Below are 56,986 nucleotides of genomic sequence, written 5' to 3' on the forward strand. Positions count from 1 at the left end.
CCGGTTCCGACCTTCGACAAGCCAGAACCTAGGCAGGACAACGGCGTGCGCCAAAAACGACGCGCCCAACCACCCACAGACACGTCACAAGACCCATATTTATACCTCTGAGGTATACCGCTCACCAGCACATCGCGATGGCGGGCAGCCACAGCGGATGGCGAGCGGCCCTCCGCTACGGCCTCGGCGTGCGGGCCGGCCGCCTGGGTTGTCGGACGCCGAGTTACTGACCGTCGCGGTGGCACAGGCTTCACCGGGGGTTCGTTGCGAGGCCCGATGGCTGCGGTTTCTTCCCGTGCATCGCACAGCGCCCACTCGCCATGACCTCCGCGATCTGGCACAACCGCGCCACCGGACTCAGGACTTACTCGTCTAGGGGGAGTCCCGGGGTCCGAATTCGGTGGCCGTCCCGGATTCGGCTCGGGTCCTTCCGGCGACAGGCTGAGACATGCCTGGAACCCGGAACACCGGTCTGCTGGCCCTCGGCGGGATCGCCCTGGCGGCGCTGCTCACCGTGATCGGTCACCTGGAAGTCAACGACGACCTCAGCCCGTGGGCGCTGACCATCAGCGACTTCGCCGTCTCCGACCGGGGCGGCGTCATCGACGTCGCCATGGTGGTGCTGGCGCTCGCCACTGTGGCGCTGCTGTACGGGCTGCACCGCACCGACTCACCCCGACCCGACCCCGGGCGGACGGCCGAGCTGCTGCTCGGCGCGTGGGTGGGCGGGCTGCTGCTGGCCGCGGTCGTACCGACCAACGAGCCGGGCACCGCCATGACCACCGCCGCGTACCTGCACCGGTACGCCTCGGTCATCGCGTTCCTGGCGCTGCCGGTCGGCGGCTGGCTGCTCGCCCGCCGGGACCACCTCACGCCGGCCGCCCGCTGGCTGCGCGGCTTGGCGCTGACCAGTCTCGTCCTGGCCGCGGCCATGGTCTGGTCGGCCTATCCGGGAGACCGCGTGCTGATCGGGTTGGCCGAGCGTCTGCTCATCCTCACCGAGGTCGGTGTGCTCACCACCGTGGCACTCGCCCTCACCCGCTCCAGCTCATCGACCAGAGTCATCGCCGGTCCGGCTGCCACCGTCACTCCAGCTCGTGGAGCATCAGCTGGCGGGCCGCTTCGGTGATCGAGCCGGAGAGGCTCGGGTAGATGGTGATGGTCTGCGCCAACTCGTTGACGGTGAGGTTGTTCTCCACCGCCATGGTGATGGGCAGGATCAGCTCGCTGGCCTTCGGCGCGACCACCACCCCGCCGATCACCTGACCGCTGGCCGGCCGGCAGAACAACTTCACGAAGCCGTCGGAGAGATCGTCCATCTTCGCCCGGGCGTTGCCGGAGAGCGGCAGCATCACCTGCCGGGCCGGCACCTTGCCCGCGTCCACCTCGTCCTGCGAGACACCCACGGTGGCCAGTTCCGGGTCGGTGAAGACGTTCGCCGCCACGGTGCGCAGCCGCAGCGGGCGCACCGCCTCGCCGAGCGCGTGCCACATGGCGATCCGACCCTGCATGGCGGCGACGCTGGCCAGCAGCAGCACCCCGGTGCAGTCACCGGCGGCGTAGATGCCGGGCACGTTGGTCCGGGAGGCCCGGTCGACCGTCACGTAGCCGCCCCGGCCCAGCGCGACGCCGTACTCGGTCAGGCCCAGGTTGGCCGTGTTCGGAATCGATCCGACAGTGATCAGCGCGTGCGAGCCGGTGACCCGGCGGCCGTCGGAGAGTGCCACCTCGACGCCGTCGGCGGTACGCCGGACCGCGTCGGCCCGGGAGTTGTTGAGGATCTCCATGCCCCGGTTGCGGAACACCCGCTCGATGGCGGACGCGGCGTCGGCGTCCTCGTGCGGCATCACCCGGTCGCGGCTGGACACCAGGGTGACCTGGACGCCCATGGCCAGGTAGGCGCTGGCGAACTCCGCGCCGGTGACACCGGAGCCGACAACGATCAGGTGCTCGGGCAGCTCCGGCAGGTCGTACACCTGACGCCAGGTCAGGATGCGCTCACCGTCCGGTACGGCGGTGGGTAGCTGGCGGGGTGTCGAGCCGGTGGCCACCAGCACGGTGGTCGCGTCGATGGAGTATTCCTCGCCGCCGTCCGCGGGGGTCACGACGACCCGGTGGGTGTGCCCGAGGGCGTCCTCGCCGAGCCGGGCGGTGCCGGCCACGAAGGCAACCCCGGCCTTGAGCAGCTTGGCGTGGATGTCGGCGGACTGCGCCAACGCCAGTCGCTTGACCCGCTCGTGCACGGCCCGCGCGTCGACGGTGACCGCCTCCAGGCCGTCCGAGTGCACCCCGAACTCCTCGGTGTCCCGGTAACCGGTGACCACCCCGGAGCTGGCGATGAAGGTCTTCGACGGTACGCAGTCGGAGAGCACGCAGGCCCCGCCGGCACCATCGGCCTCCACCACTGTGACATCGGCGTCCAGCTGGGCGGCGACCAGGGCCGCCTCGTACCCGGCCGGCCCCCCACCGATGATCACGATCCGGCTCACAGCGTTCGCCCTTCGTCAATGCTCACAGTGACTTTGTTCTCTCGAGCGCATTCGACACGCACTGTCGTATTCTCCCCCACCCGTTGGTCGGGCTATCGTCATCGCCGTGCGTCATCACGCCGCCTACGGCTCAAATCTCGACCCTGCCCGGATGCGCGCCTACTGTCCGCATTCGCCGATGGTGGGCACCGGCTGGCTGGAAGGCTGGCGGCTGACCTTCGCCGGGGCGGACGTGATCGGCTGGGAGGGCGCGGTGAGCACCCTTGTCGAGTCTCCCGGTGACCGGGTCTTCGTGGCGCTCTACGACATCCACCCGTACGACGCGGCCCAGCTCGACGAGATCGAGGGGGTGACCGCCGGCACGTACCGCAAGCTGCACGTCCGGGTCTCCACCCTCGACGGCGACGTGACCGCGTGGATCTACGTGTTCAACGGGTACGAGGGCGGCCTGCCGACCTCGTGGTATCTCTCCGAGATCGCGAACGCCGCCGAGAAGGCGGGCGCCCCGGACGACTACGTCACCGAGTTGCGGTCCCGCCCCACCGGCACCGCGTCGGCGTAGCAGCGCGTATCGCACCTCCCCAGTCTGCTACCGCCGCCGACCGGACCACGGATCGGGTGCGAGCGGGGTCGTCAATCACACACCGGCGGCGAGGTCGGCCCGGGTGCGGTGCAGCAACTCGACAAGCTCGGCGCCGGCAGCCGGGCCGAGGGCCGTGAACGCCGGCGCGACGAGACGGTTGGTCACCGCCTCCGCCCAGAGTCGTCGACGCACCAACGGCCCGATCGGCGGGTAGGGCGGCGGCCAGCCGCAGGCCACCGCCCCGGCCTCCCCCTCCGGCCCGGCCAGCACGGCCTCCAGCGGGGTCATCCCGGCGGCGCGTACCGCCAGCAGGTAGGCACCGGTGAAGTGCTCCCGGAGCAGTCGCAGCCCGGCGGCGGTGCGGGCCCCCGGCGAGAGATCCGGCAGCGGCATGGCCCGCCAGGCGGCGAAGAGCGGCATGGCGCTGGCGTCCGCCGCCACCACCGCCCGCTCGACGAGCACTGTCAGGCGCTCGGTGGCGGGCAGGGCGTCGAGCTGCTGCGCGCCCCATCGGCAGCACTCGGCGAGGCTCGCTGCCGCCACCTCGACCGGCGGGACGACCCGGGCGGCGGCGTCCCACCCGTCGGCGACCGCGTCCGGGGCGATGAACCCGAGCGCCGCGGCGGCCGTCTCGGCCCGCACATCGCCGAGCGCGCCAGCCCGGCCACTGATGTAGAACGCCCAGCCGGAGATGCCGAGCAGCCGGGCCCGGCGCAACGTGGCCGGGTCCCGGGTGAACGCGTCGCCGAGGTCGAGCACGACCGGCTTGCTGGCGGCAGCGACCTGCTCCGGTGTCATCCGAGCGGCCCTCTCGGGCAACCCGATCCGTCGACCACGACGAGGCCCCGATCCGGGATCACCCGCCCTGGACGGCCCGCACACTCGTCGTCGTCCATCGATTGTCAGTCTGCCGCGCCACCGCCCGCGTCCGCATCCCCCTCTTCGGCCGCCAACGCCTCGACCGCCGCCTCGACCTCGCCCGCGCGCCGCCGCGCCACGGTGGCCGCACGCTCGGCGGCACGCCGAGCGAGTTTGGCCCGGCTGAGATCCTGCTCGGCGACCGCCCGCCGCCGCTCCAGCTCGGCCAGCTCGGCCTCGATTCCATCGAGTACGGCGGCAACGTCCCGCTCCTGCCCGGCCGCCTCGGTCAGCTCGGCCTCCGCGCGCTGCTGGTCGGTCCGGGCCCTGGCCAGCTCCCGGTCCAGGGCGCGGCGCTGCCGGGCCCGCTCGGCACGGGCGGCCCGCTGCGCGGCCTGCTCGGCGCGCTCCGCGGCCCGGTCCGTGCGGGAGGTTGTCTGGTCCGTGCGGGAGGTTGCCCGGTCCGTGCGGGCGGCTGCCTCGGGACGCCCCCGCTGGGCGGCCGGTCGGCGGGCCGGGCGTTCCTCCTCCGGCTCCTCGTCGTCGCCGGTGACCAGCCTCAGCTGCGGCCGGGGCACCTCGCCGAAGCCGGCGTAGCTGGCCGCCCGGAGCAGGCGGCCCGCCCGGACCTGCTCGGCGACGTCGACGTCGGAGAACGCCGCGTTCAGTGTCGACTCCACCTCGGCCAGGGGCAGCCGACCGGCCGGTGGCGCGTCCGGCTCCGCCGCCGCGAGCTTGCGGACCTCGGCGACCAGGGCGGCGACCACCGCCCGGCGTTGCGCTGACAATTCCCGCAGCCGGGGCCCGCGCAGCTCCCGCTGGGCCGTACGCAGCGCATCGGCGAGCTGGACCAGGTCGGCGACCAGCTCCGGGCGTTGGATGGCCAGCAGGTTCACCAGCCAGGCCGCCACCGTCGGGCGACGTAGCCGGGCCAGCTGTCGGGCGGTGCCCGGATCGCCGGCACGGCGGGCGTCGGCCACGGCGGCGTCCCGGGCGGCCACGAACCGGTCCGGTGGGATGCGGTAGAGCTGCTGCACCAGCTCCGTTGAGGGGCCGGGCATCGGGTCAGACGTCCACCCGGCTGCCGGGCTCCAGCCGCTGGTACTCGGTGCCGGACAGCGCGGCGTACTGCCCGTTCAGCACGCCCAGACCGTTGTCGTTGAGCAGGCCGTCGTGCAGGGCGTACGCCCGCCGGGGCGCGACCGCGCGGATGAAGTCGAGCACCTCGGAGAACTTCGACCAGGGGGCGTGGATCGGGGCGAAGAGCGTGTCGACGGGTGTCTCGTCGGGCACCACCAGGGAGTCACCCGGGTGGTAGACCACGTCGTTGATCAGGTAACCGAGGTTGTCCACCACCGGGATGTCGGGGTGGATCACCGCGTGTCGCCCCCCGTACGCCCGGATGGCGACCCCGGCGGCGGTGAACGACTCACCGGGGGTGACCGGGTGCAACACCTCGGCCGCGTCGCCCAGGGTCTCGGCGAGCGAGGCGGGCCCGTGGATCGCGAACGGCTGCCGGTCGAGTTGCCGGCGCACCGCGGCCAGGTCGAGGTGATCGGGGTGCTTGTGGGTGATGAGCACCGCGTCCGCGCCGTCCAACGCCGTCGCGGAGTCGCCGAACACACCGGGGTCGACGACGAGCACTCCCCCGTCGTGTTCCACCCGGAGGCAGGAGTGGGCGTACTTGGTGAGCCGCATCGTGACTCCTCGATTATCGAATCGTGACGTCCTCAGCGCAGTCTGCCGGAACCAGCCGACGTGTGCGCCGCGTCCGAGCTATCGCCACACCGGACGACAACGAGGGGAGCGGGGATGGACGGACAGGTGGTACGACGCCGCGGCAGACTGCTGGCGGTAACGGCACTGGCGGCGGCGCTCGCGTTGAGCGGCTGCGGGGCCGGCGACAGCGGGTCGACGGACACCGCGGCCGACGCCCCGGCGGCGAACGGCGACGCTGCGCGGGACAATGCGGCAGCAGCACCCGAGGCGGCCAAGGCCGGGGAACCGCAGCAGGGCGGGGCCGGGGCACCCCAGGAGGCCGGCACCGGCGCACCGGACCTGCGCGTCGACCAGCGGGCCATCATCTACACCGGTTCGATGCGGGTGCAGGTGGACGATGTGGACGCCGCCGCCCGCGAGGTGAGCGCCCTGGCCACCCGATCCGGTGGCTTCATCGGCGGTGACCAGCGGCGCAGTGCCGGTGCCGACGCGGTGGCCGAGTTGCAGTTGCGGGTGCCGGCGGCGAAGTTCACCGACGTGGTGGACGAGATCGCGAAGCGCGGCAGCCAGCAGAGCCGGGAGATCAGCACCGAGGACGCCACCGAGGCGATCGTCGACCTCGACGCGCGTATCACCAGTCAGCGGGCCAGGGTGGAGAGCGCCCGCCGGTTGCTGGCCCGCGCCACCTCGATCACCGACCTGGTGTCGTTGGAGAACGAGCTGGGTCGCCGCGAGGCCGACCTGGCGTCGTTGGAAGCCAAGAAGCGGCGGCTGGCCGACCTGACCGCCCTCTCCACGATCACCGTGACACTGGTCGGGCCGGCGGCGAAGACCACCCAGGAGAAGGCCGAGACCGGCTTCCTGGTCGGGCTCAAGGGTGGCTGGAAGGCGTTCGTCGCCTCGTTGACCGTCCTGCTCACCGTGCTGGGGGCGCTGCTGCCGTGGCTTGTGGCTTTCGGCGTACCGGTGGCGGTCCTGCTGCTGGTGCTGCGCCGGCGGAAGAGGATCTCGATCCCTACCGCTCCGGTCAGCGCGCCGCCGCCAGTGCCCGCAGCGCGGTCTGCACCATGACGCGTACGCCGGCGGGGATGGCCCGCTCGTCCACGTCGAAGCTTGCCCGGTGCAGGTCGACGTTGGGACCCGAGCGGCCCACACCGAGCCGGGCGAGGGCGCCGGGGACGTACTCCAGGTACCAGGAGAAGTCCTCGCCGCCCATGCTCTGCGGTGTCTCGGCGATCCCTTCCGGACCGAGCGCGGCGGCGGTGGCCGCCGTCAACACCTGGATCGCCCGGGAGTCGTTGCACACCGGCGGCCGGCCGCGCAGGTATTCCAGGTCGACGGTGGCGCCGGTCGGCGCGATCACGTCCCGGACCACCTGAGCGACGATCTTGGGTGCCTGCTCCCACGTGTCGCGGTCCATCACCCGCAGGGTGCCGGAGGCGCTCGCCTCGGAGGGGATGACGTTGTAACGGGTGCCGGCCGACGCGTGGCCGAAGACCAGCAGCAGGCCACTGTTGGCCGGCACCCGGCGGCTGACCAGGGCGGGCACCTCGGTGACCAACCGGCCGAGCGCGTCGACCAGGTCGACCGTCAGGTGCGGTCGGGCGGTGTGCCCTCCCGGGCCGGACAGCCGGACGGTCACGTTGTCGGCGGCCGCGGTGATCGGGCCGACCCGCAGGCCGACCTGCCCCACCGGCAGGTTCGGGTCGCAGTGCAGCGCGAAGATCTGCACCACGTCGTCCAGGCCACCGGCCTCGATGACCTCCAGCGAGCCACAGGGCAGAATCTCCTCGGCCGGCTGGAAGATGAGCCGGACCCGCCCGTCCAGCTCACCCAGGTCGGCGAGTTGGGCCAGCAGCATGCCGACGCCGAGCAGGATCGAGGTGTGCACGTCGTGCCCGCAGGCGTGGCAGACGCCCTCCACCGTCGACCGGTAGGGCACGTCCTTGGGGTCGTCGAGGGGCAGGGCGTCGATGTCGGCCCGCAGCGCGACCACGGGGCCGTCCGGCCGGCCGTTGACGTCGCAGATCACACCGTTGCCGTTGGGCAGCAGGCGGGGGGTGAGCCCGGCCAGCGAGAGCTCCCGGGCGATCAGGGCGGCCGTCTCGAACTCGTTGCCGGACAGCTCAGGGTGCGAGTGGAGGTGACGGCGCGTAGCGATCAGCCCCGGAACCCGGAGGGCGAGGAGGTGGTCCAGTTCGCGGGGCAGCGGCTGGGAGCCTGGCGGCGTCTCCAGCCAGGACGACGCCAGCTGGCCACCCGTGGGCAGCGTCATCGCACTCGTCACGTCGAATTCTCGATCACTAGAAATGGATGGATCATCGGGGACAGCAGACAGCCTAGACCTCCGACGGTGACGCTGCGCAACCTCGTTACGGTAATGATCAGAACGCGCAGCGTCAGGTATGCCCTGTTCGGAGCGCTCGGAGATGTGTGGGACAGCAGGTAGATCGCTATCGAACGCCGACATCCGCCCCTCACCTCCTACAACGCGTAACCGATCGCGGCGGCTCCGAACCTGGCGGAAGACGCGCGGATCCTGGTGCAAATTGTCGCATTAGTCGGGGTGATGAACTGACACTCCGACAATTAGCCGACCACACTCCGCAACGAGCCGGATAGGGACGCTCACATGGCGTCGTCCGCCACGGGCGCACACCGTGTGCGTCCGCGCTCCTCCGACCCGGTACCCGCCCAGCGCGATGGACACACCGCGTCGCGTCCGCGACCGGGACGCTCAGAAGCGATCGGTGGGCCGGTACAGCCCCCACACCTCGCGCAGCGTCCCGCAGACCTCACCCACTGTGGCCCGGGCCCGCAGCGCCTCCTTCATCGGGTAGAGCACGTTGTCCGAGCCCTCCGCGGCGGCCCGCAGATCGGCGAGGGCCCGCGTCACGGCTTCGCCGTCCCGCTCGGAGCGCAACCGCGCCAGCCGCTCGGCCTGGGCCGCCTCGATCGTCGGGTCGACGCGCAGCGGCTCGTACGGCTCCTCCTCGTCCACGGTGAACCGGTTGAGCCCGACCACCACCCGCTCACCCGAGTCGATCTCCTGCGCGATCCGGTACGCGGACTGCTCGATCTCCCGCTTCTGGAACCCGGCCTCGATCGCGTCCACCGCCGAGCCGTGATCGGCCACCCGCTCCATCAACTCGAGCGCGGCGGCCTCGATCTCGGCGGTCATCGCCTCCACCACGTACGACCCGGCGAACGGGTCGACGGTGGCGGTCAGGTCGGTCTCGTACGCCAGCACCTGCTGGGTACGCAGCGCGAGCCGGGCCGCCTTCTCGGTGGGCAGCGCGATCGCCTCGTCGAAGCTGTTGGTGTGCAGCGACTGCGTGCCGCCGAGCACCGCGCCCAGCCCCTGCACCGCCACCCGGACCAGGTTCACCTCCGGCTGCTGCGCGGTGAGCTGCACGCCCGCGGTCTGGGTGTGGAAACGCAGCATCAGCGACTTCGGATCCTTCGCGCCGAAGTCGTCGTGCATCAGTCGGGCCCAGATCCGGCGGGCGGCGCGGAACTTCGCGACCTCCTCCAGCAGTGTGGTGCGGGCCACGAAGAAGAACGACAGCCGGGGCGCGAAGTCGTCCACCGCGAGCCCGGCGGCCAGCGCCGCCCGCACGTACTCGACGCCGTTGGCCAGGGTGAACGCGATCTCCTGCGCGGGCGTCGCGCCGGCCTCGGCCATGTGGTAGCCGGAGATGGAGATGGTGTTCCACTTCGGCACCTCCTTGCGGCAGTACGCGAACGTGTCCGCGACCAGGCGCAGCGACGGCTTCGGCGGGAAGATGTACGTGCCCCGGGCGATGTACTCCTTGAGGATGTCGTTCTGGATCGTGCCGTTGAGCGCCGGGCCGGCCACCCCGTTCTCCTCGGCGACGAGCTGGTAGAGCAGCAGCAGCACCGAGCCGGGCGCGTTGATGGTCATCGAGGTGGAGACCTTGTCCAGCGGGATGTCGGCGAAGAGCAGCCGCATGTCCTCGATGGAGTCGATGGCGACGCCCACCTTGCCGACCTCGCCGTGCGCGATCGGCTCGTCGGAGTCGTAGCCCATCTGGGTCGGCAGGTCGAACGCGACCGAGAGGCCCATCGTGCCGGCCCGCAACAGCTGGTGGTACCGCGCGTTGGACTCGGTGGCGGTGCCGAAGCCGGCGTACTGGCGCATGGTCCACGGACGGGAGGTGTACATGGTGGGGTAGACCCCCCGGGTGTACGGAAACTCGCCGGGGGCGCCCAGCCGGGAGTCCAGGTCCTCCGGAAGGTCCGCGCCCGTGTAGACGCCCTTGATCGGAAAACCGGACTCGCTTGACCGCCGTTCGTTCATCCCCGGATGGTAGGACGCCCAGGCCCGTGGTCGGGTGAGGGATACCGCACAGCCTGTCCCGAGCCGTCGACAGGAGGTGAACGACGGGGCACTTTCTGTCGACTTCGATAAACGTCCGTCGCGTCGGCTTTCGCATCGGGCGTCGGAACCAGCAAGATAGGGGGGTTGTGTCCCAGCCCCCCTCGATTTCCCCCGGTGGCTTTTCTGTGACTCAGATCCCGACGTGGAGCGGCGGACCAGTCAGTTCCGCCAACGGCCGCGCAGCACCCGGCACCACCATCGGTGACCGGTACTCGCTGCGGTCCTCGGTGGGCAACGGCGGCATGGGCACGGTGTGGCGTGCCACAGACACCCTGCTGCGCCGCGACGTGGCGGTGAAGGAGGTCGTCCTGCCTCCGGGGCTGGCCCCCAGCGACCGTGACGCCATGTACGAACGCACCCTGCGCGAGGCGCGGGCCGCCGCCGCCATCCAGCACCCGGCGGTGGTGCAGGTGTACGACGTGGTCACCGAGGCCGGTCGGCCGTGGATCGTGATGGAGCTGCTGGACGCCCGCAGCCTCGCCGACATGGTGATCGAGGACGGGCCGGTCGCGCCCCGCGCCGTCGCCAAGATCGGCATAGCGCTGCTCGGCGCGTTGGAGGTGGCGCACGCGATCGGCGTGCTGCACCGCGACGTCAAACCAGCCAACGTGCTGATCTGCACCGACGGGCGGTGCGTGCTCACCGACTTCGGGGTCGCTCGGATGCCCACCGACGTGCAGCTCACCACCCCCGGCATGGTGCTCGGCTCGCCGCACTTCATCTCGCCCGAGCGGGCCATGGGCCAGGAGTTCGGTCCGCCGAGCGACCTCTTCTCGCTGGGTGTGACGCTCTACACGGCGGTGGAGGGGCGACCCCCGTTCGACAAGGGTGACCCGATCGAGACCATGCACGCCGTGGTCGAGGACCCACCGGCCCCGCCGCAGCGCAGCGGCCCGCTGACCCGCGTGCTGATGGGCCTGCTGGAAAAGGACCCGGCGCGCCGGCTGGACGTGCACACCTCCCGGGCCATGTTGCGCGAGCTGCTCGCCGGCCCGCTCGGCAGCACCGCGACCGCTGTGCACTCGGTCACCGACCCGTACGCGGTGGTGCCGGTGCAGCAACGCCCGGTGCCCGTCCTCCCGCCGCCCCCGCCGGAGCCGAAGCCGGACAACCAGATCGGTGGCCCGGCGATGCTGGCCACGGGTGAGTCCCTGACCGACCGGCTGGCCGCGCTGCGCCGGGAGGGGCGCCCTCAGCCGGCCGCCCCGACCAGTGCCACCGGGTTCGACGAGACCAGCGCCGACGCGTTGTCCGGCCCGCTGCACACGCCCACCGGCGCGATGCCCGGCCCCGGCCAGCCGTCCTCCGGGCGTACCTACGGTGGCAGCGCCGACACCACTCAGCGGGTGGACGCCGGCGCACACCCGGACGCCACCCAGCGGGTCAGCTACGGCAGCCCGGCCGATGCCACCCAGCAGGTCGGATACGGCGGCGCACCGGAGGCCACCCAACGCATCGGCGGCGGCACCTACGGTGGCGGCAACCAGTGGTCGGTGCCGGGCACCGGCCAGCCCTGGGCCACCTCGCCCGCCGCTTCGGGCGGCGGCGGCGCTCTCGGCAAGGTCCGCGCCACCGGTGGTCAGCTCGTCGGCACGGTCAAGGGCTGGCCCCGCAAGGTGCAGCTCGCCGCGGCCGGCGGGTTGGTCGTCGTGCTGCTGCTCACCGTGGTGGCCCTCTCCGGCGGCGACGACCCGCCGTCGAACACCCCGGCGGCGCAGTCCACCGCGTCCGCCCCGGCGGCTCCCACTGTCGAGATGCAGGAGCACGCGGCCCGCGGCATCCAGGTCATGGTGCCCAAGGGCTGGAAGAAGGCCACCGGCCCTTCCTACACCGACTACATCGACCCGGAGGACAGCGGCCGCAAGGTGCGCATCATCACGGAGAAGTGGTCAAGCGACGCCAACCGCTGGGCGGAGACGGCGGAAAACGGTCTCAAGACCAGGAGCACCTCCTGCGTCAAGCCGTACCAGCAGCTCAACGCCATCGAGACCCAACTGGCGAGCAAGCCGGCCGCCGAATTCGAATACACCTGCGGCCAGGGCGACGTCATGCGGCACGGCGTCTGGCGTGGCGTGGCGGAGGGCGGCAAGGCGTACTCGTTCTACCTGACGGCGACGGACGCCAAGTTCGCGGAGAGCAAGCCGATCTTCGACGAGATGGCCAGGACGTTCCAGCTCACCGGCGAAGGCTGAGCCGAGGGAACCGACAGCGGTGATCCGCCGCCGTGCTATCAAGAGGCATGGCGGCGGACACCACTGACATCGACGACATTCGCGAGCAAGCCCGACGCTGGCTGGCCGACGACCCCGACCCGGCCAGCCGGGACGAGCTGACGGCGGTGCTCGACCGACTGCCGGCGAGCGCCCCGGAGCTGGCCGACCGGTTCGCCGGTCCACTCACGTTCGGCACCGCGGGCCTGCGCGGCCCGCTGCGCGCCGGCCCGAACGGCATGAACCTCGCAGTGGTCACCCAGGCCGCTGCCGGCCTGGTCACCTGGCTCGCGGCCCAGGGCGGCACCGGCCCGCTGGTGATCGGGTACGACGCTCGGCACGGCTCCCGGCAGTTCGCCGAGCGCACCGCCCAGGTGGCCACCGGCGCGGGCCGTCCGGCGCTGCTGCTGCCCCGCCCGCTGCCCACCCCGGTGCTGGCGTACGCGGTGCGCCACCTCGGCGGGGTCGCCGGAGTGATGGTCACGGCCAGCCACAACCCGCCCCAGGACAACGGCTACAAGGTCTACCTAGGCGCGGAACTGGGCGGTGAGCTGGGTGCCGGCGCGCAGATCGTCCCGCCCGCCGACGCCGGTATCGAGGCGGCCATCCGGGCGGTCGGCCCGCTGACCCAGGTGCCGCTGGGCCCACCCGGGCAGGTGCTCGGTGACGACCTGGCCGCCTCGTACGTGGAACGGGCCACCGCGGTGATCGACCCGGACGGGCCGCGGGACCTGACCGTGGCGTACACCCCGCTGCACGGGGTGGGCGCGGCGGTGCTCACCGCCGCCTTCGCCCGCGCCGGTTTCCCGGTTCCCGGTGTGGTGCCCGACCAGGCCGAGCCGGACCCGGCGTTTCCGACGGTGTCGTTTCCCAACCCGGAGGAGCCGGGGGCGGTGGACCGGTTGATCGCGCTGGCCGACTCCACCGGCGCGGACCTCGCCATCGCCAACGACCCGGACGCCGACCGGTGCGCGGTGGTCGTCCGTGACAGCGCGGGCGACGGCGGGCAGACCTGGCGGATGCTGCGCGGCGACGAGGTGGGTGTCCTGCTCGCCGACCACCTGATGCGCCGTGGGGTGACCGGGCTCTACGCCACCACAATCGTCTCGTCGTCGCTGCTGCGGGCGATGTGCGCGGCCCGGGGTCTGCCCTACGACGAGACGCTTACCGGCTTCAAGTGGATCGTGCGGGCCGGCGGTGGCAGCGCGCCGCTGGTCTTCGGCTACGAGGAGGCGCTCGGCTACTGCGTCGCCCCGGAGCACGTCCGGGACAAGGACGGCATCACCGCCGCGCTGACAGTGGCCGAGCTGGCCGCCGGCCTGAAGACGCAGGGTCGTACGTTGATCGACCGGCTGGACGAGTTGGCCGCCGAGTTCGGCGTGCACCACACCGACCAGCTATCCGCCCGGGTGGAGGACCTGCGGGTGATCACCGACGCCATGGCCCGGATCCGGGCGGCCACCCCGGCCACCCTGCTCGGGCACCCGGTCGACAGCGTCCGGGACCTGCTGCCCGAGGCGGACGTGGTGATCCTGCGGACCGCTGTGGCCCGGGTGGTGATCCGCCCATCCGGGACCGAGCCGAAGCTCAAGGCGTACCTCGAGGTGGTGGAGCCGGTCGTGGACGGTGACGTCCCGACGGCCCGCGGCCGGGCGGCGTCGGCCGTCGCCGCGCTGCGCGCCGAGGTCAGCGCTGCCCTGGGCATCTGAACCCCGCCAGCACCCACCCACAACACGTTCGCCCTTTGCTCTGCACCCGCGGAAGCGCCAATCACTGTCGGTCACTGGCGCTTGGGCGGGTGCAGAGCAAAGGGCACGCCGAGTGGGGTCGACCCGACGCTCAGCGGCGCGGGCCTAGGGCCTGGTCGACGGCCCGGCCCAGGGCGGCCACGACCAGGCCGACCGACGGACGGACCACCGAGTCGTCGGTGTTCACCTCGCCGGAGAAGCCGGCGCCGGTGGCGATCTCCGCCAGCCGGCGGCGCGCGTCGGCGGCGGTCTCGCCGCTCACCCCGAGCGCGGACTCCATCCGCAGCACCACGACCAGGGTGGCCAGCGCGGCGGTCCGCTCGTCCGGGGCCGCCGCGCCGGTCAGCGCCTCGGCCAGCCGCTGCCGGGTCTCCGCCTCCACGGAGGCGTCCACGACCGGGTAGCGGTGCACGTGAATGAAGCCCAACTCGGTCTCGTCGACGTCGCGGACCACACCCTGGCTGCACAGGTCGCCGAGAATCCGGTCCCGCAGGCCGTGCCGCAGGCGCTGCACCCAGGAAGCCGGGCTGTGCGGGGTGTCGGCCGCGACCCGGCCCAACACCTCGTCGGCGACCGGCTCGCCGGTGGGCGTCGGGTCGATCACCGCCAACGACCCGTCGGCGTACGCGATCCGGCCGGCCAGGGCAAGCTCGACCAGCACCGCGGCGGCCATGCCCAGGTCCAGGCTGATTCGCGGCATTGTCGCCTTGCCGGTCGTGTCGTCGTAGGCGAGGAGCAGCAGCTCCTCGGCGAGCGCAACACCAGTCATGGCCGGAGACGGTAGCGGGTCCGCGCACCACCGCGCACGGACCCGCCGGACCCGGCACCGACCGGGGTACCGCCCTCAGAACCGGGGCATGCCGCCGAACTGGCGGTCGCCGGCGTCCCCGAGCCCGGGGACGATGAACATGCGGTCGTTGAGCGCCTCGTCGATCGACGCCGTGACCAGGCGCAACGGCAGACCGGAGCGTTCCAGCCGCTCGATGCCGACCGGCGCGGCGAGCACGCAGAGCACTGTGATGTCGGTGCAGCCGCGGTCGGCCAGCAGTCGACAGGAGTGCTCCAGCGAGCCACCGGTGGCCAACATCGGGTCCAGCACCAGCACCGGCAGCCCGGCCAGATCGCGGGGCAACGACTCCATGTACGCGCGTGGCTCGTAGGTCTCCTCGTCGCGGGCCAGGCCGACGAAGCCCATCGAGGACTCCGGCAGCAGGCCGAGCGCGGCGTTCGCCATGCCCAGGCCGGCCCGCAGCACGGGGACCAGCAGCGGCGGGTTGGCCAGCCGGGTGCCCTCGGTGCCGGTGACCGGCGTCTGCACCGGGTACCGCTCGACGGGGAAGGTGCGCGCCGCCTCGTACACCAGCATGGTGGTCAGTTCGTGCAGCGCGGCCCGGAACGTCGAGGAATCGGTGCGCGCGTCCCGCATGGCGGTCAATCTCGACTGGGCCAGCGGGTGGTCAATGACGTGTACGTCCACGATCGCTCAACCTACCGGTCCCCACGGCAGGCCGGTGCGGGTGCGGTCGGACCAGCGACGCCGCTCACGTCTGCCCACCGACTGTGAGCAAGATCACCAGGCGTTCCGGTGCGTAGACTTCGGGGCATGACGGCGACAACGACGTCGGCCCGGTCGGAGCTCTCCGAGCTGGGACGATCCGAGACCGCTCTGCGGACCTTCCTGCACGGCCTACCGGGCGTGGACCAGGTCGGCGCGGAGCAGCGGGCGGCGCAGCTCGGCACCCGATCCATCAAGACCACCGCCAAGGCCCAGGCGATCGACCTGGCGATCCGGATGGTCGACCTGACCACCCTGGAGGGGGCGGACACCCCGGGCAAGGTGCGCGCGCTCGCCGCGAAGGCGCTGCGCCCCGACCCGGCCGACCCGTCCTGCCCACACGTCGGCGCGGTCTGCGTCTACCCGGCGATGGTCCCGTACGTGGCCGAGGTGCTGGCCGGCAGCGGCGTGCACCTGGCCAGCGTGGCGACCGCGTTCCCGTCGGGCCAGGCGCCGTTGGAGATCAAACTCGCCGACACCCGGGCCGCCGTGGCGGCCGGCGCCGACGAGATCGACATGGTGATCAACCGGGGCGCGTTCCTGGCGGGGCGGTACAAGGAGGTCTACGACGAGATCGTGGCCACCAGGGAAGCCTGCGGGGACGCCCACCTCAAGGTGATCCTGGAGACCGGTGAGCTGGCCACCTACGACAACGTGCGGCGGGCCTCCTGGCTGGCCATGCTGGCCGGTGGCGACTTCATCAAGACCTCCACCGGCAAGGTCCCCGTCGCGGCGACGCTGCCGGTGACGCTGGTGATGCTGGAGGCAGTTCGCGACTTCCGCGCGGCGACCGGGCGGCAGGTCGGCGTGAAGCCGGCCGGTGGCATCAAGACCACCAAGGACGCCACCAAGTACCTGGTGATGGTCAACGAGACAGTCGGCGCGGACTGGCTCGACCCGGACTGGTTCCGCTTCGGCGCGTCCAGCCTGCTCAACGACCTGCTCATGCAGCGCACCAAGCTGACGACCGGCGTCTACTCCGGTCCCGACTACTTCACCCTGGACTGATAGCCGATGTTCGAATACGCCCCCGCCCCCGAGTCCCGCTCGGTGGTGGACCTCAAGCCCTCGTACGGGCTGTTCATCGACGGTGAGTTCGTCGACCCGACCGACGGCGGCAGCTTCAAGTCGATCAACCCCGCCTCCGAGGAGGTGCTGGCCGAGATCGCCGAGGCCGGCGCGGCCGACGTGGAGCGCGCGGTACGCGCCGCCCGCACGGCGTACGACAAGGTCTGGGGTCCGATGCCGGGCCGCGACCGGGCCAAGTACCTGTACCGGATCGCCCGGCTCATCCAGGAACGCTCCCGCGAGCTGGCCGTCCTCGAATCACTTGACAACGGCAAGCCGATCCGCGAGTCCCGCGACGTCGACCTGCCGCTGGTCGCCGCGCACTTCTTCTACTACGCCGGCTGGGCCGACAAGCTCCCGCACGCCGGTTTCGGCGCCAACCCGCAGCCGATCGGCGTCGCCGCGCAGGTCATCCCCTGGAACTTCCCGCTGCTCATGCTGTCCTGGAAGATCGCCCCGGCGCTCGCCGCGGGCAACACGGTGGTGCTGAAGCCGGCCGAGACCACCCCGCTGACCGCGCTGCTCTTCGCCGAGATCTGCCAGCAGGCCGACCTGCCGGCCGGCGTGGTCAACATCGTCACCGGGGCCGGCGACACCGGCCGCGCCCTGGTCGAGCACCCCGGCGTCGACAAGGTCGCCTTCACCGGCTCCACCGAGGTCGGCCGGGCCATCGCCCGGTCCGTCGCCGGCACCCCCAAGAAGCTCACCCTGGAGCTGGGTGGCAAGGCCGCCAACATCGTCTTCGACGACGCCCCGATCGACCAGGCCGTCGAGGGCATCGTCAACGGCATCTTCTTCAACCAGGGGCACGTCTGCTGCGCCGGCTCCCGGCTGCTGGTCCAGGAGAACGTGGCCGACCGCGTGCTGGAGTCGCTGAAGCGGCGGATGGCCCAGCTCCGGGTCGGCGACCCACTGGACAAGAACACCGACGTCGGCGCGATCAACTCCGCCGCCCAGTTGGAGCGGATCCGCGAGCTGTCCGACGCCGGCTCCGCCGAAGGCGCCGAACGCTGGTCACCGCCGTGCGAACTGCCCGACCGGGGCTTCTGGTTCGCGCCGACGATCTTCACCGGCGTTACCCAGGCACACCGCATCGCCCGCGAGGAGATCTTCGGCCCGGTGCTGTCGGTGCTCACCTTCCGCACCCCGGCCGAGGCCGTGGAAAAGGCCAACAACACGCCGTACGGGCTGTCGGCGGGGATCTGGACCGACAAGGGCTCCCGGATCCTGTGGACGGCCGATCGGCTGCGCGCCGGCGTGGTGTGGGCCAACACGTTCAACAAGTTCGACCCCACCTCGCCGTTCGGTGGCTACAAGGAGTCGGGTTACGGTCGCGAGGGCGGCCGGCACGGGCTGGAGGGGTACCTCAATGTCTGAGCGGGTCGCGGTACGCAAGACGTACAAGCTCTTCATCGGCGGGAAGTTCCCGCGCAGCGAGTCGGGACGGTCGTATCTCGTGCAGTCCTCGAACGTGTCACTGGCCTCCCGCAAGGACGCCCGGGACGCGGTGGTCGCCGCCCGCGCCGCCGTGAAGGGCTGGGCCGGCGCGACCGCGTACAACCGGGGTCAGATCCTCTACCGGGCCGCCGAGATGCTGGAGGGCCGCCGCGAACAGTTCGTCGCACTGGGCATCCCCGGCGACGAGGTGGACGCCGCGGTCGACCGCTGGGTCTGGTACGCCGGCTGGGCCGACAAGCTCGCCCAGGTGTACGGCGGCGCCAACCCGGTCGCCGGCCCGTACTTCAACCTCTCCGCCCCGGAGCCGACCGGCGTGGTCGCGGTGGTCGCCCCCGAGCGTCCGGCGCTGCTCGGCCTGGTCAGCGTCATCGCACCGGCGATCGTCACCGGCAACACGGTGGTGGTGGCAGCGTCGCCCTCGGAGCCACTGGCGGCGGTGACGCTGGCCGAGGTGCTGGCCACCTCCGACCTGCCCGGCGGGGTGGTCAACATCCTCACCGGCGCGATCACCGAAACCGCGCCGGCGCTGGCGGCCCACATGGACGTCAACGCCATCGACCTGACCGGCGTGACCGACACCGCACTCGCCACCGACCTCGAGGTCAAGGCCGCGGAGAACCTCAAGCGGGTGCTCCGCCCCGCCCCGGCCGACAACGACTGGTCGGCCGACCCGGGCCTGGCTCGGATGACCGCGCTGCTGGAGACGAAGACGGTGTGGCACCCCAAGGGGGTGTGATCGCGTTTCTCGGCCTCTTGGTTTTCCGGGGGAGCCCGCCCACTCCGGGCGGTCAGGCTTGATCCCTGCGTGGGCGGGCTCCCCCGGAAAACCTGACGTGGGCCGGAACCGTCGGGTGGGTCAGCGTGCGGGTCCTGCCCGACGTCGAGTCGCCGGCCAACGCGGCCGGCGGCGCGGCCTAGATCTGCGCAACTTCCGGGATGTTGCTGCCTCCAGAGCGCTGGAGGCAGCAACATCCCTGTTCTTGTGCGGATCTTGCGCCAGCCCGCCCACTCCCGGCCGTCTTGATCATGGGGTTGGGGTTGGCGGGGAATCGGTCCCCCGGGCCGGTCGACGCCATGATCGACCTGGTCGGGTGGGGTGGGGTCTACTACCGGGGGTAGGATTGGGCGGTGACTCGGTTGGGCGATCTTGAGCGTGCGGTGATGGACGTGTTGTGGGACGTGGTCCCTGGCACGTCGGATGGTGTGACCGTGCGAGAGGTGGCCGACGCGCTCGATGGCCGCGAGCTGGCGTACACGACGGTGATGACCGTGCTGGACCGACTCGCCGGCAAGGGCATGGTGCAGCGCGAGCGCGAAGGTCGGGCCTGGCGGTACCGGCCAGCGGCCAGCCGCGAGGCGCACATCGCCCAGCTCATGCTCGACGCCCTCGACCTGGGCGGCAGCCGGGACGCCGCGCTGGTGCGCTTCGCCCGCTCGGTCACCGGCACCGAGGCCGAGGTGCTGCGCGCGGCGCTCGGCAGCGAGGCCGGCCTGACCGGGTCGGACACCACCGCCGGTGGCACCGGTGCCGTCGGACCAGCCGGGCCGAGCCTGGCCGGGTCCGGTGCCGAACTGACCGACCAGGTGGACGGGCCGGCAGGCCGGCGACCTGCCGGCGAGGCAGCGGAGCGGTAGGGCGCGCCATGGCCTACGCCGTGCACTTCGCCGCCACCATGCTGGCCTGCTATCTGACGGCTCAGGTGCTGGCCCGCTCCACCTGGACGTGGCGCAGCCCCCGAGTGGCGATCATCTGCTGGCAGGCCGTCGGGTTGGCGCTGGGCCTCTCCGCGATGGGCCTGCCGATGGCGCTCGGGTTGAGCACGTACGACCTGCCGACCGGAAGTGCGCTGCTCGCCCTCGCCAACGACCTCGGCCACGGCACCCTGCCGGCCGGGATGAGCACCTTCCACCTCGCCGGCGTCGGGGTGGGCTTCGGCATCGGCGCGGTGCTGGTCACCACGACCGTGCGCAGCATCCACGGCACCGTACGCGCCCAGCGCCGGCACCGGGACCTGCTCTCCCTGGTCGCCCGGGACGATCCGGCCGCGCCCGGCGCGCTGGTGCTGGATCATCCAAGCGCCGCCGCGTACTGCCTGCCGGGGGTGAAGCCGCAGGTGGTGGTGAGCGCCGGCACGCTGAGCCTGCTGGATCGGGCCGAGCTGGCCGCCGTGCTCAGCCACGAGCGCGCGCATGCCCACGAGCGGCACGACCTGGTGCTGCTGCCGTTCACCGCGCTGTGCCGCGCATTGCCGTGGTTCGCCTGGGTCCGCGACGCACACGAGCGGGTCGCCCTGCTTGTCGAGATGCGGGCCGACGACAAGGCCCGTGAGCTGCACGCCGAGGCACCGTTGGCGGGAGCGCTACGCCGGTTCGCCGCCGCTGGTCACCGGATCACCCCGGCGGGCGCGCTGGGCATGGGCGACCGCGATCTTGACGTACGGGTCCAGCGTCTCCTGGTCAGCGACCGGCCACCCCGCGTGCTCGGCGCCACCGCCCTCGCCGTCGCCACCACGCTGGTCGCCCTCCCGGTCACCCTCTTCCTGAGCTGACCCCAGCGCCCAGCGCGACCCTCCGCGACCCTCCGCGACCCTCCGCGACCCTGCGACCCTGCGACCCTTCGCGAGCAGCGCGGCCTTACCCGCACTCACAACTACTACGCGATGTCGTAGACTTCTCTACGACATCGCGTAGTAGTCAGACGTGTAGAGAAGCTACGTGTAGGGTGGCTACGACAAGCGAGCCAACACTACGGAGAGCCGGCCATGGACACCCTGCTCCTCGCCCGCCTGCAATTCGCCACCACCACCTCGATCCACTTCCTGTTCGTGGTCGTCACGCTCGGGCTGGTCACCCTGCTGGTCGGGATGCAGACCGCCTGGGTGCTCACCGGCAACCCGAAGTGGGAGCGGCTGACCCGTTACTGGGGCCAGCTCTACGTGATCAATTACGTGCTCGGGATCGCCACCGGCATCGTGATGGAGTTCCAGTTCGGGCTGAACTGGAGTGGCCTGTCGCGCTACGTCGGCAACGTCTTCGGCGCGCCGCTGGCGATCGAGACGCTCGTGGCGTTCTTCCTGGAGTCCACGTTCCTCGGAATGTGGATCTTCGGCTGGCACCGGCTCGGCAGGGGTGTCCACCTGGCGCTGCTCTGGGGTGTGGCGATCACCGCGTACGCCTCGGCCTTCTGGATCATGGTGGCGAACTCCTGGTTGCAGAACCCGGTCGGGTACGAGGTCCGCGACGGGATCGCCCACCTCACCGACTTCGGCGCGCTCCTCACCAACCCCACCCTCGGGATGGCGTTCGGACACGTGGTGTCGGCCGCGTTGCTGATCGGCGGGATGCTGATGGCGGCGGTCAGCGCGTGGCACCTGATCCGGCGTACCCCTGACTTCGCGCTTTTCCGCACGTCGCTGCGGATCGGCCTGGTCACCTCGGCGTTGGCGATCAGCCTGGTGCAGGGCTTCGGGTTCGCCCAGTTCGGCCCGGTCGGTAGCGTGCAGCCGACCAAGTTCGGCGGCCAGGGCCCGGAGGCGCAGGCGCTGATCACCGAGTGGACGGCGCGGTTCGGCCCCGGCGACTACACCCCGCCGGTGCTGGCCAGCGTCGGGCTCGGCTTCATGATCCTGACCGGTTTCACCCTCGGCTGCGTCTGGTTGCTGCTGCCCCTGCTCTTCCGCGACTGGATCATTCGGTTGCGCTTCCCGCTCTGGCTGGTCCTGCTGGCCCTGCCGCTGCCGTTCGGCGCGGTGATCCTCGGCTGGATCTCCCGGGAGGTCGGTCGGCAACCCTGGGTGGCGTACGGGCTGCTCCCCACCGAGCAGGCGGTCTCCCCGGTCGGCGCCCCGCTGATGCTGGCCTCGCTTGTCGGGTTCAGCCTGCTGCTGGGTGCCCTCGCCGTCACCAACTGGGTGCTGCTCGCCCGGCACGCGAAACGTGGCGCCGTCGACCCGGCGCTCGGCCGCCCGCCGACGCCACCCGGCGAACCGGCCCGTCCCGAACCCGCGCTCGTCTGAGGATCTGAGGAGAAGACCGTGGACCTCGCCTGGTACGCCCTGCTCGGCCTCTTCTTCGCTGGCTACCTGGTGCTCGCCGGCTACGACTACGGCGTCGGACTGCTGCTCGCGCGGGGCGGAAGCCCGGCCGGGCGGCGGGCCTCGCTCACCGCACTCGGCCCGTTCTTCCTCGGCAACGAGGTCTGGCTGGTGGCAGCCGTGGGTATCCTGTTCGGCGCGTTTCCGATGCTGGAGGGTGAGCTGCTCGCCGGCTGCTATCCGGCCGTCGCCGGCGCCCTGGTCGGCGTCATCCTGGTCACCGCCGGGGTGCAACTGCGCAGCCGGCACGCCGACGAGCGGATCCGCGCCCGCTGGGACCGCGTCGTGACGATCGGCAGCGCCCTCGCCGCACTGGGCTGGGGCGTGGTGCTCGCCGCGCTGCTGCAGGGCGTACCCCGTCAGGCCGACGGGCACGTCGCCGGGGTGTCACACCTCGCGACCCCGTTCGCGGCCGCCGTCGGGCTGGCCATTGTCGCTCTGGTCGCGGTGCACGGGGCGACGTTCCTCACCCTGCGACTGCCGACCGCCGAGGCCGCCGTGGTCGGCCACACGGCCCGCCGGCTGGTGCCGGTGGCACTCACCGCGGTCGCGCTGGCCACCGTCGTGGGACTGCTCTCCGCCCGGGTACGCGACGCGGTCCAGCGGCCGACGGTGGCCGTACTCCTGCCGGTGCTCCTGGTGGTGGCGCTGCTGGCGGCCCGCGCGGCGCTGGCGCGGCGGCGGCCGGGGTGGGCCCTGGTCGCCACCGGCGCGGCCCTGGCGCTGCCGGTGGTGCTGGTCGGCGCCGCCCTCTGGCCCTACGTGCTGGTGTCCACTACCGACCCGGGCGCCTCGCTGACGGTGGCCGACGCCGCCGCCAGCGCGCCGACCCTGCGGCTGCTCGGCTGGGTGGCGCTGCCGCTACTTCCGGCCCTACTAGGCTTCCAGGCGATGTGCTGGTGGGTTTTCCGAGGACGGACCGACGGCAGGGCACCGGTGTACTGGTGAACCGCCGTCCGTTCGACCCACGTCTGCTGCGCCGGGTCCCCGCGGCCCGGCGCGACCTTGCCGTGCTCGCGCTGCTGGGTGTGCTCGCCGCGGGGTTGATCGTGGCGCAGGCCACCGCGCTCGCGGCGGTGCTGGCCACCGCCGTCGACGGTCGGCTCGATCGACAGGCGTTGGCCGGCTTCGTGATCGCGGTCGCCGCCCGCTCCGCGCTGGTCTGGGCGCAGGGCACGGTCTCCGCGCGGGTGGCCGCCACGGTCAAGGCCACGCTGCGCGCCGACCTGCTCGGCGCGGTGGGCCGACACGGGCCCGGCTGGGTGGCCGGGCAGCGGGCCGGTGAGATCGCCACCCTGGCCGGGCGCGGGTTGGACGCACTGGACGCCTACTTCACCGGGTACCTGCCGCAGCTCGTGCTCAGCGTGACGGTGCCGCTGGCAGTGCTGGCCCGGGTCGTCTTCGCCGACTGGAGCTCGGCAGTGATCATCGCGCTGACCCTGCCGCTGATCCCGGTCTTCGGCGCACTGCTCGGGTGGCAGGCGCAGGCCGCCACCGAACGGCAGTGGCGGCGGCTGTCGCTGCTCGGCGGTCACTTCCTGGACATGGTCGCCGGGCTGCCCACGCTGCGCGCCTTCGGGCGGGCCCGCGCACAGACCGACGTGGTGCGCCGGATGGCCGACGGACACCGCGTCGCCACAATGAAGACGCTGCGCATCGCGTTCCTCTCCGCGCTCGTGCTGGAGCTGGTCGCCACCCTCTCGGTGGCCCTGGTCGCGGTGCCGGTCGGCATCCGGCTGCTCGGCGGCGGGCTGGCCCTGCAGACCGCGCTGCTGGTGCTGCTGCTCACCCCCGAGGCGTACCTGCCGCTGCGGTCCGCCGGCAGCCGCTTCCACGCCAGCATGGAGGGGCTCGCCGCGCTGGACGAGGCGCTGACCATCTCGGCCGCGCCCGTCGCACCCCGCGCCGCCGAGGGCGCCACCACCCCGGATGCGCGACGCGAGATCCGGTTCGAGGGGGTGACAGTGGCGTACGAGCGGACCACCGCGCTGCGGGACGTGACAGTGACCATCCGGCCTGGTGAACGGATCGCCATCATCGGGCCCAGCGGCGCCGGCAAGAGCACCCTGCTCGGCCTGCTGCTCGGCTTCGTGACCCCGACCAGTGGCCGGGTCACGGTGGACGGGGTCGACCTCGCCACCGCCGACCCGGACGCCTGGCGGCGGCAGCTCGCCTGGGTGCCGCAGCGGGCCCACCTCTTCGCCGCCTCGCTGGCCGACAACATCCGGCTCGGCGCACCGGACACCCCGCCCGACGTACTGGCCGCGGCGGTGCACGACGCCGCCCTGGACGACGTGGTGGCCGGCCTGCCGGACGGTCTGGACACCCTGCTCGGCGAACGTGGGCACGGACTGTCCAGCGGGCAGCGGCAGCGGGTCGCGCTGGCGCGGGCCTTCCTGCGGGCCGCACCGGTGGTGCTGCTCGACGAACCCACCGCCCGCCTGGACACGGCCGCCGAGGCGGTGGTGCTCGACGCCACCCGCCGCCTGGTCGCCGGCCGGACCGCGCTGCTTGTCGCACACCGACCGGCGCTGCTCGCCGACGCCGACCGGATCCTGCGGGTCGAGGACGGTCGGGTCACCGAACTGACACCCGAACCGAGCGGAAGGGCGCCCCGATGAGCGCGGCACCCGGGCCGGGCCCGGCAGGCGCGACGCCGGTCGCCGACCCGGCACCTCGCGGGCGGGCCACCGCCGACCCCGCACCGCGTGGACGGGCCAGCGCCGAACGGGCCGTGTTGCGACTGGCCCGGCCGTACCTGGGCCGCCTGGTCGGTGCCGGGCTGCTCGCGGCCGCCACCGAGTTCGCCGGGCTGGCCCTGATGGCCACTGCCACCTGGCTGTTGATGAGCGCCGCCGGTCAACCTCCGCTGGACCGGCTCACCGTGGCGATCGTCGCGGTCCGGGCGCTGGCGATCAGTCGGGGCGTGCTGCGCTACAGCGAACGGCTCGCCGGGCACGACGCGGTGCTCCGCATGATCACCGACGTACGGGCCCAGGTCTTCGCCACCCTCGCGGCCCGGCGCAGCGCCGTACACCGCTCGGGAGACGTGCTGAGCCGGCTGGTCTCCGACGTCGAGGCGGTCCAGGACCTGCTGCTGCGGGTGCTGGTTCCGGGCTCGGCGGCGGCCCTGGTCGGTGTGCTGGCGGTCGCCGGCGCCGCGCTGATCTCCCCGCCGGCCGCCGGAGCGCTCGCCGTCGGGCTGCTGGTTGCCGGCGTGGCGCTGCCCGCGCTGGCCACCGCGGTCACCCGCCGCAGCGCGGCCGAGGTGGCCCCGCTACGCGGCGCACTGGCCACCGACGCGATCGACCTCACCCACGGCGCTGCCGACCTGGCCGCGTTCGGGGCGACCGACGGCGCGCTGCACGACGCCGAAGAGCGCGCCCGCCGGCTGGCCCGGCTGGAACGCCGGCTGGCCGCCACCGGGTTCGCCGTGGACGCCGCCGGGGTGCTGACCGCCGGGCTGACCGCCGCGGCGGTGGTGCTGGCCGCGCTGGCCGCCGACGTCCCCGGGGTGCTGGTGGGCGTCCTGGCCGTCGGCGCGCTGGCCGCCGTCGAGGTGACAGTGGCGCTGGTCGCGGCGGCCCGACAGTGGACCCAACTGCGACCCGGCCTGGCCCGGGTGGCCGCCCTGCTCGACGCCAACCCGTCGACTCGCCCGGCCACGGACGGCAGCACGGACCTGACCGGCCCGCCCGAGCTGCGCTTCGACGACGTGACGGTGCGGTACCGGGACGGCGCCGCACCCGCCCTGGACGGCATCAACCTGGACCTGCCGGCCGGGCGGAGGATCGCGGTGGTCGGCCCGAGCGGCGCCGGCAAGAGCACAGTGGCCGCCGTGCTGACCGGCACCGTCCGGCCGGTGTCCGGCCGGGTCACCCTGAACGGTCGAGACCTGTCGGCGTACGCCGAGGAGGCGCTGCCCCGCGCGGTCGGCGGGCTGCTCGCCGAGGCGTACGTCTTCCATGCCACGGTGCGGGAGAACCTGCTGCTCGGGCGGGCCGGGGCCGGCGAGGAGGAGCTGACCGCGGCCACCGCGGCGGCCGGCCTGTTGGAGTGGGCACGCGCCCAGCCGGCAGGCTGGGACACGCTTGTCGGCGAGGAGGGCGGACAGCTCTCCGGCGGCCAGCGGCAGCGGCTGGCGCTCGCTCGGGCCCTGCTCGCCGCGCCATCGGTGCTGGTGCTCGACGAGCCCACCGAAGGGCTGGACCCGACCGCCGCCGACGCGGTGCTCGCGTCCGCCCTCGCCGCCACGCCCGCCGGGCACTCGGTGCTGCTGATCACCCACCGGCTCAGCGGGCTCGCCGAGCTGGACGAGATCGTCGTCCTCGACGGCGGTCGGGTGATCCAGCGCGGTCGGCACACCGAGCTGGTCGCCACCGACGGCTGGTACCGGGACCAGTGGCTGCTCCAGGCTGCCGCCGAACGGGGTTACCTGGCGCTCGCCCCCTGACCGGGTTCGGGGACGGACCAGGGTTCTCCCCGACGTTGGGGCTCCGGAGTCCATGGCAGGGTGGTGGCATGCCGCGCTGTGAGGATGTGTTTGTCGACGAGCACCTGCGGGACCTGGCCGCCCGCTTGCAGGGGCCGGCGCGACTCAAGTCCGAGCTGCTGACCGAGGCCCGGCACGGGCTGCTGGACGCCGTCGAGGCGTACCAGGAGAGCGGTGTGCCGCCCACGGAGGCGCAGCGCCGGGCGGTGGTCGAGTTCGGCTCACCGGCGCAGCTACTCCCCTCCTGGCAGGCCGAGCTGGCGGTGGGCGCGCTGCGGGGCCTCTCCCTGCGGATGCTGGCCGTCGCCGGGGTGGGGGTGGCCGCCGGCGACCTGACCTGGCGTGGGGCGAGCTGGAGCGACGGTCCTCGCCCGCCGGCCGGCTACCTGCTGCTCTCCAACTCGGTCGACTGGATCTGGATGAGCACGCTGCTGCTCGCGGTGGCCGGCCTGCTGGTGGTCGCGGCGAGCGCCCGGTCGACACGACCGGCCCTGGTCGTGGCGCAACGCGCGGTGGGCGCCGGCCTGACCGGCCTGCTGGCTCTCGCCATGCTGACCGGCTGCGCCCTCTTCACCTGGTCCCTCAACCTCTGGGATGCGGCGCTGCGCTGGCCACCGATGATCATCGGCGTGGTGTTGGTGGGCGGCGCGTACTTCTCGCTGACCCGCGCGACGCGCGGCTGGCTGCTGGCCATCACCCGCTGACCCACGCTGCTCTGCCCCGCGCCGGCCACGCCCGCTCTCGCTCGTCTGCCCCGGGCCGCCCGCCCTCGCCCGCGTCCAGCGCCGGGGCGGGGGCGGGGGCGGGCACGGCCCGGCCGGTCGACGCCAGCTGGACGGCAGGGTCAGGCCGGGGTGGCGGGTGGGCTGCCGGGATCGAGGAACCGGCCGACTGTCAGTTGGAACTCGTGCCAACCGGCGCGCTCTCCGGCCAGCGCCCGGCGGCCGGAGTCGGTGAGCTGGTACGTCCGCCGCTCCCGACCGTTGACAGTGCTCCAGGTGCTCGCCACGTGCCCCGCGCGTTCCAGGCGACGGAGCGCCGGATAGATGGTGCCGGTGGGCAGATCCAGGCTGCCATCACTGCGTTCACGCAGCGCCTCGATGATGGCGTAGCCGTGCAGCTCTCCCTGCTCCAGCACGGCGAGCAGCAGAGCGTCGAGATGGCCGTGCAACGACTGGGCCTTCATACGTAGCTACGCTACTTGTCGAGCGGCCGGTTCGCCAGCGCCGGCCACCAGCAGGTCGAACCCGTGCGCCAGCCGGCCACCGGGGTGCGGGCATCGGTCACCCCGGGCCGCCGACTAGGGTATGTGCCCAGAGTCACTCGTCGGACAGAGACCCCGGCGGGTGGGCAACCCGAAGCACACGGAGGTCAGCGTGGCCCGCCAGTCGCCCCAACGGCCCGACGCCGACGAGCCCGAGCTCGACGACACCACAAGCGCGGCCGAGCCAGATGAGGCCGAGGAGACCGACAGCCCGTCGGCTTCGGTCGACCGGTCGCTCTGGGACGAGCTGCGCATCGATCCGGTGGAGATCGCCCTGCCCGCCGGCACCGGCTTCACGCTGCGCGCGTACCGGCCGGCCAGCTCGCTGACCCCGACCGATGTGACCGAACGCGACCAGGACGACCCGTTCCTCGCCCGCCGCCAGGTCGTCGAGGAGGAGGAGGACGACGAGACAGTCGTCATCCTCGACGAGGACCTGGCCGAGGAGTTCGCCGACGGCGACGAGGACGAGTCGACGCGCCGCCGCGCCGCCAAGGACAAGGCCGAGGACGAGGCCGACGAGGATGTCACGGACGAGGCGGACGACGAGGAGGTGCCGGTCTTCCTCAGCAACCAGGGCAGGCTTCTGCTGTTCAAGACCCCCGAGTCGTTGGTCAGTTTCATCCGGTCCGGTGCGCCAAACGATCTGTCCCAACTGGACAGCTGGAATGAATTGGCCGAACGGGTGGAGCCGGCCGATGTCGCTCCGCTCGACGAGGACACCTACGAACTCGACCTGGTCGTGGAGAATCTGCGCGGCGGTCACGACGCCTGGGATTCGACCCTGCTGATCGAGGCCGGCGAGATCGCACGTGACATCTCGTACGCATTGCGGCTGCCTGCGGTCCTGGACATGCTCTCCGCCGGCTCCAGCCTCGACGACCTGGACGAGGCGCTGCGAACCACCGCCAACGGTGGGATCGGCGCTTTCATGGGTCGGCGGCGGCTGAAGAAGATCGGAGCGCAGACCGCGAGTTTGGGTTGGCGCACCATTGTCGGCAAGATCTCTGCGGTGGTGGACTGGCGCGACTGACCCGTACCGGGGAGCATCAGTTGCTGGCAGAGGAAAGACCTGTCCCGGGAGGAGGACGACGCCGTGGCGCTCGTGCGCGTTTACTGCGGTCTGGCCTCGGCGGATCCAGCTGACCGACCGGCCTCCGCCGGTTCGACGCTGACGTCCGCTGTGGTCGACGACGCAGGCCGTCTGCTGCATGTCTGCGAGATCAGCGACGACGCCGCTGGCTACGCCCAGCTCGTCGCGCTGCTCGTGGAGCGGTCGGGCGGGCCGAGCGGTGCTGCCATCGCCGCCGACAGCGACGACCACACGGTCACCTCGCTGCTGAGCGCGGCGGGTCGACCTTTGGCCATCGCCGACGACGACTCGGTGGACGACTTCGCCGAGCGGTTCGCCGATGACGACTCGTTGGAGGAGATGCAGTCGCCTCCGGCCGAACGACGGGCCGTCGGCCTGGCCCGCGCGTTGCAGGCGGGCGCGCTCTCCGCGGTCACCCTGCCGGCACCCCGGGACCTCGCCGGCTACAAGCAGGTGCTCGCCGCACACGCCGCCCTGGCCAGCGGTCGACACTCCGCCGCCGTGGCGCTGCGTGAGGTGCTGCGTGAGCTCTACCCGGCGGCCCTGCGGGCGTACCCGGACCCGGCCGAGCCGGTCTCGCTGGCGGTGCTGGACGCGCTGCCCGAGCCGGGCATGCTCGGCGGCACCGTCGCCCGGGGCCGCGAGGTGTCGGTCGCGGCGGACGCCATCGCCGCGCACCTCGCCGCCGACGGGGTCGCCGACGCTGAGGAGATCAACGAGGCGGTCACCGCACTGCGGGTCGCCATCTCCGAGACGCCGCGCCGCGCCGCGGTCAACCGGGCGCTCACGTCCGCGGTGGCCGAGACGGTCCGCCAGGCCGTCGCCTCCGTACGGGCCTGCGACGCGGGCTGTGAGGCGCTGGTCAGCGCGCTCAGCTCCCGGGTGACCACGCCCGCCCAGGCGCCTGGGCGCCGTGCCGCTGCCCGCCGTGGCGAGTCGGTCGGCGAGTTGACCGGTCTGGCGGGCACCGCCGCCGGTCTGCGGTCGGTCCGACCCACCCCGCCCGCGGTCGACCCCGCACCCGCCCTCGGGCGGCGCAGCCGCCCCGAGCCGATTCCCGGTAACGCGCCGCTGGCGTCACCCCGCCCACTCGGGCCGCCACCGGTCGCCCCGCCGCCGGTCACGCCGCCGCCGGTCGCACCCGCGCCGATGGCCCCGGCAGCGATGGCTGGTCCGCCGGCGTCCCCGCTGCCCGGGCGCACCGAGCAGATCTCCAACCGCATCGACGGTCCAACCAACCGACCCGTCTCGTCTCCGCCTCCCCCGCCGCCCGGAATCACCCCGATCGCACCCGCGCAGCGGGGCCAGGTGCCCCCGGCAGAGGCCGGTGAGCCGTTCCGGCCGACGCTGACCACCGCCGCGATCAACCACGCCCGCGCGGAACGGCAGCGTACGGTCATCCCGCCCCGTCCGAAGACCAACGGCGAGCCCCGGCCGAGCCACCTGCAACGCCCGGTCGACGAACCACCGACGGGCGGGTTCAGCGTCACCGACCTCAGCATTCCGGTGCCGACCCCCCGGCCTGGTCAAGAGTCCGCACCGCCTGGCTCCCGGGCCAACTGGCCCCTGGTCAACAACCCGGAGGACCCGGCCGACAGCTCACCGAACAACCCGGCGGCCTACTCCTACGGCGGCAGCCGCGGCATCGACGCCCCGACCGACCCGGGTCGCGCCGACGGTCGGGTCACCCCGCCCTGGTTGGCGGACGACCTGCCGCAGGAGCCCCCCATGCTGCGGCTGGTGGAGCCACCGCCACTCGCTGACCGGGCGCTGCGTGAGGGGCTCAACCCGCCGTCGGACCCGCACCTGGAGACGCCGCCGCTGCGGCTGGTCGACCGGGAGCAGGCTGCTCGAAACGGCCGGGCAGCCGCACGCACCGCCGAGCACCGGCCGCCACCCCCGGTGGAGCACCGGCCGCCACCGTTGGAGCGCCGACCGCCCCCGGTCGAGCACCGGCCGCCACCGGTCGCCGACGAGGGCGACGGCGACCTGCTGATCTTCGCGCAGGCCAAGTCGGCCTGGTTCGTGGGGCAGGCCGAGGAGACCGACCTGGACTGGTCGACCACGGCCGACACCGGCTGGCAGGCCGCCGAGCAGGCAGCCCGCCCCGCCGTGGGCGCCGAGACCAACGCCGGGCTGCCCAAGCGCGTGCCGCAGGCCAATCTGGTCCCTGGTTCCCCGCTGCGCGAGGAGCGCCCATTGCGGATAGTGCGTGATGCGGCGAGCCTCGCGGAGAACACCACCGGCTACTTCCGCGGTTGGCGTCGCGGGCAGGAGATCGGCGGTTTCGCGGTAGGTGGTCGGCCCGGTCGCGAGGCAGCCGGTGGCTGGGACTTCAGCCGCGACCACGGCGACCGCGACGACGACCGGGAGTACGAGTACCGCTCCGCCGGTTACCAGTCCTGACCGGTCACCTCTCCGGCATTCACGATCGCGCCCCCAGTCAGTGACTGGGGGCGCGATCGTGTCAGCGGGGGTGGGTTGGCGCGGGGCGCCCGCCGGCACAAGCAGCGCGACGGGCAGGGCGAAACGCCCGGTGGCGGCCGGAGCCACCACCGGGCCTGCGGTGCCCGATCAGGCCGGGGCCACCGCGCGCGTACGGCGCATGGTGAGCACGTACTCGACGAGCGAGATCAGCACGTGCTTCGTCGACTCCCGGTTACGGGCGTCGCACGCCACCACCGGCACGTCGCTCGAGATCGCCAAGGCGTCCCGAACGTCCTGCGGGTCGTGGTACTGCATCCCGTCGAAGCAGTTGATCGCCACCAGGTACGGGAGGCGTCGGTGCTCGAAGAAGTCGATCGCCGCGAAGCAGTCGGCCAGCCGGCGGGTGTCCACCAGCACGACCGCACCGATGGCGCCCCGAACCAGTTCGTCCCACATGAACCAGAACCGGGTCTGACCCGGCGTACCGAACAGGTACAGAATCAGGTCACGGTCGATCGAGATCCGGCCGAAGTCCATAGCCACCGTGGTCGTCGTCTTACCCGGCACCTGCCGGGTGTCGTCGACGCCCACGCCGGCGGAGGTCATGATGGCCTCGGTGGTCAGCGGCGTGATCTCCGAGACCGAGCCGACCAGCGTCGTCTTGCCGACGCCGAATCCACCGGCGATAACGATCTTCGCCGACGTCACGCGCCCACTCGGGTTCGGCGGGCGGTGCGACATGTCAGAGCCTGCGAAGTCCACTCAGCACCCTCTCCAGCAGTTCAGTGCCCACCGCGTCGTCGGAGTCGTCCAAAATGGTCGGCTCGTGGACCGCGACCAGGCCGTCCGTCGCCATGTCGGCGATGAGCACCCGGGCCACACCGAGCGGGAGCTGCATCCGCGCCGCGATCTCTGCGAGCGATTGCACGCGTCCGTCACACAGCGCGGCGATGTACTGGTGTTCGCGGCCACCACCGTTGCCATTGGCAGCGGTGCGGCCGCGCACCGTCGTCTCGACGAGCGCCTCCAGCGCGATGTCGAGCCGGGGACGGGTACGACCACGGGTCACGGCGTATGGACGGACCAACGCTCCGGTCGGTTCGTCACGATCGGCCATCTCGCCGCTCACCTCCTTCGTACCCGCTACCGGCTCCCACCGGTGGAACCCGTCGTTGTTGTCGTTGCAGTCGTGCCGACCTCACGATCGGCGCGGCGTCAGCCCAGCATGCCCGCAGCCGCACGCGGCTGCGGGGTCAGCGCGTCGCCCACCCTGTCGACCAGCAGCGCCATCTCGTAGCCGACCTGGCCCACGTCGGAGCTGCGGGCGGCCAGCACGGCGAAGGACGAACCGTCCGAGATAGACATCAGGAACAGGAAGCCATTGTCCATCTCCACGACGGTCTGCAACACCGCCCCTCCCTCGAAGCAGCGGGCTGCACCCTGGGTCAGGCTGACCAGACCCGATGAGATCGCGGCAAGCTGATCCGCCCGGTCGCGCGGCAGATCCCGTGACGACGCGAGGAGTAGGCCGTCCGCCGAGACGGCGACCGCATGCGCGACGCCGGGCACCCGGTCGGCGAAGTTGGCCAGCAGCCAACCAAGATCCTGCGTAGTTGTCATCCTTCTTGCTCCTTCTGCCCGCTCCCGGCCACCGGGCCTGAGCCAGACTGCGAGGATTGCCCTCCCGGAGTCGCCTCCGGGCTGGTCGGGTTGTCCGAGGTGCTACGCCCTCGCTGCACGCCCCGGTGGTAGGCGGAGAGCAGGCCACGGACCGCCTCCGGGGAACGGCGCTGGACCGAGGTGGCGGGCTTCTCCACCGCACCCGGCACGAGCTGCGCCATCGGCTTGCGCTTCGGCAGGCCGGTAGTGGTGGTCTCGCTCACCGGTGCGGCACCAGCCGCCGCCGAGGCGGCACGCCAGCCATCGTCAGCCGCGGTCTGCCAGCCGTTGCTCTGCGGTTGGGGCCGGCGGTTCGGCAGGCTCTCGGCGAGGCCGGGGCGGGTGCCCTCGTTCGCTGTGGAGCCGTTGTCCCGCGGCGCTCCTCCGGCCGTCGGAGTGTCTGCCATCGGTGCGTTACCTGTCGTCCCGGGTGGTGTCTTGTGGACTGTCCGACCGGTGGCCTCGACCGTGGCGAACTGCTGGGTCGCGGTGTCGCCGTTCGTGCTCGGCGGGGCGCCAGCCGCGGACTCCTCCGAGCCCGGACGGCGGGTACGGAACCAGGCCGACTCCAGCTCCCGGAAGATCGGCAGCTCCATCGTCTCGTCCGCGTACCGCTGCCGGTTCTGCGCCTGCGGTTGCTGTGGCGCCGGCCGAGTCTGCGGTGCCGGTGCTGGCGCCGGAGGCTGGGCCGCGGCGGCCGGCTGCTCGCCGGGTCGCGGCACGCGCGGCAGCTCCGTCGTCATGTCCAGAGCGGCGGCGAGCCGCTCCGGCACCGGCGGGGTCGCCGCGTCCCGGTCGCCACCCGGCACCGGCGGCCAGGCCGGCGGCGCGGGGGCGCTGGGCACCTGCGCGGGTGGCGCGGATCGGGGCGCGAACCCGCTGAACGACTGGCTGGAGGCCGGTGGCACCGAGTACGGCTGACCCGAGTACGGCTGACCGGAGGCCGGGGCGGCGGACACCGGCGGACCGCCGTACGGCGCACCCGAGTAGGGCTGCCCGGAGTACGGCTGGCCCGAGGCCGGCGAGGCGGAGACCGGCGCGCCGGAGTAGGGCTGCGCGGAGACCGGCGGCGCCGAGTACGGGTGCGTCTCGGGGCTGCTCGGCAACTGCCGAGGAATGGACGGCTGCTGACCGGTGGTCGGGGTGTCGTCCCCGGAGCGGCGCTGCGGCAGCGGATCGATCGGCTGGCCGTTGGGCGGCCGGGGGGTGAACCCGTCGCCGCCGTTGACGCCGTTCGTTCCGGCCGCACCGGTCAGATCCGACCAGGCCGGCATCGAACCGTACGCACCCGCGTTGGCGGGGGCGCCGGCACCGTTGCGCGAGGCGGGGTCGAACGGACGACCGCCGAGGGTGACCTGGTTGCCGGACTCGCTGGAGCGCGGGTGGTTGCCCAGCGCGGGCAGCGCCCCGAAGACCGGCGCGGGCCCACCGTGCTGGGGGCCGCCGGCCGCGGGCAGGGCCGGGGGCTGCTGCACCCGGCCGGAGAGCGCCCGGGGCACCAGCACCGAGGTGGGCAGGGTCACGTCGGCGACAGTGCCGCGGTCGGAGCCGGGGCGCAGTTCGACCCGGACACCGTGCCGGGACGCCAGCCGGGCGACCACGACGAGGCCCATCATCCGGGACACCGCCACGTCCACCTGCGGCGGCGTCGCGAGCCGCTCGTTGAGGTCGTGCAACTGCTCGGCGCTGATGCCGATGCCGCGGTCCTCGACGTAGAGCGAGGAGCGGTCGCCGACCCGGCGGGCCTCGACCATCACCTGCGAGTCGGGCGGCGAGAACGCGGTGGCGTTGTCGAACAGCTCGGCGACGAGGTGCACCAGGTCGTTGACCGCGTGCGCGGCGACCTCGATGTCGCGGTCGATGACACCGAACTCGATACGGGTGTAGTGCTCGACCTCGGACTGCGCGGCGCGCAGCACGTCGATGAGCGCGGCCGGCTCCCGCTGGACGCGGGTGGAGTCGGCGCCGGCGAGCACCAGCAGGTTTTCGTCGTTGCGGCGCATCCGGGTGGCCAGGTGGTCGAGCTGGAACAGCTCGGCCAACCGGTCCGGGTCCTCTTCGCCGCGCTCCAGCCGGTCGAGGTGCCCGATGAGGCGGTCGACCAGGATCTGTGAACGGCGGGCCAGGTTGACGAACATGGTCGCGACGGAGGCACGCAGCGCGGCCTGCTCGGCGGCGGTCCGGACGGCTTCCAGGTGGACGGCGTTGAACGCCTCGGTCACCTGACCGAACTCGTCCTTGCTGCGGACCGGCAACGGCTCGGCGATCTGGTTGGCCAGCTGCACCGGGGAGAGTTGCCCGACGACCTGCGGGTCGCGCAGCCGGGCCACCGCCTGGGGTAGGCCGTACTGGGCGACGGAGAGGGCGCCCTGACGCAGCTCACGGAGCGAGCGGGCCATGGAGCGAGCGACCAGGTACGCGAAGAGGATGGCCAGCAGCAGCATGCTGAGCAGCAGGCCGGTCTCCAGGAACACCTGACGCTGGACGTCGGAGCGGAGGTTGTCGGCCTCGGCGACCACTTCGCTGTCGAGCTTCCTCTCGACGGTGCGGATCAGCCGGGCGTTGGCCGTCATCGCGGCTTCCCACTGGTCCGGCTTGAACGGCGCACCGCGCATGTCGCCGGTGGTGTTGCCGTCGATCCAGCCGGTGTAGTTCTGCGCCTCCCGACGGTCGCCGCCCGCGACCGTCTGGTCGTGGAACTTCGCGTCGTCCGGGGTGGCGACGGCCTTGAAGCTCTGCAGCGCCTGCTGCTGGCCGGTGCCGCTGGCGATGTAGTCGGTGCGCAGCGCGGGGGTCAGCCGCTGGCCACCCTTCACGCCCAGCGCGCGGTGGACCACGACCCGCCGGGCGGCAAGGAACTCCTTCTCCCGGGCGACCGCCGCGGCGGCGCGCATCCGGTCGCTCAGGTCGTTGTCGCCGGCGAGCTGCGTGGCCGAGTCACGGATGGCGAGCAGGTCGCTGATCAGACCCTCGTACGCCTGGACGGTCTCGGTGAGCGCGAGCTTGCCGTTGAACACCTGGCTGCGGACGCCGGACAGGTCCTGCAGGTTCTGGTCGATGCCGTCGAGCAGCGTCTCAAGGCTGCCCGGCAGGTCCTCGAGCTCGGCCCGCTGCTGCCGGTAGGGGCCCGCTTCCTGGTCCACCCGGGAGTTCACCCGGTTGTAGGCCTCCTGGTACTGCGCCGTCGGCTGCGTCCCGTCCGCGCCCAGCAGCAGCACGGCGGCGGTCCGCTCGTCCTGCAGGCTGTCGATCAGGTCACCTGAATAGCTCGACAGGTTCGCCAGGTCGCCGGCTCGGTTGGCATTGTTGAGCGTCTCCACGTGGTCGACGAGACCACTGGTGCCCACCACGACCGTGGCGATGGTCGGCACGATCATGATGAGACCGAGCTTGGACCAGATCGGCATGTCCCGGAGCCGGCTGGCCGGCCGGCGCAGCCGCGACAGGAAGGAGCCCGCCGTCTTTGGCCGTTTGCTCACGTCACCGCCCTCGCGATTACAGCTTGAACGCGTTGCCTCCGGGCAACGCCCAGCGACCGACCCGGCGGGTCGGACCCCCGAGATTCCATCACGCCGGTCGACAAGAAGAAAGCCCAGGTTGGTACCTACCGAAGGTGTGATGAGATGTTGATGCGATTTGATAGCAGTCCGTCTGGCCGGAGTAACTGAAGGTAATGAAACATCCGCACCGCGTTGTCCTGCTCGCCGGCCCTTCGGGGTCCGGAAAGTCGTACATAGCGCAGCAAACCGGCTTACCGGTGCTCTGCTTGGACGACTTCTACAAAGACGGCGATGACCCTACGTTGCCGCGCCGAAACGACCAGGTGGATTGGGAATCGCCGCAGTCCTGGGATGCTCCAAGTGCGGTGGAAATCATTGCTCGACTAGCTCGCGAGGGTCGAGCCGATGTGCCGGTTTATGCGATCGGCGCAGATCGACGGGTGGCCACCCGGTCATTTGATCTCGCCGGATCGCCACTTTTCGTGGCCGAAGGGATCTTCGCCGCCGAAATCGTCGAGGAGTGCCGCCGCCGAGGGCTGCTCGCCGGGGCGTACGCGCTGCGCCGACCGCGCGGTGCGACCTTCCTGCGCCGGCTGGCCCGCGACCTGTCCGAGCAGCGCAAGGCACCCCGGGTGCTGGTCCGGCGCGGCGTGGCGCTGCTGCGGGCCGAGCCCGCGGTGCTGCGTCGGCAGACCGGGTTGGGCGCGGAGGCGGCCCGCGCCCGGGAGGTGCTGCGTCGGGTGGCCGGCCTGCTCGCTGGCCACCCGCACGGCTGAGCGGGATCAGGCCAGCAGCTTGGCGTACGCCGGCTTGATCACCTCATCGATGATCCGCAGCCGCTCGTCGAACGGGATGAAGGCGCTCTTCATCGCGTTGATGGTGAACCACTGCAACTCCTTCCAGCCGTAGCCGAACGTCTCCACCAGCAGCGACATCTCCCGCGACATCGAGGTGCCGCTCATCAGCCGGTTGTCGGTGTTGACGGTGGCCCGGAACCGCAGGTCCCGCAGCAGGCCGATCGGGTGGTCGGCGATCGAGGCCACCGCGCCGGTCTGCACGTTCGACGAGGGGCACAGCTCCAGTGGGATCCGCTTGTCCCGCACGTACGCGGCCAGCCGGCCCAGCGAGCCGTCCGAGGCGATGTCGTCGACGATCCGGACCCCGTGCCCGAGCCGGTCCGCCCCGCACCACTGGATCGCCTGCCAGATCGACGGCAGACCGAACGCCTCGCCGGCATGGATGGTGAAGTGGAAGTTCTCCCGTTGCAGGTACTCGAAGGCGTCCAGGTGCCGGGTGGGCGGGAAGCCCGCCTCGGCGCCGGCGATGTCGAAGCCGACCACCCCGGCGTCCCGGTGCCGCACGGCCAGCTCAGCGATCTCCTGCGAGCGGGCGGCGTGGCGCATCGCGGTGAGCAGTGTGCCCACCCGGATGGTCAGGCCCGCCTCGACGGCCTGGGCGGTGCCCTCGGCGAACCCGGCCAGCACCGCCTCGACGACCTCGTCCAGGCTCAGATCCTGCTCCAGGTGCTGCTCCGGGGCGAAGCGCACCTCGGCGTAGACCACCCCGTCGGCGGCCAGGTCCAGTGCGCACTCGCGGGCCACCCGACGCAGCGCGGACGGGGTCTGCATGACCGCCACGGTGTGCGCGAACGTCTCGAGGTAACGCTCCAGGGAGCCGGAGTTGGCCGCGTCCGCGAACCAGCGTCCGAGCGCCTCGGGATCGGTGGTGGGCAGTTCGTGGCCCACCTCCGCGGCCAGGTCGACGATCGTCGCCGGCCGCAGCCCGCCGTCGAGGTGGTCGTGCAGCAGCGCCTTCGGAACCTTGACAATGTCCTCGTACCGGATAGTTGCGACCATGCTCAGACCCTAGTCAGCGACGGACCTGATCGGGTGTGGGAGGTCGCCCCAGGTCCCGGCTTCGGCCCGGATCGGCCCGAACTAGGCTGAACGGCATGGAAGCACCGCGGTGAGGGAACGCCCGCGACACCGCTCGGCGGTGGCCTGACGTGGACCCCCGCATCCTCGACCGGCTGCGCTGCCCGGTCTGCGGCGAACCCCTGGAGCCGGCCACCGACACGAGCGCGCTGCGCTGCCCACTGCGGCACAGCTTCGACATCGCGCGCCAGGGCTACGTCAACCTGCTCACCGGTCGGGCACCGCACGTCGGCGACACCGCCGACATGGTCGCGGCCCGCGCGGATTTCCAGGCCGCCGGGCACTACGACCTCATCTCGGCCGCCCTCGCCGCTGCCGCGACGGAGGCCGTCGACCGGCTCCGTGCGTCGGCCGCGACGCCCACGGGACCTACCCCGTCGACCCTTTGCTCTGCTCCCACCGAGGCGACGGTTTCCGGCCAGGGGTGTCGCATAGAGGTAAGCAGAGCAAAGGACACAACGACAGGGGTACGGGTCGAACCTCCGGAGCCCGACGTCGGGGCGTACCCCCTGGTGGTGGATGCCGGCGCCGGCACGGGCCGATACCTCGGCGCGGTGCTGGCGGCGCTGCCGGACGCCGTGGGTCTGGCCCTGGACGTGTCCAAGCCGGCGCTGCGCCGCGCGGCCCGCGCGCACCCCCGGGCCGCCGCGGCGCTCGCCGACACCTGGCAGCGGCTGCCGCTCGCGGACGCCTCGACCGCCGTGCTGCTTAACGTCTTCGCCCCGCGTAACGGCCCGGAGTTCCACCGGGTGCTCGACCCGGCTGGCACCCTGTTGGTGGTCACCCCCGACACCGACCACCTCACCGAGCTGGTGGACGCCCTGGGCCTGCTGCGGGTGGACCCGGACAAGGCCGATCGGGTGACCGGCAGCCTGGGCGGGCACTTCGCCCCGGTCAGCTCGGCGGCGCACCGGGCGGAGCTGGCCCTGACCCGGCCGGAGGTCGCCACAGTGGTGGGGATGGGCCCGAACGCGTGGCACACCGACCCCGAAGCGCTCACCGCCCGGTTGGCCGCGCTGCCCGAGCCGGTCCGGGTGACAGTGGCGGTCCGGGTGGACGCGTACCGACCTCGCTGAGCTCAGGTGGAGAGGTCGACCTCTTCCCAGCCGGGCGGCTCGTCGTGGTACGGCCCGCGCAGGATCACCGCCCACTCCAGCGCCCAGCGGCGCTGCCCGATCGCGTTCGCGTCGATCAGGCCCGGCGCCCGCCGACCGGCACGCTCGGTCTCCAGGTACGCCCAGTCCAGGCAGTAGTGCAGGTCGAGCAGGGCGGCCGCGTCGGCCGGGTGCTGCGGCGCCGTGAGGATCCGGGACCGCCAGTGCGGGAAGGTCTCACCCTCGGCGATGTGCGGCAACTGCTCGACCAGCCGCTCGTCGACGGCCAGCGTCGGGTCGAGCTGCTTGCTCAGCCCGAGCACCCAGGCCAGCGCGAAGAGCGCGTCGTGGTGCAACACGAACGAGCGGTGGTCGCCCTTGCCGCCCATCACGAACTGCCACTCCGGCGGCGTGACCATCTCGACCAGGTGCGAGCCGAGCAGCCAACTCATCGCCGCCTCCGGGGGCATCCCGAAGCAGCGCGCCAGGATCAGGTGCAGCACGGCGATCCGCGCCTCGATCTCCACTGTGGGACGCAGGTCGATTTCGTCACCCGGCTCCCACACCAGCGGGAACTGGGCCGGCGGCAGCGGCAGACCAAGCCGGGACAGCTCGTCCAGGCTCGCCTCGCGCACCTCACGTGGGTCGGGGGCAGCAACGGTCACGGCGGGTCTTCCTGTCTGCTCGCGCCGGCTCAAGGCCGGTTGTCCCCCCTTGGCCTGCGACAATAGCGCTCCCAGGTGACCGGCACCATGGCACCCCGACCCCCGGTCCGGTCAGCCGATGCGCTCGATGACCAGCGGCGTCGCCGCCGCGGCGGTCGACGCGATCCGCACCGCGCCGGCGGCCTCGGCCAGCGCCGCCGGAATCCGCGTCGGGTCCTCGGCGCGCAGCTCGTAGAGGGGGTCACCGGCCCGTACCGGGTCACCCGGCCGCTTGTGCAACACCACACCGGCCGGCACGCTGACCGGGTCCTCCTTCCGGGCCCGACCCGCGCCGAGACGCCACGCCGCAACACCCATGGCGTACGCGTCGACGGCCGCGACGTGCCCGTCCCGCTCGGCGCGGACCACCTCGACCTCGTTCGCGGTTGGCATCGGCGCGTCCGGGTCGCCGCCCTGCGCCCGGATCATCGCCCGCCAGGAGTCCATCGCCCGACCGTCCCGCAACGCCGCCGCCGGGTCGGCGTCCGGCAGGCCGGCCGCGTCGAGCATCTCCCGGGCCAGGGCCAGCGTCAGCTCCACCACGTCGGCCGGTCCGCCACCGGCCAGCACCTCGACCGACTCGGTCACCTCCACCGCGTTGCCGATCGCCAGGCCGAGCGGGGTGGACATGTCGGTGAGCAGGGCGACCGTCCGAACGCCGTGCGCGCCACCCAACTCGACCATGGTGCGGGCCAACTCGCGGGCCTGGTCGACGGACTTCATGAAGGCACCCGAGCCGACCTTGACGTCGAGGACCAGCGCGCCGGTGCCCTCGGCGATCTTCTTGCTCATGATCGAGCTGGCGATCAGCGGGATCGCCTCCACGGTGCCGGTCACGTCGCGCAGCGCGTACAGCTTGCGGTCGGCGGGGGCGAGCCCGGCACCGGCCGCGCAGATCACCGCGCCGACCTCGTCCAGTTGGGCGATGAACTCGTCGTTGCTCACCGTGGCCCGCCAGCCCGGAATGGACTCCAACTTGTCCAGTGTGCCGCCGGTGTGCCCGAGACCACGGCCGCTCAGCTGCGGCACGGCCGCGCCGCACGCCGCCACAAGTGGGGTGAGCGGCAGCGTGATCTTGTCGCCGACGCCGCCGGTGGAGTGCTTGTCGACAGTCGGTCGGCGTACCGCCGCGAGGTCCAGCCGCTCACCGCTGGCGATCATCGCGGCGGTCCACCGGGCGATCTCCGGCCCGGTCATGCCGTTGAGCAGGATCGCCATCGCCAGCGCCGACATCTGCTCATCGGCGACAACACCCCGGGTGTACGCATCGACCACCCAGTCGATCTGCGCGTCCGACAGCACACCCCCGTCCCGCTTCACCCGAATAACGTCAACAGCAGCAAAACTCATCAGAAAATCTTCCTAGTCGTATGCAGATCCCGACCCACGGACAGCGAGCACCGCGGGATTGGGCCGACCGTGCCCGGCGGAGGGATCAAGCCTGACCGCCCGGAGCCGGGCACGGTCGGCCCAATCCCCGAGCTCAACCCCAGCGAACCGGGATCTCCAGCGGCGGCTCACCCTCGCCGGCCCAGAAGATGGTGCCGGTCGCGTCGACCACCACCACCCGCGGTGTCCGGGCCAGGCCCCAGGTGATCGCCTCGGCCGGGTCGTCCCAGCTCGGGGCCTCCTCCAGCACGCCGGTCTCGGCGCCGACGTCGTCTCCGGCCGACCGCTCCCAGTACGCGGTCCAGACCTGCTGGCCGGCGGACATGTCCGGGTGCACGAAGACGGTGCCGCGTCCCCGCCAGGCGGCCAGCCGCTCCGGCACCACCGGCACCGGCGTCTCCCCGGTGACGGCTTCCAGGTCCTCCACACCGAAGGCGTGCGGCAGCAACTCGGCCATCCGCAGCGGGCGGGTCTTGCTCTCGATCAGGCACTCCGGCCCGCCGTTTTCCCAGAGCAGCTGGCGGCAGCGACCACACGGCATCAGCGGCTCACCTGTCGCGTCGACGCAGGACAGCGCGACGAGTCGACCGCCACCGGTGGCGTGCAGGCTGGAGACCACCCCGCACTCGGCGCAGAGCGTCACCCCGTACGCGGCGTTCTCCACGTTGCAGCCGACCACCACGCGGCCGTCGTCGACCAGCGCGGCCGCGCCGACCGGGAACGTCGAGTACGGCGCGTACGCGTGCCGCATCGCGTCGGTGGCGGCGGCCCGCAGCCGTGCCCAGTCAATGTCGGTCATGCCGCCATTCTGCCCAAGGAGCCCAGGTCAGAAGCGAGCAGGGCCGGATGCACGGGCGCCCTTCGGAAACTCGGCCGCTCCACCGCACCCGTTCCGGTGATCAGGTGATGAAAAGTAGGTCAGAGACGCCCCTGATACCTACCCACGAAGCGGTCGAACAGGTCGCGCGGGCTGGGGCCGTCGTGCGGATTCAGGCGGTAGAGATCGCGGCTTGCCTCGTAGTACATGCCCGCCAGATAGATGGCCAGGCCCTGCATGTTGTCCTCGAACTCCGCCTTCAGCCGCAGCCGAGCGTCGGCGCAGGGCCAGGGCTGGCCGTCCGCTCGGCAGAACCACATCGGGCGCAGCGGAGTGTGCGGAGCCCGATCGCCGTACTCCCTCGGGCGGTTGGGCTTCGGGCCCACGAGCGGTGGTGATGCCTGGGTGCTGAGCATGGTGCTGCGCCGGCCGATCGTGGGTCGCCCGAATGTCATGCCCGAACAGCTCGCCCACCTGGCGAAGATGGCCCAACTGCCGCACGTGCAAATACTCGTGGTGACCGAGGATGCCGGCCTCTACCCTGGATTGCAGGGCGGGTTCATCCTGGCTACCCAGCCTGATGGCGCGGTGGTCGCTCACCTTGATCACCAGGTGCGAGCACAGGTAGTCAGCAGTGCCGATGACCTTGCTAACGGCGGCGTCCTTCACTTCAACCCGCAGACATGGCAGTCGTTCGTCGACCTGGCCAAGCGGATTGGGCCGCTCGGCTGATCCAGGCAGAGCACCGAAGAGGCTCTCTGTGTCCGGTCGGCGCGACGCCCCCGGGGGTATTCGCCGTTACGCCACGCTCAGGCGTACCCCTGGAAGGGCTGGATGGGCGCGGGGCGCGCCCGGCGGGGAGGCCCGCCGGGCACGGCTCCGGGGTCAGCCCTTGATGTACGGCTTGCCGTCGGCGGCCGGCGCCCGGACCCGGCCGACCAGGCCGGCGACCGCCAGGATGGTCGCCAGGTAGGGCAGCATGGCCAGGAACTGGCTGGGGATCGAGCTGCTGATCGCGCCCAGGTAGGTGGCGAGCTGGTCGGCGAACCCGAAGAAGAGCGCGGCGAGCAGCGCACCGGTCGGGTTCCACCGGCCGAAGATCAGTGCGGCCAGCGCGATGAAGCCCTTGCCACCGATCATGTTCTTGGTGAACGAGTAGAGCGCCAGCGTGTAGGACGCGCCGCCGATGCCGGCGACGACCCCGGCCAGGAGCACGTTGCGGTAGCGCACCCGCAGCACCTTGACGCCGAGCGTGTCGGCGGCGATCGGGTGTTCGCCGACCGAGCGGGTCCGCAGCCCCCACCGGGTGCGGAACAACCCGATGTGGATCACGAGCACCAGCAGCAGCCCGAGGTAGAGGAAGATGTTGCCGCGGAACAGCGCCGGCCCGAGCACCGGAATGTCCTTGAGCAGCGGGATCTCCCAATTGCTGAAGCGAGGCGCGCTGTTGTACTTCGCCGCGTCGGTCTGCATCAGCCGCTCGTAGAGGAAGCCGGTGACGCCGACCGCCAGCAGGTTCAGCACGATGCCCATGACGACCTGGTCGACCAGGTAGCGGATGGCGAAGACGGCCAGCAGCAGCGAGATGAACGCGCCGCCGAGAGCGGCGGCGACCAGACCCACCCAGACGCTGCCGGAGATGCTGCCGAACAGCGCGCCGCTGAAGGCGCCCATCAGCAACTGACCCTCGATGGCCACGTTGACCACGCCGGATCGTTCGCAGAGGACGCCGGCGAGCGCGCCGAAGATCAGCGGCAGGGCCAGGATGAACGTGCCCCGGATGATGTTGACCAGCGGCATGAAGTTCTGCCCGGCCGGCGCGGCGGAGACCTGCCAGCACAGGAACGAGAGCACGAAGCCGGCGAGCCCGACGCCGAGCACCGGGAGGAACCACCGCTTCGGCACCCCGGCGAGCAGCGCCGCGCCGGCGGCGATCGCGATGATCCCGAACAGGATCGCCCCGATCGTGCCGTTGATCTCCAATGCGGCACCCGCCGCGTCGTCGCTGAGCGTGAACCGGGCCTGCTGGTTGGTGGCGAGCGCGCCGAAGAGCACCGCGGCCAGCAGGCCGAGCCCCAGCAGCGTGAGGCCGACCTTGCGGCTACGGGTCCAGAAGCCCTCGTCGACCGGGGCGACCGCGATGTCGGGGACAGCCATGGTGGACATGAGTTACCAGCCCTTCGCCAGGCTCGTCTGCAACCGGGCGGCGCGTGCGGCCCGGAGCTGGAAGATCGCCTTCACCAGGGCCGGCGCGGCGATGAAGATGACGATCAGCGCCTGGAGCACTGTCACCAGCTCCAGCGAGATCCCGGAGTACGACTGCATCCGGTTGCCGCCGGCCTGCAACGCCCCGAACAGCAACGCGGCCAGCAGCACTCCCCAGGGCTTCACCCGCCCCAGCAGCGCCACCAGGATGCCGTCGAAGCCGATCTGCGCGACCACCAGCGGGGTCAACGCGTTGGCGGTCGAGCCCAGCACCATGTTCGAGCCGCCGAGGCCCGCCAGGATGCCGGCGAAAACCATGATCAGGATGTACGTCCGCGTGACGCTGATGCCGGCGGTGCGGGCGGCGTCCGGGTTGGCGCCGACCGCGCGCAGCTCGAAGCCGAGCGTCGAGCGGTTCAGCAGCCAGGCGACCGCCCAGGTGGCCAGCACGGCGAGCAGGATGCCGGCGTGCACCCGCAGGTTGTCACCGAGCAGTCGGGGCAGTTGGGCGGAGGTGTCCACCGCCTTGCTGATCGCGTCGGTACGGGTCGGGTCCTGCACGCCCTCCTGCACGATCAACCACGTGAGCAGGTACGTGGCGACGTAGTTGAGCATGATCGTGGTGATCACCTCGTGCGCGCCGGCGCGGGCCTTGAGGATGCCGGGGATGAAACCCCAGATCGCCCCGCCCAGGGCGCCGGCCAGCACCGCCACCAGCAGGTGCAGGCCGGGCGGCAGGGGCAGCAGGAAGCCGGCCAGCGCCGCCAGGATCACGCCGATGGTGGCCTGACCCTGGGCGCCGATGTTGAACAGGCCGCCACGGAAGGCCAGCGCCACCGACAGGCCCGTGAAGACCAGCGGCGCCGTGTAGGTGAGCGTCTCGGAGATCGGCGCGAGCACTGCCTGCCAGCTACCGGTGCCGTTCAACCAGCCGGAGAACGCCTCGGGGTCGAAGACCGAGCCCTTGAACAGGTTCGCGTACGCCGCGCTGACCAGCGTCCAGCTGGAGTTGATCGCGTCGGAGGGTCGGGAGGTGATGTACGAGTAGGTGGAGAGCACCGTCGGATCGGAAATGATCATCAGCACCGCACCGACCACGATCGCCAGCACCAACGACAGCAGGGTCACCGTGAAGGTGTTGGCCGCCCAGAGGTTGTCCACGAACAACCGGCCCAGGCTGGGCTCGGGCCGCTGGTCCGGCGCTGACGTCGCCGTCGAGCGGTCCGGCTCGGTCGCCGACTCCGCCCGTTCGGTGTTGCCGAGCGCGTCCTGCGCGGCCTGCGCCTCGCTCGTCGGCTCCTTGTCCGGCGAACCGGACTGCGGGGTTGGGGGGTTGGTCATGCCTCGTCCTCGCTCGCGGAGCCCGGGTCGCTCGCCGGGCTCCCGTCGGTGGCCGGCCCGTCGCTGGGCACGGCGTCCGGGTTGCGCTCGTGGGCCGCGTCCGGGCTGATGCCGGCCATCAGCAGGCCGATCTCCTCACGGGGGGTGTCCGGGCCGACGACGCCGATGATGCGACCGCGGTACATCACCGCGATCCGGTCGGCCAGCCCGATCACCTCGTCGAGTTCGCTGGAGACCACCACGACGGCGGTGCCGATGTCCCGCTCGCGGATGATCTGGCTGTGGATGAACTCGATCGAACCGACGTCGACGCCACGGGTCGGCTGGGCGGCGATGAAGAGCTTCAGCGGCCGGGACAGCTCCCGGGCCACGATCACCTTCTGCTGGTTGCCGCCGGAGAGAGTCCCCACCGACGCGTCGGCCGATGACGTGCGGACGTCGAACTGCTCGATCCGCTCCTTCGCCGAGGCCACGATCGCGTCCGGCTTGAGCGCGAGCCCGGCACCGAACGGCGGCCGGTCGTAGATGTCCAGCACCAGGTTCTCCGCGACGCTGAACTCCTTGATCAGACCGTCCACGCTGCGGTCCTCGGGCACGTAGCCGACACCCGCGCGGAGCACCTTCTTGGGCTTCCAGCCGTCGATCCGGTCGCCGACCAGGCTGACCGAGCCGGCGAGCACCGGCCGCAGGCCCATGATCGCCTCGATCAGCTCGGTCTGACCGTTGCCCTGTACGCCCGCCACGCCGAGCACCTCGCCCGCACGCACTGTCAGGTCCACCCCGTCGACCGCGCGGATCTGCCGGTCGTCGTCGACGACCAGCCCGGTCACCTCCAGCACGGGCTCACCGGGAGTGGCCGGGGCCTTGTCCACTGTGAGCCGGACGCTGCGCCCGACCATCAGGGCCGCCAACTCGTCCCGGCTGGCCTCTGGCGAGGCGGTGCCCACTGTCTTTCCGCGTCGGATCACCGTGATCCGGTCCGCGATGGCCTTGACCTCGCCCAGTTTGTGGGTGATGAAGACGATCGACTTGCCGGCCGCCTTGAGCGACCGCATGACCGTCAACAGTTCCTCGGTCTCCTGCGGGGTGAGCACGGCGGTCGGCTCGTCCAGGATGAGCAGGTCGACGTCGCGGGTGAGCGCCTTGACGATCTCGACGCGCTGCTGGATGCCGACCGGCAGGTCCTCGATCACCGCGTCCGGGTCGACCCGCAGGTTGTAGCGCTCGGACACCTCGGTGACCTCGCGCCGGGCGCGACGCCGGTCCAGGAAGCCGGCGATGCCGCCCCGGGTCTGCTCGGCGCCGAGCATGATGTTTTCGGCGACGGTGAAGACCGGCACCAGCATGAAGTGCTGGTGCACCATGCCGATCCCGGCGCCGATCGCGTCGGACGGGCCCTTCAGCTTCAACGGCTTGCCGTCGACCAGGATCTCGCCCTCGTCGGGCTGGTAGAGCCCGTAGAGCACGTTCATCAGTGTCGACTTGCCCGCGCCGTTCTCGCCGAGCAGGGCGTGAATCTCTCCAGGCTCCACCGTCAGGTCGATGTGGTCGTTGGCGACCAGATCACCGAACCGCTTGGTGATGCCGCGCAGTTCGAGTCTCAGCGCAACCTCCTGGAGTGCGAGCGATGGTGCAGCCTAGCTGCCGTCAACCCGACCGGAGCGGCCTGGCTGACGCGGTGCGCGATCGGCCGCTCCGACCCCCACGGTCACCCGCGGGGCCAGAGCGGCCGGTCGGTCGTACCTGTCCCCCGCCGACCCCCCGATGATCTCACCGGAGGGGCCGGCCGGTCGTCACTTGGTCGGCTGGGCCTTCGAGGTGACGGTGATGGTGCCCGCGGCGATGTCCGCCTTGATCTTGTCGATCTCGGCCTTCAGCTCGGCCGGAACCTTGCTGTCGAAGTCGTGGTACGGGGCGAGCGAGACACCGTTGTTGGCCAGGGTGCCGACGAAGCCCGGCTTGGCCGGCAGCTTGTCGCCGGCGGCGGCCTTGACCACTGCCTCCTTGACGGCCTCCGGGATGTTCTTGACCACGGTGGTGATGATCGCGGCGCAGTCCGGGGTGCTCTGGCAGCCGTCGACGTCCACCCAGATGGTGCTGTACTTGCCACCCGAGGCCTTGGCCGCGGCGGTGGTGCCGAGGCCGGAGCCGCCAGCGACCGGCATGATGATGTCGGCGCCCTGGGCGACCAGCGCGTCGGAGACCTTCTTGCCCTCGTCCTGCTTGGCGAAGTCGTTGGTGAAGGAGCCCTTCTGGGTCTCCTTGTTCCAGCCGAGCGCCTGGACGTTCTTCTTCTTTGTGGTGTTGAAGTACGCCACGCCGTCGACGAAGCCGTCCATGAAGATGGTCACCGGCGGGATCGGCAGCGCGCCGTAGGTGGCCACCTTGCCGCTCTTGGTCATTCCGGCGGCCAGGTAACCGGCCTGGAACGCGGCCTGGGCGGTGTCGAACTGCATCGGGTAGATGTTGTCCAGACCCGGGTTGGCGTCGACGATGCCGAACTCCTGGTTCGGGTTCGCCGCCGCGATCTTCTTGGTGGCGTTGGCCATCAGGCCACCGACCGCCAGGATGAAGTCGCACTTCTGGTTGACGTACTGCGTCAGGTTCGGCTCGTAGTCGGCCTCGGCCTTCGACGCGACGAACTTGATATCGATGTTGTCGTTGGCGGCCTTGGCGTCCTTCAGACCCTGCCAGGCCGAGGCGTTGAACGACTTGTCGTCGATGCCGCCAACGTCGGTCACCATGCAGGCGCTGAACTTCTTGGCGCCACTGCCGGCGTTGTTGTCATCCTTGGGGGCCTCGCCACAAGCGGCGGCGGTGAGCACGAGCCCACCCACCGCGACGATCGAGGCGATCCGCATCCCACGCACCGAGCGCAAGACGTCTCCTTCCCATTGCTCACCGCGCCTAGTGCGGTGGCAGCCCATCAGCCGACCTGCGGTGTGCCGCCGGCTGTCCCACGTTACGGACGGGAGCGTACGCCCGCGCCCACCCACCGGCCGACAATCGTGCACGACTGTTGAGCGCCTGTTACCCGGGTGTAACCCTTGCGTGGGGCAGGTCACTCCTGGTGCTGGTAACGGCGTGTCCCGGCGTCCGTAACGTCCGTTTTCCCAGGGCCTCGGCCCCCTCGGACGTTACCGCCAAAAGACCGCGACCGCCGCGTTGACCAGGGTCAGACCGACTATCGCGAGGAAATGACCACGGTTCACCACGTCCCGCTTCCGCGAGAAGAAGACCATGACGAAGATCAGCAACGCGATGACCAACTTCGTCACAAGTTTCGCGGGTGCCGGCTCGTCGCCGTCGCGCAGCGGGGCGGAGAGGCCGAGCCCGGTCAGCAACTGGATCACCGCCCCCCAGAGCATGGCCGGGTTGATCCGCAGCCGGCCACTGATGTATTGGGCGATCGAGCCGCCGAGCAGCAGGGCGAAGCCGATCAGATGGACATAGAGGAGAATGAGTCGCAGCGCTTCCACGTCGCTCATCCTCCCCCATCAACGACAGTTTGTAGTAGGGGGTCCGACCGGTCGGCGCGTCCGCGCCGCTCGGCACAGCCGCCAGCCCCGCCCGGCAGGCGCGTCGGCGATCCGAGCACCCGGGATGCCGCCGGTGGGCCGCAAAGGCTTGCCGGCCATGCAATGGCTTGCGGGGCACCCCGCAAGAACTTGCCGGTGGGCTAAGGTGCCGCCATGCGCGCTCGACTGTCCGACATCGCCCAGCAGGCCGAAGTCAGCGAGGCCACGGTGTCGCGGGTGCTCAACGACCGCCCCGGCGTGGCACCGGAGACCCGGCAGGCCGTCCTCACCGCACTGGACGTGCTCGGCTACGAGCGCCCCGCCCGGCTGCGCAAGCGCAGCGCCGGGCTGGTCGGCCTGGTGGTGCCGGAGCTGGACAACCCGATCTTCCCCGCCTTCGCCCAGGTCATCGAGTCGACCCTGGCGCAGAGCGGGTTCACCCCGGTGCTCTGCACCCAGACCGCCGGCGGCGTGACCGAGGACGAGTACGTGGAGATGCTGCTGGACCGGCAGGTCTCCGGAATCGTCTTCGTCTCCGGTCTGCACGCCGACACCGCCGCCAGTCACGACCGCTACCGCGCGCTGCTCGCCCGACCGCTGCCGGTCGTGATGATCAATGGGCACGTGTCCGACATCGGCGCCCCCTTCGTCTCCTGCGACGACCGGGAGGCCGCCGAGCTGGCCGTTGCCCACCTGGTCGCGCTCGGGCACCGACGGATCGGCCTGATCACCGGCCCGGACCGGTTCGTCCCGGTGCGGCGAAAGGTGTCCGGCTGGCGCTCCGCGATGACCCGACTCGCCGGTGTCGCGGAGGCCAACCTCGGCCCACTGGCCGAGCTGTCGCTGTTCGGTGTGGAGGGTGGCGAGGCGGCGGCCGGCCGACTGCTCGACCGCGGTGTCACCGGCGTGGTCTGCGGTTCCGACCTGATGGCGCTCGGCGCGATCCGAGCGGCCCGCCAACGCGGCCTCCGGGTGCCCGACGACGTCTCCGTTGTCGGCTACGACGACTCGCCGCTGATGGCCTTCACCGACCCGCCGCTGACCACCATGCGGCAGCCGGTCACCGCGATGGCCGTGGCCGCCGTCCGGGCCCTGGTGGACGAGATCAACGGGTACGGCGCTCCGCACTCGGAGTACCTGTTCCGCCCGGAGTTGGTGGTGCGCGGCTCCACTGCGGTCGTGCCGAGCGCCGCGCGTCTGCCTTACGCAAGATCTGCTTGACTCTTGCAGCAACCAGCACCCGGCGCCGGCCACACTGATCTGCGTGGTCAACCTCAGCGGCGCGCCGGTCCGGATCGACGGGTACGGCCAGCCGCTCGTCGCCAGCGACGTGCTCACCGGACCGGACGCCGGCGACCTGCTGCCCGTCGACGCGGCTGTCTGGTTACAACGGCGCTGAGCGGGTAACACGTTCTCGACCTGGTCGTTCGTTGTGCCCCGCGCCGACGGGCGACTGGGCTACCGGCCCCTTGTGGTGGGGGGTGAGGTGTCACCGGCGCCACGTGGAGTTTGCTCCGCGTGGTGCCGGTGTCCGTCTGCCGCCGGTGGTGTGGCCGGCCACCGTCGCTACGGAGGTGAACCCATAGTGGTACGGATCGCGCAGTGCACGCTCGACGTCGAGGACCTGGACCTGATGGTCGCGTTCTGGTCCGCGGCGCTCGGCTACGAGGTCGAGCAGGGCGACGACGGCAGCGCCAAGCTCTGGCCGCCGGGGCAGTCGTCGGCCACCGCGCCCACCGTGTGGTTGCAGGGCTCGGGCACCGCCAAGCGGGGCAAGAACCGGCTGCACCTCGACCTGGTCGCGGACGCCGACCCGGAGGCCGAGGTACTGCGACTGCTGAGCCTCGGTGCGCGGCACGTCGACGTCGGGCAGACCGGGACCGAAGGGTTCACGGTGCTCGCCGACCCTGAGGGCAACGAGTTCTGCGTGCTGGACGGCCCGCCGGCCCGCTGACGCTTTCCGGTGTCACTTCGCGGTGAGCAGCGCCGCGATCCGGGTGAAGCCGGCGCGTACCTCGGCCTCGTCCGGCGGCTCGGCGGGCTCACCGTGGCCAGCCTCGTCGGCGGCGGCGTCCAACTCCTCGTCGATCACGTCCTCGAAGTCGCCGTACAGATCGGCCCCCTCGACCTGCCTCGCCTCGTCCTCGGCGGCGACCTGTGCGGCGGCGATCTCACTGCGGATCTCGTCGGCGGACAGCGCCGGCAGCAACGGCTCCACCACCGCCATCAGTTGCTCCTCGGCCACCACCGCCTCGGCCAGCGCCAACGCGTGCGGCCGCTCGTACGGCCCGCAGACCACCGGCTCCCACTCGTCGAGATCACCGAGCGGACCGAAGGTGATGATCCAGGGCAGCCCGAGGAGCGGCGAGTCGGCCGGCAGGTCCAGTGTCATGAGTGCGCCCACCGGCTCATCATGGTCCGCGAACGTGAGCGCCGACGGCTTTCGGCTCAGTTCCGCCCGTCCGGTGAGCGGTCGGCGGCGGTCAGCCGGGGCGGACGGCATCCAGGGCGGCGCGGACCAGGGCGAGTGCGGTGGCCGGCGGCACGCCGAGCCGGGCCGCCTCGGCCGCATAGCCGGCCGCCGCCCGCTGCAACCGGTCGACGGCGTCGTCCCGGCCCGGGGCGACGAACGTGCCGTTGCGCCCCCGGGTCTCCAGCAGCCCGGCCGCCTCCAACTCCCGGTACGCCCTGGCCACCGTGTTCGCGGCCAACCTGAGGTCGGCGGCGAGTTGCCGGACGGTGGGCAGTCGACACCCGACCGGCAGCCGACCGTCGCCGATCAGTTCGGCGAGTTGCCCACGGACCTGCTCGTACGGTGGCACCGACGAGTCCGGGTCGACCGAGATCAGCATCTGCACACCTTCCGTCCTCAGCTCGCACCACCTGGCGTACCAGGATCGGTGTCCTCGTCGACCACGCCCGCCGGGGCGGCGGCCTCCGCCAGGTCCACCACCCGCCCGTTTTTGCTGGTGGCGAGGAGCGCGGCGCCGAACAGCACCAGTTGGTTGAGCAAATAGAGGTAGAGCAGCAGACCGACGGCACCGGCCACCACCGTGTACGCCGGATTGCGCTCGGTACGCACCACGTAGTACCGCCCCACCGTGTTCAACAGGGTGATACCGACCGCCACCAACAGCACCACCGGGCGCAGCCGGGACCGGCTCATCCGCAGCCGGGGCACCGCGAGCAGCAACGCGGTGGCGAGGACCGCGTTGACCAGCACGCTGAGCACCGCGCTGATCGTGGTGAGACCGACCGACCCGGTGCTGCGCAGCAGGAAACGCAGCAGCGACTCCAACGCGTCCACCGCCGCGACCGAGACACCGAGCAGCACGAAGACACCGATCATCACGCCCAGGTCGACCAGCCGCCGGATCACCAGATTGCCGGGCTGCTGGTTGAGGTGGTACATCAGCCGTTGCGAGGACCTGATGGCCTCCACCCACCCGATCCCGGTGAAGACCAGGATGACCAGGCCGACCACGCCGACCGTGCCGCTGGAGTTGGCGATCTGCTGGGCGTCCAGGAAGGGCAGGTTCTCCCGGAGGAAGCCGGCTGCCGCCGCGCTGACCTCGTCGTTGTCCTCCAGGATCGCGCCGAAGATGGAGAACGCGACAAGGGCGAGGGCGAACACCGCGAAGAAGCCGTAGTAGGCGATCGCGGCGGCCAGCCGCCCGGCCAGCACCTCGCCGTACAGCGCGCCGGCGCGCCACACGTGATCGAAGAGCCCCGACCGGTGGCGCGCGGCGCTCACCCAGCGGTCGATGCCCGCTTCGATCCAGCCGATCACGTTCACGCGATCATCCTCGCCGATCTCCCACCGCCGTAGTGGCAACCGGCTTTCACCTACCGGCGCGTCGCCGACGGTTCAGTCGCCGAGGCGGAAGTCCCGACGCGGCTGCCACCGAGCTTCCCCGCTGTGCGAGAAGAGGGTGAACGCGTCGACCTCGAACATCGCGGAGAAGTCGGCCAGATCCTCGTACACCTTGTCCAGCGCCTCCGGTGCGACGTCCTGCGCCACTGTGACGTGCGGATGGTACGGGAAGCGGGCCTTGCGGTGCAGGTCCGGCGTCGCGGTGATGGCGGCGGCCAGCAACTCACACTCGCTGATGCCGGCGGCCACCGCGACAAACACCACCTGGGTGACCGGACGGAACGTACCGGTGCCCCGCAGGTGCAGCGCGAACGGCAGGTGCGTGGCGGCGACGGCGGCCAGGTGCCGCTCGACGGCGGGCAGGCTGGCCGTCCGGATCTCGGTGGGCCCGAGCAACGTCACGTGCGCGGGCACCGCCAGCGGGTCACCGGCCTCGACCCGCCGCCGGGTGAGCTGGGAACCCCAGGGCTCGGGAATGTCCACCGCGATGCCGATCTGGATGGTGTCGCTGGTCGGCGGCACCCCGCCACTGCGATCCACGCTTCGCGCCGCCCCTCCGGCCACCGACCCGTTCACCTGTCCCGCGGAGCTACTCGCCGCGCACGGGCGGGAAGAACCCGACCCGCTCGTACGTGGACCGCAGGGTCGCCGCTGCCACCGCGCGGGCCTTCTCCGCACCGGCGGCGAGCAGCTTGTCCAACTGCGCCGGGTCGTCGAGGTAGGCGCGGGTGCGCTCCTGGACCGGACGGACGAACTCCGCCACCACCTCGGCCAACTCCTTCTTCAGGTCGCCGTAGCCGCGGCCCGCGAACGCGGCCACCAACTCGTCGATGCCGCGCCCGCTGAGCGCCGAGTGGATGGTCAGCAGATTGGACACACCCGGCTTCCTCTCGGCATCGAAGACGATCTCCCGACCGGTGTCCGTCACCGCCGACCGGATCTTCTTCGCGGATCGTGCCGGATCGTCCAGCAGGTCGATGATGCCGGCCGGCGAGGACGACGACTTGGACATCTTCGCCGTCGGGTCCTGCAGGTCGGTGATCTTCGCGGTGTCCTTGACGATGTGCGGCGCGGGCACCGTGAACGTCGGGCCGAACAGCGAGTTGAACCGCTGGGCCAGATCCCGGGACAGCTCCAGGTGCTGGCGCTGGTCCTCGCCGACCGGCACCGCGTTGGCCTGGTAGAGCAGGATGTCGGCGGCCTGCAGGACCGGGTAGGTGAACAGCCCGACGCTGGCCCGCTCGTTGCCCTGCTTCTGCGACTTGTCCTTGAACTGGGTCATCCGGCTGGCCTCGCCGAAGCCGGTGATGCAGCCGAGCACCCAGGCCAGCTGCGGGTGCTCGGGCACCTGCGACTGCACGAACAGGGTGCTGCGCTCCGGGTCGAGCCCGACCGCGAAGAGCTGGGCGGCGGCCACCCGCGTCCGCTGCCGCAACAGCGCCGGATCGTGCCCCGCGGTGATGGCGTGCAGGTCCACCACGCAGTAGAACGCGTCGTGGGTTTCCTGCAACGCCACCCAGTGCCGCACCGCGCCCAGATAGTTGCCGAGATGGAACGAGTCGGCCGTCGGCTGGATGCCGGAGAAGACGCGGGGACGGGCGGGAGCGTCGGACATGGCGATAATTCTGTCAGCAAGCAACCCGGTCCGTCATGACGGGCCGGCGGGTCGGCTGCGGCCCGCCGGTGTCGGCGTGCTGACCTCGGGTGGCGCGCCCGGACCGACCCGGCGCGTCGGCCCGGCCGGCAACCCACGAGGCGACCCGGCCACCGTCTCCCGCGTCGGCCCGACACTGTGCTCACGGCGCTGCTCGGTGTCCTGCTCGCGGCGCTGCTCCGGCACCCGGACGGCGGAGACCGCGAGCCGCGCCACCCGACGACCGTCCAGCGCGAGGACCCGCAGCAGCCAGCCGCCGGGCGGGTCGGCCGGATCCGGTCCGCCGACGTCGGCCGGTTCATCGGGCACCGGCACCTCGTCGCCGGTCACCGGAAGCCGACCCAGTGCGGCCATCACGAACCCGCCAACCGTCTCGTACGGCCCGGCGGGCAGCGCCACCCCGGTCCGCTCGGCGAAGTCAGCGAGGTTGAGGCGGCCGTCCACCACGGCCGGCAGGCCGGCGTGCACCGGGTCCGGAGTGGTGTCGTACTCGTCGCGGATCTCGCCGATCAACTCCTCGATGAGGTCCTCCAGCGTGACGATGCCGGCGGTGCCGCCGTACTCGTCGACCACCACCGCCAGGTGCTGACCTTCCCGGCGCATCTCGGTCAGCGCGGGTAGTACCCGTTTACTGCCGGGGAGTCGCTTCACCTCCCGGGCGAGTTCGCCGACGGTGACACACGGGTCGGCGTCCGGCCGCAGCAGCACGTCGCGGAGGTGCACGAAGCCGACCACGTCGTCGTGGGTGCCGTCGGTGACCGGGTAGCGGGTGTGCGTCTCGGCGCGGACCAGCCGGGCAGCCTCGGTGATGGTGAGCCGCGCCGGGAGGAAGACGACCTCGGTGCGCGGCATCATCACCTCGCGGATCAGGCTGGCGCCGGCCACCAGGACCTCGTCGATGATCCGCCGTTCGTCCGGGTCGAGCACGGTGTTCGCCGCGACCAGGTCCCGCAACTCGGCCTCGGTGATGCGCTCCCGGCCGGCCGCCGGCCCGGCCCCGAGCAGGTCGGTGACGAGTCGGGAGGCGCCGTCGGCGGTGCGGACCAGCACGCGGGCGACGGCTCGGGCGAGCGGCCCGGGGTCGCGGCGAGGTCGCACCCGCGCGCGTCGCCGGAGCCCGTTACGGGCCGCTTCCCGCATGACAGAGATGGTAGACACCGTTTGCTCACCGCACCGGGGATCGGAGAAGCGGACCGCGTATGTTCGGGTCTGTTTAATCGTGAGAGTTTATGATGGAATGAGGATGGCGGTGCTGTCGGTCAGGGCACCGGCCGCCACCCTAGGGTGATCAGCGAAGGCCACGTCCCGGGCGGGCCAGGCAGGAGGCAAACGACGTGAAACTGCTCGTCACCGGGGGTGCCGGCTTCATCGGCAGCGTAGTGACCCGGATGCTGCTCGACGCGGGTCACCAGGTGGTCGTCCTGGACGACCTGCGCACCGGGCACCGCGAGGCGCTCGCCCCGGACGCGACCCACGTCGAGGCGTCCATCCACGACGCCGCCCGCGTCCTCACCGCCGACGCCGGCTTCGACGGGGTGCTGCACTTCGCGGCCCTGATCGCCGCCGGCGAGTCGATGGTCAAGCCCGAGCTGTACTGGCAGACAAACACCGTCGGCACACTCGCCCTGATCGACGCGGTCCGGGCCGCCGGGGTGCCCCGCATGGTCTTCTCCTCCACCGCCGCCGTCTACGGCAACCCCACCCAGTTGCCGATCACGGAGACCGCGGTCAAGGCGCCCACCAACACGTACGGCGCCACCAAGCTCGCCGTCGACATGGCGCTCACCTCCGAGACGATCGCGCACGGGCTGGCCGCCGTGTCGCTGCGCTACTTCAA

At 71.8% G+C, this 56,986-nt stretch carries 52 protein-coding genes and 1 pseudogene (1 of these 53 cut by a window edge); 24 read left to right on the top strand and 29 right to left on the bottom strand.

What is annotated here, in order from left to right; all coding sequences use genetic code 11:
- Positions 1-448 precede the first annotated feature (448 nt).
- Positions 449-1,129: a DUF998 domain-containing protein gene (locus ABZU25_RS25520; protein WP_355031893.1), complete on the top strand. Its 681-nt coding sequence runs from the start codon at positions 449-451 to the stop codon at positions 1,127-1,129.
- Here ABZU25_RS25520 and ABZU25_RS25525 read toward each other — a convergent pair.
- Positions 1,086-2,489 (bottom strand): NAD(P)H-quinone dehydrogenase, encoded by a 1,404-nt coding sequence (locus tag ABZU25_RS25525; RefSeq protein WP_355031894.1) that lies wholly within the window; start codon positions 2,487-2,489, stop codon positions 1,086-1,088. The two genes, ABZU25_RS25520 and ABZU25_RS25525, sit on opposite strands and share 44 nt — an antisense overlap.
- 106 nt (positions 2,490-2,595) lie before the next feature.
- On the opposite strand from ABZU25_RS25525, the gene ABZU25_RS25530 reads away from it, so the two are divergent.
- Positions 2,596-3,051 (top strand): gamma-glutamylcyclotransferase, encoded by a 456-nt coding sequence (locus ABZU25_RS25530; protein ID WP_355031895.1) that lies wholly within the window; start codon positions 2,596-2,598, stop codon positions 3,049-3,051.
- Positions 3,052-3,126: 75 nt separating this feature from the next.
- Here the strand turns inward: ABZU25_RS25530 and ABZU25_RS25535 are convergent, their stop codons facing one another.
- From ABZU25_RS25535 to ABZU25_RS25545, 3 genes are all read right to left on the bottom strand, one after another.
- Positions 3,127-3,870 (bottom strand): hypothetical protein, encoded by a 744-nt coding sequence (locus tag ABZU25_RS25535; protein ID WP_355031896.1) that lies wholly within the window; start codon positions 3,868-3,870, stop codon positions 3,127-3,129.
- 104 nt (positions 3,871-3,974) lie between these two features.
- Positions 3,975-4,991 carry a hypothetical protein gene (locus ABZU25_RS25540; protein WP_355031897.1) on the bottom strand — a complete coding sequence of 339 codons (1,017 nt, stop codon included), beginning with the start codon at positions 4,989-4,991 and terminating at the stop codon, positions 3,975-3,977.
- A gap of 4 nt (positions 4,992-4,995) precedes the next feature.
- Positions 4,996-5,628, bottom strand: a complete 633-nt coding sequence (locus tag ABZU25_RS25545) for an MBL fold metallo-hydrolase (protein ID WP_355031898.1) — start codon at positions 5,626-5,628, stop codon at positions 4,996-4,998.
- A gap of 114 nt (positions 5,629-5,742) precedes the next feature.
- Here ABZU25_RS25545 and ABZU25_RS25550 point away from each other — a divergent pair, with 114 nt between their 5' ends.
- A complete protein-coding gene (locus ABZU25_RS25550) occupies positions 5,743-6,720 on the top strand; it encodes a DUF4349 domain-containing protein (RefSeq protein ID WP_355031899.1) in 978 nt (325 codons plus the stop codon).
- Here the strand turns inward: ABZU25_RS25550 and ABZU25_RS25555 are convergent.
- Together ABZU25_RS25555 and ABZU25_RS25560 are read right to left on the bottom strand one after the other, a co-directional pair.
- Positions 6,677-7,936 carry an amidohydrolase gene (locus tag ABZU25_RS25555; protein ID WP_355031900.1) on the bottom strand — a complete coding sequence of 420 codons (1,260 nt, stop codon included), beginning with the start codon at positions 7,934-7,936 and terminating at the stop codon, positions 6,677-6,679. The two genes, ABZU25_RS25550 and ABZU25_RS25555, sit on opposite strands and share 44 nt — an antisense overlap.
- 450 nt (positions 7,937-8,386) lie before the next feature.
- Positions 8,387-9,970: a methylmalonyl-CoA mutase family protein gene (locus tag ABZU25_RS25560; RefSeq protein WP_355031901.1), complete on the bottom strand. Its 1,584-nt coding sequence runs from the start codon at positions 9,968-9,970 to the stop codon at positions 8,387-8,389.
- Positions 9,971-10,176: 206 nt separating this feature from the next.
- Between ABZU25_RS25560 and ABZU25_RS25565 the strand changes: the two genes are divergently transcribed.
- Both ABZU25_RS25565 and ABZU25_RS25570 read left to right on the top strand, forming a co-directional pair.
- On the top strand, positions 10,177-12,243 hold the full coding sequence (locus ABZU25_RS25565; RefSeq protein WP_355031902.1) for a serine/threonine-protein kinase: 2,067 nt from the start codon (positions 10,177-10,179) through the stop codon (positions 12,241-12,243).
- A gap of 47 nt (positions 12,244-12,290) precedes the next feature.
- Positions 12,291-13,970 (top strand): phospho-sugar mutase, encoded by a 1,680-nt coding sequence (locus ABZU25_RS25570; RefSeq protein WP_355031903.1) that lies wholly within the window; start codon positions 12,291-12,293, stop codon positions 13,968-13,970.
- 130 nt (positions 13,971-14,100) lie between these two features.
- Here ABZU25_RS25570 and ABZU25_RS25575 read toward each other — a convergent pair whose 3' ends face one another.
- Entirely contained in the window at positions 14,101-14,778 is a 678-nt protein-coding gene (locus tag ABZU25_RS25575; RefSeq protein ID WP_355031904.1) for a GPP34 family phosphoprotein, read from the bottom strand.
- 75 nt (positions 14,779-14,853) lie between these two features.
- The gene (upp, locus tag ABZU25_RS25580) at positions 14,854-15,486 is read right to left on the bottom strand and encodes a uracil phosphoribosyltransferase (RefSeq protein WP_355031905.1); all 633 of its coding nucleotides are present in this window, start codon (positions 15,484-15,486) and stop codon (positions 14,854-14,856) included.
- Between the two features lie 126 nt (positions 15,487-15,612).
- Between upp and deoC the strand changes: the two genes are divergently transcribed.
- The 10 genes from deoC to ABZU25_RS25630 all read left to right on the top strand — a co-directional run bounded on the left by deoC (position 15,613) and on the right by ABZU25_RS25630 (position 27,380).
- Positions 15,613-16,572, top strand: coding sequence for a deoxyribose-phosphate aldolase (gene deoC, locus ABZU25_RS25585; protein ID WP_355031906.1), 960 nt, complete (start codon positions 15,613-15,615; stop codon positions 16,570-16,572).
- A gap of 6 nt (positions 16,573-16,578) precedes the next feature.
- Positions 16,579-18,009, top strand: coding sequence for an aldehyde dehydrogenase family protein (locus tag ABZU25_RS25590; protein WP_355031907.1), 1,431 nt, complete (start codon positions 16,579-16,581; stop codon positions 18,007-18,009).
- A complete protein-coding gene (locus tag ABZU25_RS25595; protein WP_355031908.1) occupies positions 18,002-18,826 on the top strand; it encodes an aldehyde dehydrogenase family protein in 825 nt (274 codons plus the stop codon). The genes ABZU25_RS25590 and ABZU25_RS25595 overlap by 8 nt, the downstream gene beginning before the upstream one ends.
- A 392-nt stretch (positions 18,827-19,218) precedes the next feature.
- Entirely contained in the window at positions 19,219-19,725 is a 507-nt protein-coding gene (locus ABZU25_RS25600; RefSeq protein WP_355031909.1) for a BlaI/MecI/CopY family transcriptional regulator, read from the top strand.
- 8 nt (positions 19,726-19,733) lie between these two features.
- Positions 19,734-20,639: a M56 family metallopeptidase gene (locus ABZU25_RS25605; RefSeq protein ID WP_355031910.1), complete on the top strand. Its 906-nt coding sequence runs from the start codon at positions 19,734-19,736 to the stop codon at positions 20,637-20,639.
- A gap of 213 nt (positions 20,640-20,852) precedes the next feature.
- Positions 20,853-22,106 carry a cytochrome ubiquinol oxidase subunit I gene (locus tag ABZU25_RS25610; protein ID WP_355031911.1) on the top strand — a complete coding sequence of 418 codons (1,254 nt, stop codon included), beginning with the start codon at positions 20,853-20,855 and terminating at the stop codon, positions 22,104-22,106.
- 18 nt (positions 22,107-22,124) lie between these two features.
- Positions 22,125-23,132 carry a cytochrome d ubiquinol oxidase subunit II gene (locus ABZU25_RS25615; protein WP_355031912.1) on the top strand — a complete coding sequence of 336 codons (1,008 nt, stop codon included), beginning with the start codon at positions 22,125-22,127 and terminating at the stop codon, positions 23,130-23,132.
- Complete coding sequence (cydD, locus tag ABZU25_RS25620; RefSeq protein ID WP_355031913.1) at positions 23,129-24,805, top strand: thiol reductant ABC exporter subunit CydD; 1,677 nt, start codon at positions 23,129-23,131, stop codon at positions 24,803-24,805. The genes ABZU25_RS25615 and cydD overlap by 4 nt, the downstream gene beginning before the upstream one ends.
- Positions 24,802-26,637, top strand: a complete 1,836-nt coding sequence (cydC, locus tag ABZU25_RS25625) for a thiol reductant ABC exporter subunit CydC (protein WP_355031914.1) — start codon at positions 24,802-24,804, stop codon at positions 26,635-26,637. Before cydD ends, cydC begins: the two co-directional genes overlap by 4 nt.
- 68 nt (positions 26,638-26,705) lie before the next feature.
- A complete protein-coding gene (locus ABZU25_RS25630; protein WP_355031915.1) occupies positions 26,706-27,380 on the top strand; it encodes a permease prefix domain 1-containing protein in 675 nt (224 codons plus the stop codon).
- Between the two features lie 140 nt (positions 27,381-27,520).
- Here ABZU25_RS25630 and ABZU25_RS25635 read toward each other — a convergent pair whose 3' ends face one another.
- Positions 27,521-27,862 carry a helix-turn-helix transcriptional regulator gene (locus tag ABZU25_RS25635; protein ID WP_355031916.1) on the bottom strand — a complete coding sequence of 114 codons (342 nt, stop codon included), beginning with the start codon at positions 27,860-27,862 and terminating at the stop codon, positions 27,521-27,523.
- Positions 27,863-28,022: 160 nt separating this feature from the next.
- Between ABZU25_RS25635 and ABZU25_RS25640 the strand changes: the two genes are divergently transcribed.
- Entirely contained in the window at positions 28,023-28,973 is a 951-nt protein-coding gene (locus tag ABZU25_RS25640) for a DNA primase (RefSeq protein WP_355031917.1), read from the top strand.
- Between the two features lie 39 nt (positions 28,974-29,012).
- Positions 29,013-31,439, top strand: coding sequence for a transposase (locus tag ABZU25_RS25645; protein ID WP_355031943.1), 2,427 nt, complete (start codon positions 29,013-29,015; stop codon positions 31,437-31,439).
- 168 nt (positions 31,440-31,607) lie between these two features.
- Here the strand turns inward: ABZU25_RS25645 and ABZU25_RS25650 are convergent, their stop codons facing one another.
- The 4 genes from ABZU25_RS25650 to ABZU25_RS25665 form a co-directional block, all read right to left on the bottom strand.
- The gene (locus tag ABZU25_RS25650) at positions 31,608-32,201 is read right to left on the bottom strand and encodes an ATP/GTP-binding protein (protein WP_007455465.1); all 594 of its coding nucleotides are present in this window, start codon (positions 32,199-32,201) and stop codon (positions 31,608-31,610) included.
- Between the two features lies 1 nt (position 32,202).
- Complete coding sequence (locus tag ABZU25_RS25655) at positions 32,203-32,577, bottom strand: DUF742 domain-containing protein (protein ID WP_124820399.1); 375 nt, start codon at positions 32,575-32,577, stop codon at positions 32,203-32,205.
- Between the two features lie 98 nt (positions 32,578-32,675).
- Positions 32,676-33,080: a roadblock/LC7 domain-containing protein gene (locus tag ABZU25_RS25660; RefSeq protein ID WP_030329023.1), complete on the bottom strand. Its 405-nt coding sequence runs from the start codon at positions 33,078-33,080 to the stop codon at positions 32,676-32,678.
- Entirely contained in the window at positions 33,077-36,598 is a 3,522-nt protein-coding gene (locus ABZU25_RS25665) for a nitrate- and nitrite sensing domain-containing protein (RefSeq protein ID WP_355031918.1), read from the bottom strand. Before ABZU25_RS25665 ends, ABZU25_RS25660 begins: the two co-directional genes overlap by 4 nt.
- A gap of 503 nt (positions 36,599-37,101) precedes the next feature.
- Between ABZU25_RS25665 and ABZU25_RS25670 the strand changes: the two genes are divergently transcribed.
- Positions 37,102-37,395 carry a hypothetical protein gene (locus ABZU25_RS25670; protein WP_231924438.1) on the top strand — a complete coding sequence of 98 codons (294 nt, stop codon included), beginning with the start codon at positions 37,102-37,104 and terminating at the stop codon, positions 37,393-37,395.
- A gap of 6 nt (positions 37,396-37,401) precedes the next feature.
- Here ABZU25_RS25670 and ABZU25_RS25675 read toward each other — a convergent pair whose 3' ends face one another.
- A complete protein-coding gene (locus ABZU25_RS25675; protein WP_355031919.1) occupies positions 37,402-38,475 on the bottom strand; it encodes an adenosine deaminase in 1,074 nt (357 codons plus the stop codon).
- A 149-nt stretch (positions 38,476-38,624) separates the two neighbouring features.
- On the opposite strand from ABZU25_RS25675, the gene ABZU25_RS25680 reads away from it, so the two are divergent.
- The gene (locus tag ABZU25_RS25680; RefSeq protein WP_355031920.1) at positions 38,625-39,629 is read left to right on the top strand and encodes a putative RNA methyltransferase; all 1,005 of its coding nucleotides are present in this window, start codon (positions 38,625-38,627) and stop codon (positions 39,627-39,629) included.
- A gap of 2 nt (positions 39,630-39,631) precedes the next feature.
- Here the strand turns inward: ABZU25_RS25680 and ABZU25_RS25685 are convergent, their stop codons facing one another.
- The 4 genes from ABZU25_RS25685 to ABZU25_RS25700 form a co-directional block, all read right to left on the bottom strand.
- Positions 39,632-40,312, bottom strand: coding sequence for a DUF4272 domain-containing protein (locus tag ABZU25_RS25685; RefSeq protein ID WP_355031921.1), 681 nt, complete (start codon positions 40,310-40,312; stop codon positions 39,632-39,634).
- Between the two features lie 111 nt (positions 40,313-40,423).
- Complete coding sequence (locus ABZU25_RS25690; protein WP_355031944.1) at positions 40,424-41,704, bottom strand: thymidine phosphorylase; 1,281 nt, start codon at positions 41,702-41,704, stop codon at positions 40,424-40,426.
- Positions 41,705-41,834: 130 nt separating this feature from the next.
- Entirely contained in the window at positions 41,835-42,539 is a 705-nt protein-coding gene (locus ABZU25_RS25695; RefSeq protein WP_355031922.1) for a cytidine deaminase, read from the bottom strand.
- A 119-nt stretch (positions 42,540-42,658) separates the two neighbouring features.
- Complete coding sequence (locus tag ABZU25_RS25700; protein ID WP_355031923.1) at positions 42,659-42,973, bottom strand: hypothetical protein; 315 nt, start codon at positions 42,971-42,973, stop codon at positions 42,659-42,661.
- On the opposite strand from ABZU25_RS25700, the pseudogene ABZU25_RS25705 reads away from it, so the two are divergent.
- Positions 42,972-43,208: pseudogene (locus ABZU25_RS25705) on the top strand (Scr1 family TA system antitoxin-like transcriptional regulator); the annotation flags it as partial. The gene ABZU25_RS25700 and the pseudogene ABZU25_RS25705 overlap by 2 nt on opposite strands.
- A gap of 234 nt (positions 43,209-43,442) precedes the next feature.
- Here the strand turns inward: ABZU25_RS25705 and ABZU25_RS25710 are convergent.
- The 5 genes from ABZU25_RS25710 to ABZU25_RS25730 all read right to left on the bottom strand — a co-directional run bounded on the left by ABZU25_RS25710 (position 43,443) and on the right by ABZU25_RS25730 (position 49,582).
- Entirely contained in the window at positions 43,443-44,723 is a 1,281-nt protein-coding gene (locus ABZU25_RS25710; protein ID WP_355031924.1) for an ABC transporter permease, read from the bottom strand.
- 3 nt (positions 44,724-44,726) lie between these two features.
- The gene (locus tag ABZU25_RS25715; protein ID WP_355031925.1) at positions 44,727-46,103 is read right to left on the bottom strand and encodes an ABC transporter permease; all 1,377 of its coding nucleotides are present in this window, start codon (positions 46,101-46,103) and stop codon (positions 44,727-44,729) included.
- Positions 46,100-47,707: an ABC transporter ATP-binding protein gene (locus tag ABZU25_RS25720; protein ID WP_355031945.1), complete on the bottom strand. Its 1,608-nt coding sequence runs from the start codon at positions 47,705-47,707 to the stop codon at positions 46,100-46,102. The genes ABZU25_RS25715 and ABZU25_RS25720 overlap by 4 nt, the downstream gene beginning before the upstream one ends.
- 189 nt (positions 47,708-47,896) lie before the next feature.
- Positions 47,897-48,964: a BMP family ABC transporter substrate-binding protein gene (locus ABZU25_RS25725; protein WP_355031946.1), complete on the bottom strand. Its 1,068-nt coding sequence runs from the start codon at positions 48,962-48,964 to the stop codon at positions 47,897-47,899.
- Between the two features lie 276 nt (positions 48,965-49,240).
- Complete coding sequence (locus tag ABZU25_RS25730) at positions 49,241-49,582, bottom strand: hypothetical protein (protein WP_355031947.1); 342 nt, start codon at positions 49,580-49,582, stop codon at positions 49,241-49,243.
- A 213-nt stretch (positions 49,583-49,795) separates the two neighbouring features.
- Between ABZU25_RS25730 and ABZU25_RS25735 the strand changes: the two genes are divergently transcribed.
- The 3 genes from ABZU25_RS25735 to ABZU25_RS25745 all read left to right on the top strand — a co-directional run bounded on the left by ABZU25_RS25735 (position 49,796) and on the right by ABZU25_RS25745 (position 51,575).
- Entirely contained in the window at positions 49,796-50,842 is a 1,047-nt protein-coding gene (locus ABZU25_RS25735) for a LacI family DNA-binding transcriptional regulator (protein ID WP_355031926.1), read from the top strand.
- A 43-nt stretch (positions 50,843-50,885) separates the two neighbouring features.
- On the top strand, positions 50,886-51,020 hold the full coding sequence (locus tag ABZU25_RS25740; RefSeq protein WP_355031927.1) for a hypothetical protein: 135 nt from the start codon (positions 50,886-50,888) through the stop codon (positions 51,018-51,020).
- 183 nt (positions 51,021-51,203) lie between these two features.
- Positions 51,204-51,575 carry a VOC family protein gene (locus ABZU25_RS25745; protein WP_355031948.1) on the top strand — a complete coding sequence of 124 codons (372 nt, stop codon included), beginning with the start codon at positions 51,204-51,206 and terminating at the stop codon, positions 51,573-51,575.
- Between the two features lie 12 nt (positions 51,576-51,587).
- Here ABZU25_RS25745 and ABZU25_RS25750 read toward each other — a convergent pair whose 3' ends face one another.
- The 6 genes from ABZU25_RS25750 to ABZU25_RS25775 form a co-directional block, all read right to left on the bottom strand.
- Entirely contained in the window at positions 51,588-52,025 is a 438-nt protein-coding gene (locus ABZU25_RS25750) for a hypothetical protein (protein ID WP_091394593.1), read from the bottom strand.
- 79 nt (positions 52,026-52,104) lie between these two features.
- Entirely contained in the window at positions 52,105-52,473 is a 369-nt protein-coding gene (locus tag ABZU25_RS25755; protein ID WP_355031928.1) for a GntR family transcriptional regulator, read from the bottom strand.
- Between the two features lie 17 nt (positions 52,474-52,490).
- On the bottom strand, positions 52,491-53,417 hold the full coding sequence (locus ABZU25_RS25760) for a YhjD/YihY/BrkB family envelope integrity protein (protein WP_355031929.1): 927 nt from the start codon (positions 53,415-53,417) through the stop codon (positions 52,491-52,493).
- A 72-nt stretch (positions 53,418-53,489) separates the two neighbouring features.
- Positions 53,490-54,059, bottom strand: coding sequence for a 2'-5' RNA ligase family protein (locus ABZU25_RS25765; RefSeq protein WP_355031930.1), 570 nt, complete (start codon positions 54,057-54,059; stop codon positions 53,490-53,492).
- A gap of 25 nt (positions 54,060-54,084) precedes the next feature.
- A complete protein-coding gene (gene trpS / locus ABZU25_RS25770) occupies positions 54,085-55,110 on the bottom strand; it encodes a tryptophan--tRNA ligase (protein ID WP_355031931.1) in 1,026 nt (341 codons plus the stop codon).
- Between the two features lie 33 nt (positions 55,111-55,143).
- On the bottom strand, positions 55,144-56,289 hold the full coding sequence (locus tag ABZU25_RS25775) for a hemolysin family protein (protein ID WP_355031932.1): 1,146 nt from the start codon (positions 56,287-56,289) through the stop codon (positions 55,144-55,146).
- Positions 56,290-56,537: 248 nt separating this feature from the next.
- On the opposite strand from ABZU25_RS25775, the gene galE reads away from it, so the two are divergent.
- On the top strand, positions 56,538-56,986 hold the 5' end (the start) of the coding sequence (gene galE, locus ABZU25_RS25780; protein ID WP_355031949.1) for a UDP-glucose 4-epimerase GalE. The gene runs 484 nt beyond the window's last position; only the first 449 of its 933 coding nucleotides appear in the window; its start codon is at positions 56,538-56,540; its stop codon lies beyond the right edge, outside the window.

Source organism: Micromonospora sp. NPDC005215, from assembly GCF_040607915.1.
GTDB lineage: Bacteria > Actinomycetota > Actinomycetes > Mycobacteriales > Micromonosporaceae > Micromonospora.

Bases quoted from the DNA above. Each gene is read 5' to 3' on its own strand.
- ABZU25_RS25650 (WP_007455465.1), bottom strand. From the start codon at position 32,201: ATGTCGCACCGCCCGCCGAACCCGAGTGGGCGCGTGACGTCGGCGAAG.
- ABZU25_RS25735 (WP_355031926.1), top strand. From the start codon at position 49,796: ATGCGCGCTCGACTGTCCGACATCGCCCAGCAGGCCGAAGTCAGCGAG.
- ABZU25_RS25575 (WP_355031904.1), bottom strand. From the start codon at position 14,778: ATGACTGGTGTTGCGCTCGCCGAGGAGCTGCTGCTCCTCGCCTACGAC.
- ABZU25_RS25755 (WP_355031928.1), bottom strand. From the start codon at position 52,473: ATGCTGATCTCGGTCGACCCGGACTCGTCGGTGCCACCGTACGAGCAG.
- ABZU25_RS25560 (WP_355031901.1), bottom strand. From the start codon at position 9,970: ATGAACGAACGGCGGTCAAGCGAGTCCGGTTTTCCGATCAAGGGCGTC.
- ABZU25_RS25610 (WP_355031911.1), top strand. From the start codon at position 20,853: ATGGACACCCTGCTCCTCGCCCGCCTGCAATTCGCCACCACCACCTCG.
- ABZU25_RS25550 (WP_355031899.1), top strand. From the start codon at position 5,743: ATGGACGGACAGGTGGTACGACGCCGCGGCAGACTGCTGGCGGTAACG.
- ABZU25_RS25675 (WP_355031919.1), bottom strand. From the start codon at position 38,475: ATGGTCGCAACTATCCGGTACGAGGACATTGTCAAGGTTCCGAAGGCG.
- ABZU25_RS25630 (WP_355031915.1), top strand. From the start codon at position 26,706: ATGCCGCGCTGTGAGGATGTGTTTGTCGACGAGCACCTGCGGGACCTG.
- ABZU25_RS25540 (WP_355031897.1), bottom strand. From the start codon at position 4,991: ATGCCCGGCCCCTCAACGGAGCTGGTGCAGCAGCTCTACCGCATCCCA.
- ABZU25_RS25715 (WP_355031925.1), bottom strand. From the start codon at position 46,103: ATGACCAACCCCCCAACCCCGCAGTCCGGTTCGCCGGACAAGGAGCCG.
- ABZU25_RS25605 (WP_355031910.1), top strand. From the start codon at position 19,734: ATGGCCTACGCCGTGCACTTCGCCGCCACCATGCTGGCCTGCTATCTG.
- ABZU25_RS25570 (WP_355031903.1), top strand. From the start codon at position 12,291: ATGGCGGCGGACACCACTGACATCGACGACATTCGCGAGCAAGCCCGA.
- ABZU25_RS25775 (WP_355031932.1), bottom strand. From the start codon at position 56,289: ATGCGGGAAGCGGCCCGTAACGGGCTCCGGCGACGCGCGCGGGTGCGA.
- cydC (WP_355031914.1), top strand. From the start codon at position 24,802: ATGAGCGCGGCACCCGGGCCGGGCCCGGCAGGCGCGACGCCGGTCGCC.
- trpS (WP_355031931.1), bottom strand. From the start codon at position 55,110: ATGTCCGACGCTCCCGCCCGTCCCCGCGTCTTCTCCGGCATCCAGCCG.
- ABZU25_RS25710 (WP_355031924.1), bottom strand. From the start codon at position 44,723: ATGTCCACCATGGCTGTCCCCGACATCGCGGTCGCCCCGGTCGACGAG.
- ABZU25_RS25660 (WP_030329023.1), bottom strand. From the start codon at position 33,080: ATGACAACTACGCAGGATCTTGGTTGGCTGCTGGCCAACTTCGCCGAC.
- ABZU25_RS25695 (WP_355031922.1), bottom strand. From the start codon at position 42,539: ATGACCGACATTGACTGGGCACGGCTGCGGGCCGCCGCCACCGACGCG.
- ABZU25_RS25595 (WP_355031908.1), top strand. From the start codon at position 18,002: ATGTCTGAGCGGGTCGCGGTACGCAAGACGTACAAGCTCTTCATCGGC.
- deoC (WP_355031906.1), top strand. From the start codon at position 15,613: ATGACGGCGACAACGACGTCGGCCCGGTCGGAGCTCTCCGAGCTGGGA.
- ABZU25_RS25535 (WP_355031896.1), bottom strand. From the start codon at position 3,870: ATGACACCGGAGCAGGTCGCTGCCGCCAGCAAGCCGGTCGTGCTCGAC.
- ABZU25_RS25520 (WP_355031893.1), top strand. From the start codon at position 449: ATGCCTGGAACCCGGAACACCGGTCTGCTGGCCCTCGGCGGGATCGCC.
- ABZU25_RS25700 (WP_355031923.1), bottom strand. From the start codon at position 42,973: ATGCTCAGCACCCAGGCATCACCACCGCTCGTGGGCCCGAAGCCCAAC.
- ABZU25_RS25725 (WP_355031946.1), bottom strand. From the start codon at position 48,964: ATGCGGATCGCCTCGATCGTCGCGGTGGGTGGGCTCGTGCTCACCGCC.
- ABZU25_RS25655 (WP_124820399.1), bottom strand. From the start codon at position 32,577: ATGGCCGATCGTGACGAACCGACCGGAGCGTTGGTCCGTCCATACGCC.
- ABZU25_RS25590 (WP_355031907.1), top strand. From the start codon at position 16,579: ATGTTCGAATACGCCCCCGCCCCCGAGTCCCGCTCGGTGGTGGACCTC.
- ABZU25_RS25545 (WP_355031898.1), bottom strand. From the start codon at position 5,628: ATGCGGCTCACCAAGTACGCCCACTCCTGCCTCCGGGTGGAACACGAC.
- ABZU25_RS25635 (WP_355031916.1), bottom strand. From the start codon at position 27,862: ATGAAGGCCCAGTCGTTGCACGGCCATCTCGACGCTCTGCTGCTCGCC.